The sequence below is a fragment of the Pseudomonas sp. BIOMIG1BAC genome, from assembly GCF_001705995.2.
Classification (GTDB): Bacteria; Pseudomonadota; Gammaproteobacteria; order Pseudomonadales; family Pseudomonadaceae; genus Aquipseudomonas; species Aquipseudomonas sessilinigenes.
The window spans coordinates 4,754,387-4,812,057 of record NZ_CP049045.1; the positions used below are offsets into that span (position 1 = coordinate 4,754,387).

The 57,671-nt window shown below is 59.7% G+C and carries 49 protein-coding genes, 11 tRNA genes and 1 pseudogene (2 of these 61 running past the window's edge); 20 read left to right on the forward strand and 41 right to left on the reverse strand.

Features of this window, described 5'->3' with window-relative positions:
* Together ATY02_RS22065 and ATY02_RS22070 are read right to left on the reverse strand one after the other, a co-directional pair.
* Positions 1–598: the 5' portion of a sugar ABC transporter substrate-binding protein gene (locus ATY02_RS22065; protein ID WP_068585757.1), read on the reverse strand. Its footprint begins 359 nt before the window's first position; 598 of the gene's 957 nt are visible here — the first part of the coding sequence; the start codon lies at positions 596–598; the stop codon falls past the left edge of the window.
* 270 nt (positions 599–868) lie between these two features.
* On the reverse strand, positions 869–1,333 hold the full coding sequence (locus tag ATY02_RS22070) for a hypothetical protein (protein ID WP_068585754.1): 465 nt from the start codon (positions 1,331–1,333) through the stop codon (positions 869–871).
* A gap of 339 nt (positions 1,334–1,672) precedes the next feature.
* Between ATY02_RS22070 and ATY02_RS22075 the strand changes: the two genes are divergently transcribed.
* The 3 genes from ATY02_RS22075 (at position 1,673) to ATY02_RS22085 (ending at position 3,912) form a co-directional block, all read left to right on the forward strand.
* On the forward strand, positions 1,673–2,761 hold the full coding sequence (locus tag ATY02_RS22075; RefSeq protein WP_068585751.1) for an asparaginase: 1,089 nt from the start codon (positions 1,673–1,675) through the stop codon (positions 2,759–2,761).
* 187 nt (positions 2,762–2,948) lie between these two features.
* Entirely contained in the window at positions 2,949–3,218 is a 270-nt protein-coding gene (locus ATY02_RS22080; RefSeq protein ID WP_068585748.1) for a DUF1654 domain-containing protein, read from the forward strand.
* Positions 3,219–3,222: 4 nt separating this feature from the next.
* A complete protein-coding gene (locus ATY02_RS22085; RefSeq protein WP_068585746.1) occupies positions 3,223–3,912 on the forward strand; it encodes an endonuclease in 690 nt (229 codons plus the stop codon).
* A gap of 49 nt (positions 3,913–3,961) precedes the next feature.
* Here the strand turns inward: ATY02_RS22085 and ATY02_RS22090 are convergent, their stop codons facing one another.
* Positions 3,962–4,339 carry a penicillin-binding protein activator LpoB gene (locus ATY02_RS22090; protein ID WP_068585744.1) on the reverse strand — a complete coding sequence of 126 codons (378 nt, stop codon included), beginning with the start codon at positions 4,337–4,339 and terminating at the stop codon, positions 3,962–3,964.
* Positions 4,340–4,587: 248 nt separating this feature from the next.
* Here ATY02_RS22090 and csrA point away from each other — a divergent pair, with 248 nt between their 5' ends.
* Entirely contained in the window at positions 4,588–4,782 is a 195-nt protein-coding gene (csrA, locus tag ATY02_RS22095; protein ID WP_007920550.1) for a carbon storage regulator CsrA, read from the forward strand.
* A 236-nt stretch (positions 4,783–5,018) separates the two neighbouring features.
* On the opposite strand, the gene ATY02_RS22100 is transcribed toward csrA, so the two are convergent.
* From ATY02_RS22100 to ATY02_RS22125, 6 genes are all read right to left on the reverse strand, one after another.
* A complete protein-coding gene (locus ATY02_RS22100) occupies positions 5,019–5,447 on the reverse strand; it encodes a VOC family protein (protein WP_068585740.1) in 429 nt (142 codons plus the stop codon).
* Between the two features lie 79 nt (positions 5,448–5,526).
* Positions 5,527–5,988, reverse strand: a complete 462-nt coding sequence (locus ATY02_RS22105) for a DUF2214 family protein (RefSeq protein ID WP_068585800.1) — start codon at positions 5,986–5,988, stop codon at positions 5,527–5,529.
* Positions 5,989–6,124: 136 nt separating this feature from the next.
* The gene (locus ATY02_RS22110) at positions 6,125–7,591 is read right to left on the reverse strand and encodes a carbohydrate-binding protein (RefSeq protein WP_068585738.1); all 1,467 of its coding nucleotides are present in this window, start codon (positions 7,589–7,591) and stop codon (positions 6,125–6,127) included.
* Positions 7,592–7,636: 45 nt separating this feature from the next.
* The gene (locus tag ATY02_RS22115) at positions 7,637–8,266 is read right to left on the reverse strand and encodes a lytic polysaccharide monooxygenase auxiliary activity family 9 protein (protein WP_068585735.1); all 630 of its coding nucleotides are present in this window, start codon (positions 8,264–8,266) and stop codon (positions 7,637–7,639) included.
* 337 nt (positions 8,267–8,603) lie between these two features.
* The gene (locus ATY02_RS22120) at positions 8,604–8,954 is read right to left on the reverse strand and encodes a hypothetical protein (protein ID WP_068585732.1); all 351 of its coding nucleotides are present in this window, start codon (positions 8,952–8,954) and stop codon (positions 8,604–8,606) included.
* 89 nt (positions 8,955–9,043) lie between these two features.
* Entirely contained in the window at positions 9,044–9,364 is a 321-nt protein-coding gene (locus ATY02_RS22125) for a helix-turn-helix domain-containing protein (protein ID WP_053138141.1), read from the reverse strand.
* Positions 9,365–9,640: 276 nt separating this feature from the next.
* On the opposite strand from ATY02_RS22125, the gene ATY02_RS22130 reads away from it, so the two are divergent.
* The 3 genes from ATY02_RS22130 to ATY02_RS22140 all read left to right on the forward strand — a co-directional run bounded on the left by ATY02_RS22130 (position 9,641) and on the right by ATY02_RS22140 (position 13,215).
* A complete protein-coding gene (locus tag ATY02_RS22130; protein ID WP_068585729.1) occupies positions 9,641–10,774 on the forward strand; it encodes an RNA ligase RtcB family protein in 1,134 nt (377 codons plus the stop codon).
* Positions 10,774–11,391 carry a peptide chain release factor H gene (gene prfH / locus ATY02_RS22135; RefSeq protein WP_068585797.1) on the forward strand — a complete coding sequence of 206 codons (618 nt, stop codon included), beginning with the start codon at positions 10,774–10,776 and terminating at the stop codon, positions 11,389–11,391. Before ATY02_RS22130 ends, prfH begins: the two co-directional genes overlap by 1 nt.
* A gap of 537 nt (positions 11,392–11,928) precedes the next feature.
* Positions 11,929–13,215, forward strand: coding sequence for a Wzz/FepE/Etk N-terminal domain-containing protein (locus ATY02_RS22140; protein WP_068585726.1), 1,287 nt, complete (start codon positions 11,929–11,931; stop codon positions 13,213–13,215).
* Positions 13,216–14,976: 1,761 nt separating this feature from the next.
* On the opposite strand, the gene ATY02_RS22145 is transcribed toward ATY02_RS22140, so the two are convergent.
* Positions 14,977–15,053 (reverse strand) — tRNA-Val (locus tag ATY02_RS22145).
* A 187-nt stretch (positions 15,054–15,240) separates the two neighbouring features.
* Between ATY02_RS22145 and ATY02_RS22150 the strand changes: the two genes are divergently transcribed.
* Positions 15,241–16,524: an NAD(P)/FAD-dependent oxidoreductase gene (locus tag ATY02_RS22150; protein WP_068585722.1), complete on the forward strand. Its 1,284-nt coding sequence runs from the start codon at positions 15,241–15,243 to the stop codon at positions 16,522–16,524.
* A gap of 165 nt (positions 16,525–16,689) precedes the next feature.
* Here the strand turns inward: ATY02_RS22150 and ATY02_RS22155 are convergent.
* The 12 genes from ATY02_RS22155 to truA form a co-directional block, all read right to left on the reverse strand.
* Positions 16,690–16,766, reverse strand: a tRNA-Asp gene (locus ATY02_RS22155).
* A gap of 98 nt (positions 16,767–16,864) precedes the next feature.
* Positions 16,865–16,941, reverse strand: a tRNA-Asp gene (locus ATY02_RS22160).
* A gap of 59 nt (positions 16,942–17,000) precedes the next feature.
* A tRNA-Val gene (locus ATY02_RS22165) sits at positions 17,001–17,076 on the reverse strand.
* A 167-nt stretch (positions 17,077–17,243) separates the two neighbouring features.
* A complete protein-coding gene (locus ATY02_RS22170) occupies positions 17,244–18,020 on the reverse strand; it encodes an SDR family oxidoreductase (protein WP_068585831.1) in 777 nt (258 codons plus the stop codon).
* Entirely contained in the window at positions 18,017–19,228 is a 1,212-nt protein-coding gene (locus ATY02_RS22175) for an O-succinylhomoserine sulfhydrylase (protein ID WP_068585828.1), read from the reverse strand. Before ATY02_RS22175 ends, ATY02_RS22170 begins: the two co-directional genes overlap by 4 nt.
* A 36-nt stretch (positions 19,229–19,264) precedes the next feature.
* Positions 19,265–20,770 (reverse strand): amidophosphoribosyltransferase, encoded by a 1,506-nt coding sequence (gene purF, locus ATY02_RS22180; RefSeq protein WP_068585825.1) that lies wholly within the window; start codon positions 20,768–20,770, stop codon positions 19,265–19,267.
* 41 nt (positions 20,771–20,811) lie between these two features.
* Positions 20,812–21,369: a CvpA family protein gene (locus tag ATY02_RS22185; protein WP_068585822.1), complete on the reverse strand. Its 558-nt coding sequence runs from the start codon at positions 21,367–21,369 to the stop codon at positions 20,812–20,814.
* 98 nt (positions 21,370–21,467) lie between these two features.
* Positions 21,468–22,124 (reverse strand): SPOR domain-containing protein, encoded by a 657-nt coding sequence (locus ATY02_RS22190; protein WP_068585819.1) that lies wholly within the window; start codon positions 22,122–22,124, stop codon positions 21,468–21,470.
* Positions 22,108–23,415: a bifunctional tetrahydrofolate synthase/dihydrofolate synthase gene (gene folC / locus ATY02_RS22195; protein WP_068585816.1), complete on the reverse strand. Its 1,308-nt coding sequence runs from the start codon at positions 23,413–23,415 to the stop codon at positions 22,108–22,110. Before folC ends, ATY02_RS22190 begins: the two co-directional genes overlap by 17 nt.
* Positions 23,412–24,332 (reverse strand): acetyl-CoA carboxylase, carboxyltransferase subunit beta, encoded by a 921-nt coding sequence (gene accD, locus ATY02_RS22200; RefSeq protein ID WP_068585812.1) that lies wholly within the window; start codon positions 24,330–24,332, stop codon positions 23,412–23,414. Before accD ends, folC begins: the two co-directional genes overlap by 4 nt.
* Before the next feature lie 259 nt (positions 24,333–24,591).
* The gene (locus tag ATY02_RS22205; RefSeq protein WP_068585809.1) at positions 24,592–25,224 is read right to left on the reverse strand and encodes a phosphoribosylanthranilate isomerase; all 633 of its coding nucleotides are present in this window, start codon (positions 25,222–25,224) and stop codon (positions 24,592–24,594) included.
* A 63-nt stretch (positions 25,225–25,287) separates the two neighbouring features.
* The gene (gene truA / locus ATY02_RS22210; RefSeq protein ID WP_068585806.1) at positions 25,288–26,112 is read right to left on the reverse strand and encodes a tRNA pseudouridine(38-40) synthase TruA; all 825 of its coding nucleotides are present in this window, start codon (positions 26,110–26,112) and stop codon (positions 25,288–25,290) included.
* A 217-nt stretch (positions 26,113–26,329) separates the two neighbouring features.
* Here truA and ATY02_RS22215 point away from each other — a divergent pair, with 217 nt between their 5' ends.
* On the forward strand, positions 26,330–26,989 hold the full coding sequence (locus ATY02_RS22215; protein ID WP_068585803.1) for a M24 family metallopeptidase: 660 nt from the start codon (positions 26,330–26,332) through the stop codon (positions 26,987–26,989).
* Positions 26,990–27,058: 69 nt separating this feature from the next.
* Here ATY02_RS22215 and ATY02_RS22220 read toward each other — a convergent pair whose 3' ends face one another.
* The 7 genes from ATY02_RS22220 to leuC all read right to left on the reverse strand — a co-directional run bounded on the left by ATY02_RS22220 (position 27,059) and on the right by leuC (position 36,270).
* Entirely contained in the window at positions 27,059–29,692 is a 2,634-nt protein-coding gene (locus ATY02_RS22220) for a FimV/HubP family polar landmark protein (protein ID WP_068595551.1), read from the reverse strand.
* 204 nt (positions 29,693–29,896) lie between these two features.
* Positions 29,897–30,907, reverse strand: a complete 1,011-nt coding sequence (locus ATY02_RS22225; protein WP_068586262.1) for an aspartate-semialdehyde dehydrogenase — start codon at positions 30,905–30,907, stop codon at positions 29,897–29,899.
* A 142-nt stretch (positions 30,908–31,049) separates the two neighbouring features.
* Complete coding sequence (asd, locus tag ATY02_RS22230; protein WP_068586258.1) at positions 31,050–32,162, reverse strand: aspartate-semialdehyde dehydrogenase; 1,113 nt, start codon at positions 32,160–32,162, stop codon at positions 31,050–31,052.
* A gap of 54 nt (positions 32,163–32,216) precedes the next feature.
* Positions 32,217–33,299, reverse strand: a complete 1,083-nt coding sequence (leuB, locus tag ATY02_RS22235) for a 3-isopropylmalate dehydrogenase (protein WP_053138888.1) — start codon at positions 33,297–33,299, stop codon at positions 32,217–32,219.
* Between the two features lie 51 nt (positions 33,300–33,350).
* A complete protein-coding gene (locus ATY02_RS22240; protein WP_068586255.1) occupies positions 33,351–34,115 on the reverse strand; it encodes a class I SAM-dependent methyltransferase in 765 nt (254 codons plus the stop codon).
* 71 nt (positions 34,116–34,186) lie between these two features.
* A complete protein-coding gene (leuD, locus tag ATY02_RS22245) occupies positions 34,187–34,831 on the reverse strand; it encodes a 3-isopropylmalate dehydratase small subunit (protein WP_068586252.1) in 645 nt (214 codons plus the stop codon).
* Positions 34,832–34,842: 11 nt separating this feature from the next.
* Positions 34,843–36,270, reverse strand: coding sequence for a 3-isopropylmalate dehydratase large subunit (gene leuC / locus ATY02_RS22250; protein WP_068586250.1), 1,428 nt, complete (start codon positions 36,268–36,270; stop codon positions 34,843–34,845).
* A gap of 153 nt (positions 36,271–36,423) precedes the next feature.
* Between leuC and ATY02_RS22255 the strand changes: the two genes are divergently transcribed.
* Together ATY02_RS22255 and ATY02_RS22260 are read left to right on the forward strand one after the other, a co-directional pair.
* Positions 36,424–37,314 carry a LysR family transcriptional regulator gene (locus tag ATY02_RS22255; protein ID WP_068586248.1) on the forward strand — a complete coding sequence of 297 codons (891 nt, stop codon included), beginning with the start codon at positions 36,424–36,426 and terminating at the stop codon, positions 37,312–37,314.
* Between the two features lie 85 nt (positions 37,315–37,399).
* On the forward strand, positions 37,400–40,678 hold the full coding sequence (locus tag ATY02_RS22260) for an EAL domain-containing protein (RefSeq protein ID WP_068586245.1): 3,279 nt from the start codon (positions 37,400–37,402) through the stop codon (positions 40,676–40,678).
* A 51-nt stretch (positions 40,679–40,729) separates the two neighbouring features.
* Here ATY02_RS22260 and ATY02_RS22265 read toward each other — a convergent pair whose 3' ends face one another.
* From ATY02_RS22265 to gltX, 11 genes are all read right to left on the reverse strand, one after another.
* Positions 40,730–41,176, reverse strand: a complete 447-nt coding sequence (locus tag ATY02_RS22265; protein WP_068586242.1) for an Hsp20 family protein — start codon at positions 41,174–41,176, stop codon at positions 40,730–40,732.
* A gap of 114 nt (positions 41,177–41,290) precedes the next feature.
* Positions 41,291–42,250 carry a tRNA dihydrouridine synthase gene (locus ATY02_RS22270; RefSeq protein WP_068586238.1) on the reverse strand — a complete coding sequence of 320 codons (960 nt, stop codon included), beginning with the start codon at positions 42,248–42,250 and terminating at the stop codon, positions 41,291–41,293.
* A gap of 124 nt (positions 42,251–42,374) precedes the next feature.
* Positions 42,375–42,809: an acyl-CoA thioesterase gene (locus ATY02_RS22275; RefSeq protein WP_068586235.1), complete on the reverse strand. Its 435-nt coding sequence runs from the start codon at positions 42,807–42,809 to the stop codon at positions 42,375–42,377.
* Positions 42,810–42,936: 127 nt separating this feature from the next.
* Positions 42,937–43,476 (reverse strand): TetR/AcrR family transcriptional regulator, encoded by a 540-nt coding sequence (locus ATY02_RS22280; RefSeq protein ID WP_068586232.1) that lies wholly within the window; start codon positions 43,474–43,476, stop codon positions 42,937–42,939.
* A gap of 174 nt (positions 43,477–43,650) precedes the next feature.
* Positions 43,651–43,726, reverse strand: a tRNA-Glu gene (locus ATY02_RS22285).
* A gap of 77 nt (positions 43,727–43,803) precedes the next feature.
* Positions 43,804–43,879 (reverse strand) — tRNA-Ala (locus tag ATY02_RS22290).
* Positions 43,880–43,932: 53 nt separating this feature from the next.
* A tRNA-Glu gene (locus ATY02_RS22295) sits at positions 43,933–44,008 on the reverse strand.
* A gap of 77 nt (positions 44,009–44,085) precedes the next feature.
* A tRNA-Ala gene (locus ATY02_RS22300) sits at positions 44,086–44,161 on the reverse strand.
* Between the two features lie 53 nt (positions 44,162–44,214).
* Positions 44,215–44,290, reverse strand: a tRNA-Glu gene (locus ATY02_RS22305).
* Positions 44,291–44,367: 77 nt separating this feature from the next.
* A tRNA-Ala gene (locus ATY02_RS22310) sits at positions 44,368–44,443 on the reverse strand.
* Positions 44,444–44,720: 277 nt separating this feature from the next.
* Positions 44,721–46,202: a glutamate--tRNA ligase gene (gene gltX / locus ATY02_RS22315; protein WP_068576798.1), complete on the reverse strand. Its 1,482-nt coding sequence runs from the start codon at positions 46,200–46,202 to the stop codon at positions 44,721–44,723.
* 228 nt (positions 46,203–46,430) lie between these two features.
* On the opposite strand from gltX, the gene ATY02_RS22320 reads away from it, so the two are divergent.
* Both ATY02_RS22320 and ATY02_RS22325 read left to right on the forward strand, forming a co-directional pair.
* Positions 46,431–47,477, forward strand: coding sequence for an HlyD family secretion protein (locus tag ATY02_RS22320; protein WP_068576800.1), 1,047 nt, complete (start codon positions 46,431–46,433; stop codon positions 47,475–47,477).
* On the forward strand, positions 47,467–49,017 hold the full coding sequence (locus ATY02_RS22325; protein WP_068576802.1) for an MDR family MFS transporter: 1,551 nt from the start codon (positions 47,467–47,469) through the stop codon (positions 49,015–49,017). Before ATY02_RS22320 ends, ATY02_RS22325 begins: the two co-directional genes overlap by 11 nt.
* A 39-nt stretch (positions 49,018–49,056) precedes the next feature.
* On the opposite strand, the gene uvrB is transcribed toward ATY02_RS22325, so the two are convergent.
* Positions 49,057–51,072, reverse strand: coding sequence for an excinuclease ABC subunit UvrB (gene uvrB, locus ATY02_RS22330; protein ID WP_068576804.1), 2,016 nt, complete (start codon positions 51,070–51,072; stop codon positions 49,057–49,059).
* A gap of 336 nt (positions 51,073–51,408) precedes the next feature.
* Here uvrB and ATY02_RS22335 point away from each other — a divergent pair, with 336 nt between their 5' ends.
* From ATY02_RS22335 to ATY02_RS22370, 7 genes and pseudogenes are all read left to right on the forward strand, one after another.
* Positions 51,409–52,605, forward strand: coding sequence for an amino acid aminotransferase (locus tag ATY02_RS22335; RefSeq protein ID WP_068576806.1), 1,197 nt, complete (start codon positions 51,409–51,411; stop codon positions 52,603–52,605).
* 128 nt (positions 52,606–52,733) lie between these two features.
* Entirely contained in the window at positions 52,734–52,931 is a 198-nt protein-coding gene (locus ATY02_RS22340) for a hypothetical protein (RefSeq protein WP_068576808.1), read from the forward strand.
* An 86-nt stretch (positions 52,932–53,017) separates the two neighbouring features.
* Positions 53,018–53,093, forward strand: a tRNA-Asn gene (locus ATY02_RS22345).
* A 162-nt stretch (positions 53,094–53,255) separates the two neighbouring features.
* The gene (locus ATY02_RS22350) at positions 53,256–54,578 is read left to right on the forward strand and encodes a tyrosine-type recombinase/integrase (protein ID WP_068576811.1); all 1,323 of its coding nucleotides are present in this window, start codon (positions 53,256–53,258) and stop codon (positions 54,576–54,578) included.
* A gap of 911 nt (positions 54,579–55,489) precedes the next feature.
* Positions 55,490–56,454: pseudogene (locus tag ATY02_RS22360) on the forward strand (integrase domain-containing protein).
* The gene (locus ATY02_RS22365; protein ID WP_083235917.1) at positions 56,451–56,726 is read left to right on the forward strand and encodes a hypothetical protein; all 276 of its coding nucleotides are present in this window, start codon (positions 56,451–56,453) and stop codon (positions 56,724–56,726) included. The pseudogene ATY02_RS22360 and the gene ATY02_RS22365 overlap by 4 nt, the downstream one beginning before the upstream one ends.
* A 196-nt stretch (positions 56,727–56,922) precedes the next feature.
* Positions 56,923–57,671: the 5' end (the start) of a TOTE conflict system archaeo-eukaryotic primase domain-containing protein gene (locus ATY02_RS22370; RefSeq protein WP_068589221.1), read on the forward strand. It continues 1,624 nt past the right edge of the window; 749 of the gene's 2,373 nt are visible here — the first part of the coding sequence; the start codon lies at positions 56,923–56,925; the stop codon falls past the right edge of the window.

Below are 57,671 nucleotides of genomic sequence, written 5' to 3' on the forward strand. Positions count from 1 at the left end.
CCACCTTGACCTGCGCGGCCTCCATGGCGTCCTTGAAACCTGCGGTGCGCTGCTGGGCATTGGTGGTAGTGGATACCCCTTCGATGATCCCCACTTCGTCACCGGCCTTGAGCTGCTTGGCCAGGTACTCGCCCACTAGGCGCGCGCCCTTGCGGTTGTCGGGCCCGACGAAAGGCACGCTGATGTTCTTGCTCTTGAGCACGCCAGGGTCGAGCTGGTTGTCGATATTGATCACCGTGATCCCAGCATCCACTGCCTTCTTGATCACCGGCACCATGGCCTTGGAGTCCGCTGGGGCGATCACCAGGGCATTGACCTTGGAGACGATCATCTGCTCGACGATGCGGATCTGGTTGGCAGTATCGGTTTCATCCTTGATGCCATTGGACACCAGGTCGAAATCCGCCGAGTGTTCTTTCTGATAGGCCTTGGCGCCGTCTTCCATGGTCAGGAAGAACTCGTTGGCCAGGGACTTCATGACCAGGGCGACCTTGGGTTTCTGTGGGGTGTCGGCATAGGCCGAAGAGAGGGGCAGCGCTGCACAGGTAGCAGCCAGGACCGCAGCAGCGAGTAGACGTCCAGCAAAGGGCAGCTTCATGGGTTCACTCCGATCTTATGATTATTGTGGGCAACGCCTGCAGGGCATGCGGAACCAGGTGCCGGGTATCGCTCAACGGCCTGGAGGTTCGGAAAAGATAGTCGATTATCCTTCCCGAGAGTCCGCGCAAACGTTTGCGTAAGGCGAACTATGCGAACCCGAATGGGGTTTGTCAACGATGATCACAGCGCAGAGATGCCATCGGCGCACAGCGGGACCGATAGCCAAAAGGAAGCAGCCGCCCAGTGCCTGGCACTGGGCGGGTACTGATCAAGCGGAGGTATTTACCAACTTGCCGGAGGAGCCTGATTCCTTGGCCAGTTCGCGCACCAGGTTGCCCGAAACCTCAGCCAGTGCGGCGTTGGTTTGCGCGACCTGCGCCTGGACGGCCATGACCGCGGTCTGCTTGGCCTCGGGGGTTGGATAGTTGGCGGCCTGGGCAGCGGCCAGTTGCTGTTGCTGCTGCTTGAGCTGCTCCTGCAGCTCCTTCATGCGCTGGAGCAGCATCTTGACGACGATGCTGTGGTTGTCGCCCTCGCCGCCCGCATCGCCGCTCTCGGCCTTTTCCGCCGGCTTGGCCGAACCGCCACCGACTCGTAAGGTTCCCGAGTCTTCGGTCCCCAACGCTTGCGGAGCGCCTTCGGCACTGGCATCGCTCAACGCATTGATGGTCGCGGGTGACTTGCCATTGATCAGAATGGCCCCCGGTCCTGGAAATCCGACTGACAGCGACATATGAACTCCTGGTTAAAAAGATCCTAAAAGACTCATCGACCGCTTCAGAACAATCTTTAATTCATGAGCGAAAAACCCGCACACGGCTTGCGTTTGTCGCTTTCGGTTTGCCGAACACCACACCCAGAAACGTTCGGAATCCCGGACATAAGCTTGTCAATGTCCGTCAAAAATAGAAATAAAATTGATATAAATCAGTAACTTAAAATAAATATCTGGCCAAGGTAGCGCTGGTACAAATCCTGCTCAACCCGCGGTGCCCCGCCGCATACAGATCTGCAGCCGAGGTGTTTCTAGATGAACCTGCATCAGCACTGTCTCACTACTAGAGAGAAAACAATGAAATCTGCCTTCAAAACCTTCGTTCCGGGCGCTTTGGCCCTGCTCATGCTCCTACCCGCAGCCCTGCAGGCCAAGGAAGCTGAAACCCAACAGAAACTCTCCAACGTGGTGATCCTCGCCACTGGCGGCACCATTGCCGGCGCCGGCGCCAGCGCGGCCAATAGCGCCACCTACCAGGCAGCCAAGGTTGGCATCGAGCAACTGATCGCTGGTATTCCCGAGTTGAGCCAAGTGGCCAACGTACGTGGCGAGCAGGTGATGCAGATCGCCTCGGAAAGCATCACCAATGAAAACCTGCTGCAACTGGGCCGCCGCGTAGCCGAGCTGGCCGATAGCAAGGACGTGGACGGCATCGTCATCACCCACGGTACCGACACTCTGGAAGAGACTGCCTACTTCCTCAACCTGGTGGAAAAAACCGACAAGCCAATCGTAGTCGTCGGCTCCATGCGCCCAGGCACTGCCATGTCGGCAGACGGCATGCTCAACCTGTACAACGCTGTATCCGTGGCCGGCAACAAAAGCTCCCGGGGCAAAGGCGTACTGGTGACCATGAACGACGAGATCCAGTCCGGTCGCGACGTCAGCAAGATGATCAACATCAAGACCGAAGCCTTCAAGAGCCCATGGGGCCCGCTGGGCATGGTGGTGGAAGGCAAGTCCTACTGGTTCCGCCTGCCAGCCAAGCGCCACACCATGGACTCGGAATTCGACATCAAGAACATCAAGAGCCTGCCTGACGTAGAAATCGCCTACGGCTACGGCAACGTCAGCGACACTGCCTACAAGGCACTGGCTCAAGGTGGCGCCAAAGCCATCATCCACGCCGGCACCGGCAACGGCTCGGTATCTTCCCGCGTGGTACCGGCCCTGCAGGAACTGCGCAAGAACGGTGTGCAGATCATCCGTTCTTCCCACGTCAATGCTGGCGGTTTCGTACTGCGTAACGCCGAACAGCCTGACGACAAGTACGATTGGGTCGTGGCTCACGACCTGAACCCACAAAAAGCCCGCATCCTGGCCATGGTCGCCCTGACCAAGACCCAGGACAGCAAGGAACTGCAACGCATGTTCTGGGAATACTGATTCCCTGCTCGGCCGTATCAGGTCGAGCAAGCGCTCAACCGCTCACCCCAACGGGTGAGCGGTTCCCCTCCTGCGACTTCCTCGTGTTAAAAAATCCTCGGCTGTGATGAGACAAATGCGCAAAGCGTTGTCAGAGGAACTTCTTGAATTTTAAGCAGTTGCGAAATTTCCTACAGTTAAATACTGTATGTGCGTACAGCTTAATAAGGATTGTTCCGTGGCCACAACCCAAACACCCCTCAGCTCCTACGAACGCCTGGGTGTTCGCATCCAGAAAATCATCAACTCCCCTACCGCCCAGAAATCCAAGGCAGCGCTGATCTTTCGCCTGCCCGATGAACCACAGGAAGAATGGGAACGCCTTCTGGAGGAGATCGCCGAAAACGACAACGTCACCCTCGCCTATCGCGACGATGGCGGCGTGCAGATTTTCTGGATCGTGCCGAAGGAAGACTGAGTCGATGATTGTCCGTTGCCTGGCTGTACTGCTGTTTTTCGTTGCCCTGACTGCCCAAGCCGATGCACCTCGCACCTTCACTGAAGCCAAGAAGGTCGCATGGAAACTCTATGCCCCTCAATCCACCGAGTTCTACTGCGGCTGCAAATACAATGGCAACCGGGTAAACCTGGCAGCCTGTGGCTATGTGCCGCGCAAGAATGCCAAACGAGCCGAACGCATTGAGTGGGAGCACATCGTGCCGGCCTGGCAGATAGGCCACCAACGCCAATGCTGGCAACAGGGCGGGCGCAAGAACTGCTCGCGCAACGATACGACCTATCAACGCGCCGAAGCCGACCTGCACAACCTGGTGCCCAGCATCGGCGAAGTGAATGGCGACCGCAGCAACTTCAGTTTCGGCTGGCTCCCCGAACAGTCAGGTCAATATGGCTCCTGCCTGACCCAAGTGGACTTCAAGGCCAAGAAGGTCATGCCCCGCCCATCCATTCGCGGCATGATCGCCCGCACTTACTTCTACATGAGCAAGCAGTACGGGCTACGCCTGTCCAAGCAAGACCGCCAGCTCTTCGAAGCCTGGAACAAGACGTATCCAGTGCAGGACTGGGAGCGCCAGCGCAATCAGAGCGTGGCGTGTGTGATGGGTCGCGGTAACGAATTCGTTGGCGTGGTCAACCTCAAGGCCTGCGGTTGACACAAGATCGCCCGCGGACGCGGGCGATCTCATCATGCGGGAAACAGCGTCACTGTGCGTCGTGATGCTCGATGACCGAGACATCGATATCACGCTTTTTCGCCTTGACCAGCTTCTCGACCACTTCGGCCTTCTTCGCCTCCGCCTCGGCCTGGGTAGCGAAAGGCCCGACCAAGACCCGTTGCTTGCCGTCCACTACCATCACATTGGACATGATCCCGTGCTCGATCAGCCAGCCGGTGAGATCGCTCACCGCCTGAGGCAGCTCACTGCCCACCAGCACATCCCACTGCGGCGCACCGGATACCTGCGCCGGCTGCACCTGCGCCGCCGAAGCGCTCTTGTTCGCCTCGACACGCTTGCCTTCGCCGCAACCGGCCAATCCCAATACCGCCAACGCTGCCACCGCTATCACTACTGTGCGCACAACCTACTCCCATAAAGTCAGACACAGGATTTTAGCACCCAAGGCGTGAGGGACCTTGTCACAAAATCGGTTCGAAACAGGAAGAATGATATTTATTGCGTCTGTATAGTTGCGCCTTGGGAATTTATAGATCTTCTGCGCGTCAGAAAGAGGCACCCACTGAGTGGAACTTCGCACTAATCTATACCTAAGACCGACCTCTGCACTGTTTCAAACTGGTGCCCTACCAAGCTATCAAGGAGAAGATCATGCTGATACTCACCCGCAAAGTCGGTGAAAGCATAAACATCGGTGACGACATTACGATCACCATTCTCGGCGTCAGCGGCCAACAGGTCCGTATTGGCATCAATGCACCAAAAGACGTTGCGGTACACCGCGAGGAAATCTACCAACGCATCCAGGCGGGACTTACTGCACCGGACAAACGCGAAACTCCTTGAATAATATGAGCACCAGCCTGTTGCCCACGCACAATGGCTGGCGCAACGCGTCTCTCGTTCGCCTTGAGCTTTTCTCCGCAGGTCACCTGAACCTCCCGATTCGGTGACAGGCACAGCCGGCCCCCAGCCACTGAACTGTCACCCCCCTTCGCCAACATCCCCTCCGAGAACAAACCCAACCTCCGGCTCCCGGCACGCAGCACCCTATCCGGCAAGCGTCGTGACGGGCCTGGCACTCAGGCATCCACCGACCTGGAACCCAGGTCCTCATTGAATCGCAGCAGGTAGCCATCCGGGTCCTGTACCAGCAGGTTCAACTGGCCGCGCAGCAAACCATCCTGCCGATACCAGCACTCCTGGATCGCCCTGCGCAGGACCACTCCCGCTTGCTTCAGGGCATTGGCCAACCCATGGATATCCGGGCACTCAATGGACAGGTTCATGCCTCGCCCCAAAGGTGCCTGCAAGGGACCGACACGCCACTCCGACTCTTCCAGGTCATCCTGCTCCAGCATCAGCTGGCTGCCATTGAAGGAGAGAAAAGCAAAGAAGTGCTCTGGCCGCTGGTACTCCACCTTGAAGCCCAGGGTATCGCGATAGAAAGACAGGCTACGCTCCAGGTCCGCCACCAGCATTTCCGGGACCAGGCTATTCATTTGAAACATCGTGGGCATCCATGGCTCGCTGATCGAACCGCGAGACTACCCCTCAAGCGGCTGACAATGCAGCCGTGCTTACCAACAATTACAATTGAGCCAGCATCACCCCTCTCGCCATGCCACTTGCGGCTACCACCATCAATACCAGCAGCAAGGCCTGCAGGTGACTGATACGAGCGAACAGCCCGGCTCGCCCGGTGTCAGGCATGGCACCGCGCGCCAGGATCACCCGCCACCTGATGAAGGTCGACATGGGGAGGACTTCCAGCACCAGGATCACGATGAACAACGCCATTTTCAGGTGAAACAACGGTTGGTGCAGGTAATAGTCCGTACCTTTCTCGTAGCCGCCGAACGCCCTGGGCAATCCAGTCGCCAACAACATCAGCGCCGTCAGCCCCCAGGCATTGTCAGCCATCAGCACCGAGCGAGCCCCTGCTTCGGCCTTCTCCAGTCGACGCAAAGCCGAGCCACGAGCCAGAACCGCTGCGAAAGCGCCAGCGAACCCCAACAAATGTACCGCCGCCAGAAACCAATGCATCAACATGGCGCTCGCCTCCATCTGATTGATCGACATATCCGGACAACTCATCAATGGCCCAAACGAAAAAACGACCTATCGCGAATCCGAGGATCCAACGATAGGTCGCCAGGTCATTCAATCCCTTAATGACCCGCCTGACTCAAGCATGGCGCTCGAGCAAGACCTTGCTCCACAACGTGAAGGCCGCCAAAGGCGTCCAGGCCGGGTTCGATGTGTGCTCCTGAAGACACAAGTAACGATTGCCCTCATAGCTCACCCCGTCCCCCTTGCGATAGTGCTGGCCAACACGCCACTCGGGGAACTTCGGATCGACCGCGCCACCTGCCGTCCTCGCAGTCACGCTGCGGCTGGGCAGGGACTCACGTCCCTGGGTATCGGTGGCAGTGACGAAGTAGTTGTACTGGGTATCAGGGTTCAATCCCTGATCGTCCAGGCCCAGGGACGCCGTGTTTCCCACGGCCTTGCCATCGCGATACAGAGTGTAGAACTCCACCGGGCGCACACTGCCGGAAAGACTCCAACTCAGCCGCACATTGTTGCGACCACTTTCCACCACCGCCAGGCTACCAGGAGCGCCCGGGCGCTCTGGTTCACCACCATCGCCATGGATCAACGGCGCATAGCGTTTACAAAACTCCCAGCTGTAGGGTGTCCCTTGCCGGTTGATGCCGTCATCCCAGTTCACCGACCAGGTCATCAGCCCCTTGATCCCGTGCCCCGCCTTCTGCAAACGCTTGAAGGCATTGCCCAGCGCCGCCGGATCGATGACATAGCCTGTGGCCGCTGCGTCAACGTTGCTCGGCAGGCCGATCACCAGTTTGTCCGCCGCAATGCGGGTAAAACCACGAGTTCCCGAAGCCAGGCTGTCGCTCAGGTAGAACAAGAAATCCTCTTTCATCGCATCATTGTTCTGGGCGATCCAGGCGCCCTGCCCGCCATTGGCTTCCGACACCCAGAGTCCATCTCCGCCCTGGTTGTAGTACTGCGGCGCAACAAAATCGTAATACCCCTCCAGTGCCTGCAAGTAGGCCACGTACTTGCCATTACTGGTCAGGTAGGGGAACTCCGGCGCCATGCTGATGATGAAGTGCTTGCCCTGGCCAGCGTAATGGTCCTTCACCAGCTTCAATGCCGCCGGCAATACGCTCTTGTTATCGGCAAAGTCGATGGCGCTCTGCTCCAGGTCGATGTCCAGGCCATCGAAGCCATAGGTTTCGACCAGGCGGATGATCTCGTTGGCCAAGGGCTGCTCGTTGCCCTTGTGCAACTCGATATGCGCATCGGCGCCACCCAGGGAAATCAACACTGCCCGCCCCTGGCTGTTGAGTACGCCCACCTGACGCCGGAACTCGGCGTCAGACAGGTTGTAGGGCTTGAAGGTGGGAATGCCGTTGCCTTTCATGAAGGCCACCGCCACCACGTTGTACTCCTTGGGTACATCCAGCAGGCTCAGGTTGGCGAACTGCCCGCGCTGGTAACCATCGGCGGCGCCAGCGGCCCAGTTGTGCCAGAAGCCCATGAGGATCTTCTTGCCGGCGAGGCTGGGCATCAGCGATGCGGCATCGGCGGCCTGGCTCTTGATCAAGGAAAAGTCGATTGTATCCATGTTCTATTCCTTCAGAACTATTAAAAGAGTTTCTTCCACCGCAACTTACTTGAAGTCCAGATCGAAGGCCTGATAGAAAGCGTTACCGGTATTGGCAACAATCCAGGCCAGAACTACAACATGGTGCCCCTTCTTGTTCTTGGGCAGCACGACTTCATGTTCGGTCTTGGCTTTCAATTCCGGGCCATGGGCGTGATACGGAACTTGAGTATAGAAGTCCTGATAAAAAGCCTTGGGCTCAAGTTGCGCACGGCTGATCCGTTGTTTCGGATCCCAGCCATCTTTGGTGATGAACCAGCTATAACCACGGGTAACGTGTGGAGCGCTGTAAACCCACTGCACCCGGAATACTTGCCCAGGCTCCACGTTCACCAGCGGCCAGCTGAATGGACGATTGAGTTTCTTCGACATTTCTTCGTCGGTGAAGTTGACGCAATCACGCGCATCAGTCTTGCCACCGCTGAGGATATGGCCATCCGCGGGCGGTGCGACACTGGGTTCGTCGCTACCGTAAGGGGCAGGAAACGGTCCGGCGCCCAGGGCTGGCAAGTTTTTTCCGCCTTCCATTTCGTTGACCTGCCAGGTGCCCAGGAGACCCAGATCCACCGCCACCGAACCGCGGCTGGAAGGAGATACGACACGACCATGTTTAAGTTGAGTTTGTGGCTTATTCATTTCTTTCACTCCATTGATTAATTAAAACTCGCTCTTGGCGAGCACTTTTAACTTAGCGCACTTTTTTCGATTTTTTTCATGCCCTCAGCAAGTAACCACTTCGACCAATTTGCAAAAAACAGCGCAAAGCCCATTAAACCCTGGACTTCCTTATTTGCACTGACAATTTGAAGAGTCAATGTATTACACGCTTTTCTGGAGCAAAAATGACTTTTCCCCGGTTTATTCCAGAGAAGAACTTGAAACCAAGCCTGAAAAATCAAAGTTCCAAAAACGACAAAACCCGGCCAGGGCCGGGTTTGCAGGAAACGCGCTGAAGGCTTACGCCAGGGGGGAACTACAAGCAGGTGGCCAAAGCCGCCAATCGACGCTTGGAAACAAAGTTGTCTTCGACGGCGTAGAAACGGATAGCGGTTGCCGCCCCTTCGGCCTTGATATCCACGAAAGATTCGGCGGACCGGGTATACACCGTGTAGCCACCGCCCTTGCCCGACTCCAGATAGGCGGCGGCGTCAACGCCGAATACAGCCTCATCCTGCCAGGCGAACTGCACGCACTGCGCCACTAACTGATCGGCCTTGGCCGAACTCAAGGTTTTGGCGGGGGCCTTGGCCCGCGCATCATCCATGGTGGAGCTTGCACAGCCGGCCAACAGAGCCGCCACCGTTACCGCCATCAAAACCCGCATGCTGCCTCCTGGTCGCGTAAAAACGCGAGAGTATCGCTCAGGCGCTGGAAAAAAGCCGTCCAGGGGCGAGAAAAAACCCGCGCCGGGATTCAACATTCGGCCAGGGACGACGCCAACTGAGCTATAGCCTCCTGGTCGTCATCACCAAGATGACGGTAGTTCTGGATGATGCTGCTTTCATCGGCGCTCAGGCTGCCCTCGGGCAGGCGTGAAGGCTCGCCGGTCAATACGTAGAGCAGGTCGACCCCATGGCGTCCGATCGCCATCAGGTAATCCGACTTGGGCACCCGCTCACCGCTCTCATAGCGCCCCTGGGCATTGGCCTCGACCCCACCGATAGCCCCGAATTCCTGCTGGGAAAGCCCCAGCGCCTTGCGCTGTTCTTTCAAGCGCTCACCGAAGGTCTGCATAACCATCCTCATTCGACAAGGTGATGGTTGTTACGACCGCGACCATTGGCGAAGGTGCCCATTGTGTAAAATGGCCCATTGCCAGCCATCGGACAAACGATTAACCTTCGCGCCCCTTCCCACACTTTTGACAAGGAGACTCATCATGGAACAGCTGATCACCCCTTGCAGGACGTGCCTGGTTTAAACGCTGCATCCGCTATTCGTTAGCGCCTTCGCTTAATCCCGCTTCGTCCTGCCATTACCTGAATATTTTTTTCCAATCAGGAATTGGACATGGACACTTGCATCCGTCATTTGTCGAACGGCGTCTCTCTGATCGCGTCCGACACCACCTGGATCGAAGACAAAGCGCTCCAGCAACTGCACACCACCGCCCAACTGCCCGGCATGCGCCAGGTCGTCGGCATGCCTGACTTGCATCCCGGCCGGGGCTACCCGGTAGGCGCGGCATTTTTCTCCACCCAGGTGATCTACCCAGCCCTGGTGGGCAACGACATCGGCTGCGGCATGGCGCTGTGGCAAACCGATATTTCCAGCATTCGCCCGAACCTCGACAAGCTGGAAAAGAAGATCGGCAACATCGACCTTCCGCTGGATGAGCAGTGGGATGAAGAACGTGAGCAACTGGGCCTGCCGGTGACCGGCCACGAGCACTCCCTAGGCACCATTGGGGGTGGCAACCACTTCGCCGAGCTGCAACAGCTCGACCAGGTGTACGACACCGAGGCCCTGCAAGCGCTGGAGTTAAATCCCAAGGCCCTGCTCCTGCTGGTGCACAGCGGCTCCCGAGGCCTGGGGGAAGCCATCCTGCGCCGCCACGTGGACCAGCACGGGCATCAGCCCCTGGAGGTCGACAGCGTCGCCGGCGCCCAGTATCTGCAGCAACACAATGAGGCCTTGCGCTTCGCCGAGGCCAATCGCCGGTTGATCGCCGAGCGGCTGCTTTGCAACCTGCGGGCCAAGGGACATGCCGTACTGGACATCAACCACAACCTGGTATCGCCGGCCAACGTCGAAGGAATCAGTGGCTGGCTGCATCGCAAAGGGGCCACGCCTTCGGACGTGGGACCGGTGGTCATCCCGGGCTCTCGGGGCGACTACAGCTACCTGGTGCAACCCGTCCCGGCCACCGCCAGCCTCTATTCCCTGGCCCACGGGGCTGGACGCAAATGGCTGCGCAGCGACTGCAAGGGCCGCCTGGATGCGCGCTTCAGCTTCGAACAGCTCAAGCGCACCCAACTGGGCAGCCGGGTGATCTGCGAAGACCGCGGCTTGATGTACGAGGAGGCCCCCGAAGCCTACAAGAGCATCGACAGCGTAGTGGGCAGCCTGCGTGATGCCGGGCTGGTGAAGATCATCGCCCGACTCAAGCCGGTACTGACCTACAAGCGCCGGGGGTGCTGCTGATGTTGTTGCTACAACTATCCTCGGCCCAAGGACCGGTCGAATGCGAAATTGCAGTCACCAAAGCCTTGCGCCAACTGTACCGCGAGGCCGAAACCCTGGGCGTTCGCATCAGCATCGTGGAACAGATTGCCGGCCATGGCGGCAACCACTGCAAGTCGGTCCTGACCAGCCTCGACGGCGAGCAGGCCGAGGAGCTGGCCCAGCGCTGGACCGGCACCCTGCTCTGGAGCTGCAAGAGCCCTTCGCGGCCCGGCCACAAGCGCAAGAACTGGTATTTCGCCGGCCAGCTGTTCAGCCCGCCCCAGGGCGCCCAGGAGAGCGAGATCCGCTTCGAAGCCATGCGCGCCTCAGGTCCCGGCGGCCAGCATGTGAACACCACGGACTCCGCCGTGCGTGCCACACACCTGGCTACCGGTATCAGCGTGAAGGTGCAATCCGAGCGCAGCCAGCATGACAACAAACGCCTGGCGCGCTTGTTGATCCAGCAGCGCCTGGAAGCCCGGCAACAGCAAGACCAGGAACAACTGCGCCAGGATCGCCGCTACGCCCACCACCAAGTAGAACGCGGTAATCCGGTGCGCACCTTCAGTGGCATGACCTTTACCTCCCAGGAGTAAGCTCCTCACACGGGGGGGTTGCTTGGTGGCCAACTCCCCGCCCTCCAACAGAGAGGCTGCGGACGTGCCGAAGGATGCTTGGCAGCGATCATAAAAGCAGCTGCGCCGCTCCATCAGCCCACGATTGGGCACACCAGGAAAAACATGGTCTATGCTGGACTGTGAATACTCCTGGCACCAGTTATTTATGCTGTCTGGAGTCAATATCTGCTAGCTCGACCTCCTTACGAGAACAAGATGACTTCTGACTTTTATCGAAAAAATAAATACTTGCATGAATTTTATTTTCAAATTAATTTAGCAACCTGCCAGAATTATGCTCACCAGACTCAGTCAGCCTTTTACTCAATAAAAAGCTAAACTTTAGGCTGTTTTGAACAACATTTGAGACTTCACCAATCTGGGCGCGCATGAAAAATGTGAGAACTCTCATGAACGGACAAAGCTTGCTGCTGTCTAACGAGCTCATCAGGCATCAGAGTCATTCACAATAGTATTTTTAGTCTATCAAGAAATAAGGCACATACTTTTTTGAACATGCACTCCCAGCCTCATCTACAAACTTCTACAGAAGAAATTGATTTGCTCGAATTATTCAGCTCAATCTGGCGACAGCGCACGACTGCAATCAGCGTCACCCTTCTAGCTGGATTAATCGGTACCAGCTATGCGTTTTTAGCACCTCGCGAGTACCAGGTCAGCAGCGTACTACGACCCGCCGCGATTAACGAACTCGACGCACTGAACCGCTCAGAAATTTATACGCTACCACCGGCAGAAGCACTAAATAAAGTAGGCGCAAGAATAGACTCCTATGACGCCCGATTAAGCTTCTTCAGAGCCAACCCGGGATTATTCGAAGCCTTCAAAAAACCGGGGCAAAGTTTGGAACAAGGATTTGAGGAGTTCAACAATAACTCTCTTAGCCTCGTAATCCCAGACCCCAAGAAAGTCGATCTCAGCAGCTACATACAGTTAAACATGCAGTACCCTGAGGGCACCAATGGCACCGCAATCCTGAATGGTCTTGTTGACCATGCTATAGGATTAGAGCGAGCACAAATTGCCGCCGACCTGAAAGTTATCATCAACAACCGCCTAACAGAACTTCAAGGCAAGATTGATGTCGCTCGCTCAAACTATGAAATCGACAAGGAATGGAGAATTGCCAAGTTACTGGAGGCCGATAAGATAAAACGAGCCCAGCTGCAAGATGAATTAGCTGGCCTACGACTCCAGATGAACAAAGTTCGCGCTAATAGAATCGCAGAACTGGGCGAAGCCATCTCCATAGCAAAGTCAATGGGAATCAGGACCCCCACTACCCCATCCAGCATGGCTACCGCCGACAGCAGGCCAAATCAGGTCATGCGAACAGAAGTCAACAACCAAGCCATCCCGCTGTACTTCATGGGAACCGAAGCGCTTGAAGCAGAGCGCAATACACTGCAGAAGCGTAAAAATGATGACTTCACCAACGAGCGCGTAGCTGAAATTGCCAAAGAGTTGAAACTGCTGGAAGCCAACCGAGAAGTCGAAACGATGAACAAGCGCGTAAACGAAGATATATTCCTGCAGAATATAGAAACCCTACGCGCCGAAAAGACCAGATTGAGCAATCTGAACATCGACATGAGCACACTGAAACTAGTGACCATAGACCGCCGCGCACTACAGCCTCGAGCGCCAGCAAAACCCAAGAAAGCACTCATAATAACCCTTAGCCTTACTGGCGGCCTTATGTTGGGCATGCTTGCTGCACTGACTCGCAATACTATCCAGTCCCGCCGAAGAGCAGCACTTAGCAAACCCACCCACCAATGATGCCCACCTCATCAAGATAGAGAAGCAAATACCTGGCGATCCGGAGCCCCTCCCCTCCGGATGCCAGATATCTATTTACCCCCTAGAGCAACCACCATTCAATTTCAGGCTTTTAGCTGTCAACTAAACCCCCGGACACGACGTTAAGTTTTTCTCGACTGGGCTGGCGGACGCCTGCTCATCATATAATTGATGGAGTCAAACCTAGCTCTACCGATGCATCAAGTAATGACCAATGTATTGGGGTATCTCTTGAACCGCCATATAGCCCGCGACTGATATCTATTCAGCCTTCAAACTGCGATACACACCAATAGCTCAACGACTACTCGCGCCTTGATGCCCGCGAGAATGGCAAAGCAGCTGACAACAGCCATGCTGCAAGCCCTGACGCGAGTGAAATAACACCCCGCGCCTGAGGCAGGCCTCGCCGCTCGCTACCACACCCTGCGCCTTGATACATCCGACTTGCTCGACAGCACTCAGCCTGGGCAACGGAGGACGATGGAAAGCGCCCCAAGCATTTCAATGCTCTTCTATACCATGGCTGCAATGGCGCACCTCCCCCGATCGCCCGAGCGACGCCAATTCCTTCATGAACGACAAGGAGCGCGACGCCCTGAACGGCGATGACGGCGCCCGCTCTCGCATCAACACCTTGGACTTCGACCACTGTCGTAATCATCAACATCTCCCTTCCTGGAAAAAGCAATCAAACTGACCAGGCTCGCCACCCCAACATTCGCTGACGCGATCGTCGCCAACGACGCAACACTGGCGGTCCCTACTAGCGCTCGACTACTTATCGTGAGCAACCTTCTGACGCGCTCGAAGAGAAATGCCTGCCGGATCAGGCAGCACCCCTCCCGGAACAAATAAAGTTCAAGCTCGAACGCTAATGGCAGGATCCAGGACGGGGGGAGCAGACTTTCTCACGTGCTGCTGCCAAGGGATTGGCCGAACACAACAATACAGAGCTCACGCCGGCTAAGCGGGAAGTAGAGAAAAAGCATCGACGCCATACGCTCAACGGACAAGATTGATTATTGAGGCCGCGCCCACGTCAACCTGGCAGAAGCGTGCTATACGCCCGCCCCGGCCAGCCTTTAGCGTCGGTACAACACAGTGTCCCGCTAAAGCCAGCTGTCGATATAGAGAAAAATACACCTACCGCCTCACCAGAAAAGACACTGGATGATGAACAACCTGCGCACCTAAAAATCACTACAGACGCTGCGCAGGGCGGTCGGGAAACGCTTGAGGTCGCCACTGGCGTCGCCACGCGGCACTACAGGCCAAAGGCTCACAGCCTTGGAACGATCGATGTCAAGAATCATTGGACATCAGCTACACACGACCCCATCACCTGAAAGCTCAGCAAGACCTGGAACGCTGTGTACGCCCATGAGCGCGCTCCAGCCAACGAGCCCAACTCTTCATGAGATCTGTGCCTAGGAGCATTGCTGCACAAGCAACAAAATCTACCCCAGGAATATGCTCAGACTCTCACAGGACACGCGGACGAGAAAATGACAACGCACTATCAAGTGGGGCACAGCGAAAAGAAGATCGAGCACCTGGAGGCGTGCGCCGAGCTGGCGTTCTGAGATGGGAGTCTTGCAAAAGTTTTGCAGAAGCTTTGCAGAAGCTTTGCAGAAGCTTTGCAGAAGCTTTGCAGAAGCTTTGAAAACCGCAGACAACAAAAAAGGGCTCACCTTTCGGTGAACCCTTTTTAGACCGCCCAGCAGAGCGGATTTTGTTTGGTAGGCGCGATTGGACTCGAACCAACGACCCCCACCATGTCAAGGTGGTGCTCTAACCAACTGAGCTACGTGCCTGCTGTGAGGCGGCATTCTACGGAATTCCGGAGGGGTGTCAACACCTTTTTTTCAGCTAAGCCTATGAATATGCGAATTTTTTAATTCCCGAGGGGTGAAGAAGTTTTTCGCCTGCTCTGGCAGCCCATTTGCAACTCAGGTAGCATCGCCGCACTCGTAAAATATATTAAACACAAGAGGTCGCAGGATGGCGCACATTCCATACCCACAGTCCTATTACGCCGCTTCAGCCAACGCCGCCCCGGAACGCCCCCAACTGCAAGGCGAGATGGAAACCGACGTCTGCGTGATCGGTGCGGGTTACACCGGCCTGTCCAGCGCCCTCTTCCTCCTGGAGAACGGCTTTCGCGTCACGGTACTGGAGGCCGCCAGGGTCGGCTTCGGCGCTTCCGGGCGCAACGGCGGACAGATCGTCAACAGCTACAGCCGCGACATCGATGTGATCGAGCGCAGCGTCGCCCCCAAGCAAGCGCAACTGCTGGGGCAGATGGCGTTCGAGGGGGGCAAGATCATTCGCGAACGCATCGCCAAGCACAAGATCCAGTGCGACCTGAAAGACGGCGGCGTGTTCGCAGCCCTGACTGGCAAGCAGATGGCTCACCTGGAGTCACAGAAGCGCCTGTGGGAGCGTTACGGCCACACTCAACTGGAACTGCTGGATGAGCGCCGGATTCGCGAAGTCGTGGCCAGTGACCAGTACCAGGGCGGCATGCTCGATATGAGCGGCGGCCACATCCATCCGCTGAACCTGGCTTTGGGCGAAGCGGCCGCCGTCGAGTCCCTGGGCGGCATCATCCACGAACAATCCCCTGCCGTGCGCATCGAGCGTGGAGCCTCTCCCGTGGTGCACACCCCCCAGGGCAGGGTCCGCGCCAAGTTCGTGATCGTTGCTGGCAATGCCTACCTGGGCAACCTGATTCCGGAGCTCGCAGCCAAGTCCATGCCTTGCGGCACCCAGGTGGTCACCACCGAGCCCCTGGGCGACGAACTGGCAGCCAGCCTGCTGCCTCAGGACTATTGCGTCGAGGACTGCAATTACCTGCTCGATTACTATCGCCTCTCCGGCGACAAGCGCCTGATCTTCGGCGGCGGCGTGGTGTATGGCGCCCGGGACCCAGCGAACATCGAGGCGATCATCCGCCCGAAGATGCTCAAGTCCTTCCCGCAGCTCAAGGATGTGAAGATCGACTATGCCTGGACCGGCAACTTCCTGCTGACCCTCTCGCGCCTGCCGCAAGTTGGTCGCCTGGGAGACAACATCTACTACTCCCAGGGCTGCAGCGGCCATGGCGTGACCTATACCCACCTGGCCGGCAAGGTCCTGGCAGAGGCCCTGAGAGGCCAGGCAGAGCGCTTTGACGCCTTCGCCAACCTGCCTCACTACCCCTTCCCTGGCGGGCACGCACTACGCGTCCCATTCAGCGCCCTGGGAGCCTGGTACTACAGCCTGCGGGACAAGCTCGGTTTCTGACGAGGCTGTTCTTCACCCACAAAAAAACCGCCAGCCAGGCGGTTTTTTTGTGGGCAAACCATAACGATAGAAACTACAGAGGCGAAAAACAAAAACCCCGGTCTTGCGACCAGGGTCTTTGCTGTTTCGTTGCATCAAGGCGTTCAGTGGTCCTTGAGGCATATATGGCGCAGCGGACGGGACTCGAACCCGCGACCCCCGGCGTGACAGGCCGGTATTCTAACCGACTGAACTACCGCTGCGTATCGCTTGGACTTACATCCAGGTGAAACTTTTAAATCATCTGACCGAGACCCTAAGGTTTTCGATCTCAAACCAGGCGAACCTGATCTGGAAAATATGGCGCAGCGGACGGGACTCGAACCCGCGACCCCCGGCGTGACAGGCCGGTATTCTAACCGACTGAACTACCGCTGCGCGTCGGTTGGAGGCTTCCTTGGAAGCTTCCGCCTTTCTTTCGAAAGGTACTCAGGAAGTGGTGGGTGATGACGGGATCGAACCGCCGACCCTCTGCTTGTAAGGCAGATGCTCTCCCGGCTGAGCTAATCACCCTTTGCTTCGCTGAGGCCGCGAAATTTACGCACGTATCGAAGCTAAGTCAATAGCAGGATTGAAGTTTTTTCAAAAAACAACTTCAAGCACCAAGCTGCATGCCCAAGGAAAAACGCGAACGGTGCGCCAAGGCATCACCGCTCCAACCTGCTTACCTGCAGAAAACTTCAGCCCTGGTAAATCATCTTCTTGGACATACCACCGTCCACCACGAATTCCTGGCCGGTGACGAACCCTGAATTACGCGACAACAGCCAAGCCACCATCGCCGCCACATCCTCCACGGTCCCGACCCTACCAGCCGGGTGCTGGGCATGATCGGCCTCCGACAATGGCTCCAGGCGCCGCACTGCTGGATCACGGGCATCGATCCAGCCCGGGCTCACCGCATTGACACGGATCTCAGGCCCCAGGCTGACAGCCAAGGCATGGGTCAAGGCCAGCAAGCCGCCCTTGCTCGCCGCGTAGGCCTCGCAATCCGACTCGGATTGACGGGCACGGGTGGAAGCCAGGTTGACGATCACACCACCATGGGCTCGAAGATAAGGCGCACAGTGCTTGGCCAGCAGCATCGGCCCGCCAAGATTCACCGCCAACACGCGATTCCAATGCCCCAGGTCCAGGCTTTCCAGGGTCATGTTGTGCGGATCAGCCATAGCGGCATTACACACCAGGGCATCCAGGCGCCCGAAACGCCCCAAAACCTCGGCAACCCCCTCGGCCACCTGCTCTTCGTCGGCGACATCCATGGCAATGAACAAGGCATTTTCGCCCAGTACCTGTGCCACTTTTGGACCGCGCTCTCGATCAAGATCGGCAAGGACCACCTGCCAGCCATCACACAGCAGCCAGGTCGCGATACCCAGGCCAATCCCACGGGCCGCACCGGTAACCAGTGCGACGCGACCGTTGCCGCCCCCCTGGGGTGCTGACAACTCGATCACAAGGCAGCCAGGCCGCGAGCCAGGTCGGCCTGCAGGTCGGCAACGTCTTCCAGGCCAACGGCAATACGGATCAAGCTATCGCGAATGCCCGCAGCCTCACGCTCCTGAGGCGCCAGGCGCCCATGGGAAGTAGTACTCGGATGGGTAATGGTGGTCTTGCTATCACCCAGGTTGGCGGTGATGGAGACCAAGCGAGTAGCATCGATGAAGCGCCACGCCCCCTCCTTGCCTCCCTTGACCTCGAAGCTCACCACGGCACCGAAACCGCGCTGCTGGCGCTTGGCCAATTCATGCTGCGGATGACTGGCAAGCCCTGCGTAATGCACTTTCTCCACGCCAGGCTGCTGCTCCAGCCACTGCGCCAGGGCCAAGGCATTGGCACAATGGGCACGCATACGCAAACTGAGAGTCTCCAACCCCTTGAGAAAGACCCAAGCATTGAAGGGACTCAGGGTCGGCCCTGCCGTACGCAGAAAACCCACCACCTCTTTCATCTGTTCACTGCGACCAGCGACAACACCGCCCATGCAGCGGCCCTGGCCGTCGATGAACTTCGTAGCCGAATGCACCACCACATCAGCCCCAAGCATCAAGGGTTGCTGCAACGCAGGCGTGCAGAAACAGTTGTCCACCACCAGCATCGCCCCCTTGGCGTGGGCCACCTCGGCGAGCGCGGCGATATCCACCAGTTCAGCCAGCGGATTGGATGGCGACTCGACGAACAACAATTTGGTATTGCTCTTGATCGCCGCATCCCAGCCAGACAGGTCTGCCAAAGGCACGTAGTCGACCTGCACACCAAAGCGCTTGAAGTACTTTTCGAACAGACTGATGGTGGAGCCGAACACGCTGCGCGAGACCAGTACATGGTCACCAGCGCTGCACAGGCTCATGACCACGGAAAGAATGGCAGCCATGCCAGTGGCCGTAGCCACGGCCTGCTCGGCCCCCTCGAGGGCCGCGATGCGCTCCTCGAAAGAACGCACGGTGGGATTGGTATAGCGCGAATAGACGTTGCCTGGCACCTCGCCCGCGAAGCGCGCGGCCGCGTCGGCGGCCGTACGGAACACATAGCTGGAGGTGAAGAACATCGGGTCACCATGCTCGCTCTCCGGCGAGCGGTGCTGGCCGGCACGCACCGCCAGGGTATCGAACGCTACACCTTCAAGGTCGCTGTCGAGCCGACCCGCATCCCAATCCTGACTCATGCCACCTACTCCTAATCTCTTCGTGAATACTCTGGATCAGTTGTTGTACAGATCGATGATCGCACTGACTGCCTGGGTCTTGGCTTTCGAGGCATCGTTGCGGGCGTTCTCGATCTTGTTCAGATACGCCTCGTCGACATCGCCGGTGACGTACTTGCCATCGAAGACCGCGCAATCGAAGTTCTCGATTTTGATCTTGCCACCACCGACAGCCTCGATCAGGTCCGGCAGGTCCTGGTAGATCAGCCAGTCGGCACCGATCAGGTCGGCCACGTCCTGGGTGGAACGATTGTGGGCGATCAGCTCGTGGGCGCTCGGCATGTCGATACCGTACACGTTCGGATAACGCACGGCTGGGGCCGCGGAGCAGAAGTAGACGTTCTTCGCGCCAGCCTCACGGGCCATCTGGATAATCTGCTTGCAGGTGGTGCCACGCACGATGGAGTCGTCCACCAGCATCACGTTCTTGCCGCGGAACTCCAGCTCGATGGCATTGAGCTTCTGGCGTACGGACTTCTTGCGCGCCGCCTGGCCCGGCATGATGAAGGTCCGGCCGATGTAGCGATTCTTCACAAAACCTTCGCGGAACTTGACCCCCAGGTGGTTGGCCAATTCCAGGGCCGCGGTGCGGCTGGTATCCGGGATCGGGATTACCACGTCGATGTCATGCTCGGGGCGCTCGCGCAGGATCTTCTCGGCCAGCTTCTCGCCCATGCGCAGGCGCGCCTTGTAGACCGAGACGCCGTCGATGATCGAATCAGGACGAGCCAGGTACACGTGCTCGAAGATGCACGGGGTGAGCTGCGGGTTGGTGGCGCACTGGCGAGTGTAGAGCTTGCCTTCCTCGGTGATGTAGACCGCCTCGCCCGGCGCCAGATCGCGGATCAGGGTGAAGCCCAGCACATCCAGGGACACGCTTTCGGAGGCGATCATGTACTCCACGCCTTCATCGGTATGGCGCTGGCCGAACACGATCGGACGGATGCCATGGGGGTCGCGAAAGCCAACGATGCCGTAGCCGGTGATCATTGCCACCACCGCATAACCACCCACGCAGCGGTTGTGCACATCGGTCACCGCGGCAAACACATCTTCCTCGGTGGGCTGCAGCTTGCCGCGCTGGGCCAGCTCGTGAGCGAACACGTTGAGCAGCACCTCAGAGTCGGAGCTGGTGTTGACATGGCGAAGATCGGACTCGTAGATCTCCTTGGCCAACTGCTCGACATTGGTCAGGTTGCCGTTGTGCGCCAAGGTGATGCCGTAGGGCGAGTTGACATAGAACGGCTGGGCCTCGGCAGAGGTAGAGCTGCCTGCGGTCGGGTAACGCACATGACCAATGCCCATGTGACCAACCAGGCGCTGCATGTGCCGTTGCTGGAACACATCACGGACCAGGCCATTGTCCTTGCGCAGGAACAGCCGGCCATCATGACTGGTCACGATACCGGCAGCGTCCTGGCCGCGGTGCTGGAGGACGGTTAGCGCGTCATACAGCGCCTGATTGACGTTCGACTTACCGACGATACCGACGATGCCACACATGCGACGCAACCCCTACTTAATGAAACTGAACTGAACCCATCTTACTGAGGCGTTTTGGCCGGTAAGAGGTGTTCCTTGAACGGTATTTCAGCGGGTACGCTGATACCGCTGGCCAGCCACTGACTGCTCCAACCCAGGATCAGGTTCTTGGACCAGTCTGCAACCAATAGAAATTGTGGCACCAGCCGAGACTGTTGCCACCAGGAATCCTGTTGTACCGGCCCGAGACTCAGAAGCCCGACCGCAACAACCACCAGCAACGCGCCACGGGCCGCGCCGAAGGCCATGCCCAGGAATCGATCGGTACCGGAAAGACCAGTGACGCGAATCAATTCGCCGATGAGATAATTGACCATTGCGCCCACCAGCAAGGTGGCGACAAACATGATTGCGCAGCCCGCGATCACGCGAGCCGAAGGAGTTTCGATATAGGCGCCGAGGTACTCGGACAGTGAGCCACCGAACATCCAGGCGACGACTCCTGCGATGATCCAGGTGAGCAACGACAAGGCTTCTTTGACGAAACCGCGGCTCAAGCTGATCAAAGCGGAAATAGCGATTATCGCAACAATCGCCCAGTCGACCCAGGTAAATGGCACAGTGCAGCCTACAGACAGATAAGGCGGCGCATTTTAACAGAGCGCTTGGCTGTCGGTAAGCTGCGATTCACTATGCTTTCAAAATCAGGCAGATAGCCTCAACCACGCTCGGGCTGGAAACGCACCACGAACCCCTTGAGGTTCTGCTGACGTCCCAATAGGTCACGCAGGCGATCAGCCTCGGCCCGCTCGATCAATGGCCCGACGAATACCCGGTTCTTGCCCTCGGCAGAGCGGATATAAGCGTTATAACCCTGGCTACGCAGGGTTTTCTGCAGGTTTTCTGCACCCTCCCGGCTCGACAGGCTGGCCAACTGAATCGACCAACTGACGGACAAGCCATTGGCATCGACCCGACTTTGAGTGGTGTCGGGCTTGGCTGCTACCACCGGCTGCGCAGGTGCAGGCGCGGGGGTCGGAGCAGGTTTCGGCGCGGGCACTGGCTTGCTCGCCACCGGAGCTGGTGCAACTACCGGTGCACTCGGTGCGATTGGCGTAGAGGGCGCCGGCTGCTGTACCGCCACCTCATCGGCGGGGACCGAACCTTCAGGCAGCGGCTGCGGCTGCGGAACCACCACCGGCTCGACCTGGACTTGAGGCATGGCCGAAGGCTGTGGCGCGGCTGGCGCCTCGACCACGACATGACGCTGCTCGTCCTCTCGCGAGAACAGCATTGGCAGGAAGATCACTGCCAATGCCACCAGCACCAGGGCCCCAACCATGCGCTGCTTGTAGACGTTATCCAACATAGCCATGTGCAGCTTCCTCCGTGGAGCGCCGGGCAAGCCACTCGAGCGCCTCGGCAACACAATAAAAAGACCCGAACAACAAGATTTCGTCACCGGCATCGGCCTGCGCACATTGCGCCTCCAACGCTGCAGCCACGCTGGCATAAGACGCCACCGTGGCCCCAAGGTTCTCTAGCGCAGCCTGCAGATCAGCCACCGGACGGGCTCGCGGCGAATCCAGAGGGGCCACGGCCCAGTGCTGGACCGACGACGCCAAGCACTCGATCACACCCGACAGGTCCTTGTCGGCCAGCAAGCCGAACACCGCCAACCGCCTGCCAGCCACTGGCCGACGAGCCAGGCGCTCGGCCAAGTACTGCGCAGCGTGTGGGTTATGCCCAACATCCAGCAGCAAATCGACGGACTTCCCTTGCCACTGCACACGGCGGCGATCCAGGCGCCCGGTCACTCGGGTCTGCTGCAAAGCAACGCCAATCCGCTCCGGCGACCAAGGCAACCCCGTCAGCAGATAGGCCTGCAAAGCCAAGGCTGCGTTTTCCATGGGCAAGTCCAGCAACGGCAAGTCCTGCAACTCCACCTGGTTGCCCTGAGCGTCCAGGCCCCGCCATTGCCAATGGGTATCCGTCAGGCCCAGGTCGAAATCGCGCCCCCGGAGAAAGAACGGGCAACCCAGCTCCCGAGCCTTATCCAACAACGGCTGCGGTGGATTCAAGTCACCACACAAGGCCGGTGCACCAGCACGGAAGATCCCCGCCTTCTCAAAAGCCACCGACTCCCGAGTGTCTCCAAGGTATTCCACATGGTCGACGCCAATGCTTGTTACCAGGGCGATGTCGGCATCCACCAGGTTCACCGCATCCAGGCGCCCACCCAGACCGACCTCCAGCACCACCGCATCCAGGGACGCATTCTGGAACAACCAGAACGCCGCCAGGGTCCCCATCTCGAAATAGGTCAGGGAGATATCGCCGCGCCCAGCTTCCACCGCAGCAAAGGCTTCGCACAGCTGCTCATCGCTAGCCTCGACGCCATTGATCTGCACCCGCTCGTTGTAACGCAGCAGGTGCGGCGAGCTGTAGACCCCCACCTGCAAGCCCTGGGCCCGCAACAAAGAGGCGATAAAAGCGCAGGTGGAGCCCTTGCCGTTGGTACCGGTGACAGTGATCACCCGGGGCGCCGGCTTGCCCAACCCCATGCGGGATACTACCTGCTGCGAGCGCCCAAGCCCCATGTCGATGGCCGAAGGGTGCAACTGCTCGAGGTAGGCGAGCCAATCGCCCAGGGTGCGCTGGGTCATAGGTTTGCAGGAGCCGGTGGAACCACGATCGGCTCGACAGGCACCGCCACGAACTCAGGCGTCGGCAACCCCATCAGCTGGGCCAACAAACTGCCCAGACGCGGACGCAGGTCCTGGCGGGAAATGATCATGTCGATCGCGCCATGCTCCAGCAGGAACTCACTGCGCTGGAAGCCTTCAGGCAGCTTCTCGCGCACGGTCTGCTCAATCACTCGAGGGCCGGCGAAACCCACCAGCGCCTTGGGCTCGGCGACGATCACATCGCCCAGCATCGCCAGGCTGGCAGACACACCGCCATAGACCGGATCGGTCAGCACGGAAATGAAGGGAATCCCCTCTTCACGCAGGCGAGCCAGCACGGCCGAAGTCTTGGCCATCTGCATCAAGGAGATCAGCGCCTCCTGCATCCGCGCGCCACCGGAGGCGGAGAAGCACACCATTGGGCAGCGATTTTCCAGGGCATAGTTGGCCGCTCGCACGAAGCGCTCACCGACGATAGCGCCCATGGAGCCACCCATGAAGGAGAACTCGAAAGCAGAAACCACCACCGGCATGCCCAGCAAGGTACCGCTCACGGAGACCAGGGCGTCTTTCTCGCCGGTCTGCTTTTGCGCCGCACTCAGGCGGTCCTTGTACTTCTTGCCGTCGCGAAACTTCAAGCGATCGACCGGCTCCAGGTCAGCGCCCAGCTCGGTACGCCCCTCGACATCAAGGAAGATATCGATGCGCGCACGCGCGCCAATCCGCATGTGGTGGTTGCACTTGGGGCAAACGTCCAGGGTCTTTTCCAGCTCTGGACGATAGAGCACAGCCTCGCAGGATGGGCACTTGTGCCAAAGGCCTTCGGGCACCGAGCTTTTCTTCACCTCGGAGCGCATGATCGAAGGGATCAGTTTGTCTACTAACCAGTTGCTCATGCTTTCTTTCTCCAGTACCGGCGGCCCGAACGCTCTGGTTCAAGGCCCCGCGTATGCCCTTGAGCTAAATTCATGTGTACGGCGACGATCGATTCGCTACCGCGGTCAGCACCTGGCTCGACCTGCTCGCAGCGAACTTTTCCTCAACCATCCCGGCAACCTGCAATAGAGCGGTTGCCACTCGATTCCGACCCCGCCCGAAGGCAGGGCCTACCTGTTTTGTACAGTGGAGTTATGGACGGCGGCAGACTGCCAGCCGTCACATCGGCTCACTGTTGTGACGCACTGCCTGCAAGAACGCCTGGATCTTTGCGTGATCCTTGATCCCCTTGCTCCGTTCCACCCCTCCACTGACGTCCACCGCATAAGGACGGACCTGGGCGATCGCCGACGCAACATTCTGGGCCGACAGGCCGCCAGCAAGGATGATCGGCTTGCTCAACCCCTGAGGAACCAGAGACCAGTCGAAGGCCTCGCCGGTTCCACCCGGGACGCCCTCGACATAGGTATCCAGCAGAATGCCACTGGCACGCGGATAAGCCAGGCAGGCCGCGGCGATGTCGTCACCGGCCTTGACCCGCAGAGCCTTGATGTAAGGACGGTGATAACCTTCGCAATCGGCTGCCGACTCATCGCCGTGGAACTGCAAGAGATCCAGCGGCACGGCATCGAGGATTTCCCCCAGCTCACAACGACTGGCATTGACGAACAGCCCGACAGTGGTCACGAAAGGTGGCAAGGCGCCGATGATCACCCGGGCCTGTTGCACGCTCACCGCTCTCGGGCTCTTGGCATAGAACACCAGCCCTATGGCGTCAGCCCCTGCCGCCACGGCTGCCAGCGCATCCTCTATGCGGGTAATCCCACAAATTTTGCTGCGAACGGCTGGCATATCGTTTGAACCCCTGGGCTAAACCGAGAAAGTTTCGGATGGTAGCAAATGCTTTTCCAAGCGTCAGCCGTCAAGTTCCGGGAACCCGCTGAGGAAGTGTGGCCCTATGTATCGCTCTGGCAACTGGAACTCCTCGTTGTATTCGACCTGCACCAGATACAGGCCAAATGGGTGGGCCGTAACGCCACCAGCGCGTCGAGCCCGGCTCTCCAGCACCTCCCTCGCCCACTCCACCGGGCGCTCCCCGGCCCCGATAGTCATCAAGACCCCAGCAATGTTGCGCACCATATGATGAAGAAACGCACTGGCACGAATATCCAGCACGATCATCTTGCCGTGCCGGATAACACGCAGGTGGTGAATCTCCTTGATCGGCGATTTCGCCTGGCACTGGCCAGCGCGAAACGCACTGAAATCATGGGTACCCACCAGGAATGCCGCTGCCTCGGCCATCCGCTCGATATCCAGCGGGCGATGATTCCAGGTGACTTCCTCATTCAGGTGAGCCGGGCGGATCTGGTCGTTGTAGATCACATAGCGGTAGCGCCGGGCAATCGCCTTGAATCGCGCATGAAAGTGCGCCGGCATTTCCTGGGCCCAGGCGACACTGATGTCATGGGGCAAGTTGATATTGGCCCCCATGACCCAGGCCTTCATTGGGCGAATGGCCTGGGTATCGAAATGCACCACCTGCCCACAGGCATGCACACCGGCATCGGTACGCCCCGCACAAGACAGAAGGATGGGGGAATCCGCCACCCGGGACAGGGCTTTCTCCAGGGTTTCCTGGACACTGGCCACACCCGAAGACTGGCGCTGCCAGCCGTGGTAGCGCGACCCCTTGTATTCAACACCCAGAGCGATTCGAGAAAAGCCTGCGGCGGCCATTTCGGCAGCCGCGTTATCAATATTTGCCAAGAATTTACAGCCTGCTGATGTACGCAAAGGCGCACATTATACGGGCAGCGGAAACAGACGCCATGCGCCACCGGGGTTTAGTTGGCGATCCCCCCAAGACAGAAGATTGCGCCGGCCATCGAGCAGGCGTTATATATGAATATATATAGCGATTAATAATAAACACACCCTGATCGAGACCCGAACAATGAACACGAGCAATAAAGAGGCCGTCGGCCTGGCCTACAGCCTGGAAGGCATGCTCCATGCCAAACGCATGACCTGGGAAGCGGTCGCACAGATGGCCAAGCGCATCCAGCCAGGCATGCTCGAGTCGGCTGCCAGGGAAATGGGCCTCGAAGTCCTGCAGAACCTGGGCATGGAGCGCATATGGCACCCGCTACTGATCCGCTTCGGTAGCAACACGCTGAAAACCTTCAAGCAACGTTCCGAAGGCGATCCACAACTGGGCGAAAACGATCTGTTCTTCATCGATCTAGGGGTCGTCTGGGATCGCCACGAAGGCGACTGTGGAGCCACCTTCGTCGTGGGTGACGATGCCGAGATGCACGCCTGCGCCGCTGGCGCCAAAAGCCTGTTCGACCAGGTTTACGATCATTGGAAAACCCATCGGGTAGCCGGCCCAGAACTGTACCGCTATGCCGAGGAACAGGCCCGCGCCGCTGGCTGGGTGCTGAACCTGGAGATCAAGGGCCATCGGGTCAGCGATTTTCCCCATGCGATCTATCGCGCCGGAGACCTGGGTAATTTCGCCGACTGCCCGCAGGTGGGGCTGTGGATTCTGGAAATCCAGATCGCCCACCCTACCCGCCCCTTCGGCGCCTTCTACGAAGACCTGCTGGCCTGATGCCAGGCAGTCGCCACCAACAAAAACGGCAGCCTCATTGGCTGCCGTTCTGTTTTACCCCAGGCCTTATCAGGCCAGGCGAGCAAGCATCTCCTGCGCCTCGCTCTTCTGCCCCTCGCTCCCCTCGCTCAACACCTCGCCCAGGATATCCCGGGCACCGTCGTTGTCGCCCATATCGATGTATGCCTGGGCCAGATCGAGCTTGGTGGCCACCTCATCGCTCCCGGAAAGGAAGTCGAAATCGGCTTCATCAGGTACAGCAGCGGCATCTTCAGCGGTAAAGGTCGGCATTTGTGGCTGGTCGAGGCTCTGGGCGAGCCGATCCAGTTCAGCGTTGACGTCGTCCAGCTCGGAAGCGAAGGCATCCTTGGGCTCGGCGGCATCCATCTCATCAGCCAGGGACAGATCGAAGTCCGCTGACAAATCCAGATCATCCAGCGCCGACTCGGTAACCGTCGGCACATCATCAGCCGGCAGGTCCTTGAGGTCATCCTCAAGACTCATCAGGAACTCATCATCACTTTGACTGGCGGCAGGCAGGTCCGCCCCCAGATCCAGGTCGAAGTCTCCCAGATCATCCAGGCTTTCCTCTGGTACAGCCGGCGCAATCTGCTGTTCGAGCACCGAACCGAAGCTCAGGTCATCATCCAGGGGGAAATCCTCCAGCTCCACGTCCGCCTCTGGCTCTGGCTCTGGCTCTGGCTCTGGCTCTGGCGTCAAGGCTGCTGGCGAAGCGGCTTCCAGATCATCCAGGCTCAAATCGAAATCCGCATCCAGCCCTTCCACCGGAGCAGTCGGTTCAGGAGCCGCTGGCTCGTCCTGCAGCAGCTCCTTGACATACTCGGCGTCCAGCTCGGCTGCGGCTGCCGCCGTAGCCAGCCCTGCGGCCGCAGCTACAGCAACCATTGCCGGAAAGCGGCTCTTGAGCTGCTCGACCTGGGCATGATTATCACCATTGGCAACCAACTGCCGCTCCTGGGTGACGAAGGCGCTGCGGTCGCCCTGGCGAGCATAGACTTCCATGAGTTTCAGACGCAGTTCACTGCGCTGAGGCTCCAGCTTGACCGCCTCCTCAAGGATCGCCGCCGCCTGGTTCAGACGGCCGCCATCGATGTGATTTTGCGCCTGCCCCAACACATCGGTTGCCCGCTCCAGCGGCGCCGCCGGTACTGGCGCAACCACAGGCTCCGGTTTCGGCTCTGGAGCTGGAGCTGGAGCTGGAGCTGGAGCTGGAGCTGGAGCCAGCTTCACGCTAGGCGGCGGAACCTCAAGACCCTCGAAACTCCCCTCGGGCAAATCCATTTCTTGCGCAAAATCGCTTTCCTCGGACAACGCCCGCGCCATGCGCAAGTGCTTTTCTGCTTCCTGCTGAGCCTTGCGACGGCGGGCCAGCAACAGCAACAGCAGCAACAACGCAGCGACCGCTCCACCACCTACCAAACCCAAAAGGATCGGATTGCTCAGCAGATCAGCATATTTGTCTTCATCCGTCTTGGTCGCCTGGGCATCCACCGCCGGGCTCGCAGCCGGCTCACTGACCGGTGCCACCGGAGCGACCGGAGCTGCTGGGACCTCGGGCTTGGCCACCAACTCCGCAGGCATTGGCGGGGCCACTGGCGCTGCAGGCGCGGCAGGTGCCGCACCTTCAGCCTGGAGCTTGGCCAATTGGCTGTTCTTCAGATCGATCAGGCGCTGCAACTTGTCCAACTGGCTTTGCAGATCAGCCATACGATCTTTCAGCTCGGCATTGTCGCGACGGGTCGCGTCCAGGCTTTCCTGGGTCACTGCCAGCTTGTTGTTCAATGCCTTGCTGTCACCTGCGGCACCTTTGCCGCGCGCCTTGCCGGACTCGGCAGAGACCAGGCTCAAGTTGTCCTTGGTGTTGACCTGCTTGGGCAACTTGTCGGTACCGCTACGGCGAGTCGCATCCACTTGCTGCTGGCCACGGGTACCCGCGCGCCGCCCCTGACGCCAGGCAGCATTCTGCGCAGCAACCTCGGCAATGGCCTTGGGCTGCGGCAATGCCGTGCTCTGGACAACGTCAGGCAAGCGCAATACTCGTCCGGTTTTCAGCCGATTGATGTTGCCATCGATAAAGGCGTCCGGGTTCAAGGCCTGGATCGCCAGCATGGTTTGCTGGATGGAAGCACCGTTACGGTTCTTTGCAGCAATCTCCCACAGCGTGTCACGGGCCGAGGTGGTGTATTGCTCCGGCTTGCTGACCTTGTTGGCAGCGGTGACCGGGGCATTGACCGAAGCACCTGCGAGCGGCGCCTGGGCCGCTGCCGCCGCTTGTGGAGAAAACTTCGAAGGATCCAGCAATACGCTGTAGTCGCGCAGCAGGCGACCATTGGGCCACATGACCTGCACCAGGAACTTGACCATCGGCTCCGACAGCGGTTGGCTCGACGTGACGCGCAACACGCTCTTGCCACCGGGGTTGAGGATCGGAGTGAAACTCAGGTCATTGAGAAAGGCTTGGCGATCGACGCCCGCCTTGGCGAACTCTTCCGCCGGGGCCAGGCTCGGCACCACTTCGGCGGCAGTAAGATCCTTGATATCAAGCAGTTCTATTTCTGCTACCAGAGGCTGGTTCAGACTCGACTTCAGGGTCAGTTCCCCAAGCCCAAGCGCCTGCGCCATACCGGAGGACAGCGCCGAGGCGGCCGCTATTGCTAACACCAGTTTGCGAACTTGAACCATAGCCTCATCCTTTGTTTGAACGTTCCTCGGCCAGCGAGAAGGTTTTGTAGCGGCTGCCATCAGGCATTGCGCGGGACCGGGATGGTCACGACGCGCGATTAATTCTTGCATGCCCCGGGAGCACCTGACGGCCACTCACCTCCAGCAACTTGCCAAGCATAGCGCTCAGCTAGATTCATTCTGCAAATTGTTGCCAAGTATCTTTTACAGCAGGTCTTTTATCAACAATTCAGCCAGCTGTACCGCGTTCAAAGCCGCACCTTTGCGGACATTGTCCGAGGTCAACCACAGGTTCAATTGCGCAGGATCATCGACCCCGGTACGAACCCGCCCAACATAGACCACATCCTGGCCCACTGCGTCACCCACGGCCGTCGGATAATCCCCGGCGTCCACCAGCTCCAGGCCCGGGCCAGAATCCAGCGCAGCATTCACTGCGGCCAGATCGACGTCAGCTGCTGACTGCAAAGTCACGCTATAGCTATCGCCAAAAAATACCGGCGCTTGAATGCATGTGACAGAAATCTTCAATAAAGGTAGACCCAGGACCTCACGCAACTCCCTGACCAGGCGTTTTTCCAGCAATGCGTGCCCCTGCGCATCCACCGTGCCTACCTGGGCCAGCAGGTTGAAGGCCACCTGCCGATCGAAGAAGCGCGGCTCCATGGGGCGCACGTTCAGCAGCTCGGCAGTCTGGCGAGCCAGTTCACTGACCGCCTCGCGACCCTGGCTGGAAATCGCCAGGCAAGCCGTCAGGTTGACCTGCTGGATATCCAGCAGCTCCTGCAATGGCGCCAACGCTACTGCCAGCGCCGTGGCCGAAGCACTCGGACTGCTCAATTGCACGGGCTTGCGCAAACCAGCCAGGACCTTGGCATTGGCCTCAGGCACTACGCTGGGCGCCTGGGTCGACGGCAAGGCTCCCGAGAGATCGATCACCGCGCAGTTGGCGGCAGTGGCGCGAGGCGCAAAACTCAGGGTCACCGCCGGACCGGCGGCAAAGAACGCCAGCTGGGCCTTGGCAAAATCGAACTCGTCGACTTCACGCACACGGATGTTCTTGCCACGAAACGGCACCGAATGCCCCGCCGACTCGCTGCTGGCCAGCAGGTACAGGTTGGCGATGGGGAAATCGCGTTCTTCGAGAATCTGCACCAGGGTTTCACCGACTGTGCCGGTGGCGCCGATCACGGCGATATCAAAGGACGGAGTCATGGTGCTACCTCAGGCAAAACGGGGAGCGGCACTTTACCCGGCGGGCGATGACGAGGCAATTCGCCGGCCAGCCGCAGCCGATCAAGGCATAAAAAAACCCGCGCCCAGGATGGGCGCGGGTCGTTTCAAGCCAATCGCGCAATCAGCGCTCCAGCAAGATCCGCAGCATGCGGCGCAGCGGCTCGGCCGCGCCCCACAGCAATTGGTCACCCACGGTGAAGGCACCGAGGAACTGCGACCCCATGTTCAGCTTGCGCAGACGGCCCACCGGAATGTTCAGGGTACCGGTGACCTTGGTCGGGCTCAGCTCCTGCATGCTGATCTCACGCTGGTTCGGCACCAGCTTGACCCAGGGGTTGTGCTGGCTGATCAGCCCTTCGATGTCGGCGATCGGCACATCCTTGTTGAGCTTGATGGTCAGCGCCTGGCTGTGGCAGCGCATGGCGCCGATACGCACGCAGATACCATCCACCGGGATCGGGTTCTTGAAGCGGCCGAGAATCTTGTTGGTCTCGGCTTGGGCCTTCCACTCTTCGCGGCTCTGGCCGTTGGGCAGTTCCTTGTCGATCCACGGAATCAGGCTGCCGGCCAGCGGCACGCCGAAGTTCTCGGTTGGATAGGCATCGCTGCGCATGGCCTCGGCCACCTTGCGGTCGATGTCGAGGATGGCGCTGGCCGGGTTGGCCAGGTCATCGGCGACCGCGGCATGGGTGGCGCCCATCTGCTTGATCAGCTCGCGCATGTTCTGCGCGCCGGCGCCAGAGGCCGCCTGGTAGGTCATGGCGCTCATCCACTCCACCAGGCCGGCTTCGAACAGGCCACCCAGGCCCATCAGCATCAGGCTGACGGTGCAGTTGCCGCCGACGTAGTTCTTGGTCCCGGCGTCCAGTTGCTGGTCGATGACCCTGCGGTTCACCGGATCGAGGATGATCACTGCGTCGTCCTGCATCCGCAGGCTGGAAGCAGCGTCGATCCAGTAGCCCTGCCAGCCGGCTTCGCGCAGTTTGGGGAAGACTTCGCTGGTGTAGTCGCCACCCTGGCAGGTCAGGATCACGTCGAGGGTTTTCAGCTCTTCAATGCTGTAGGCGTCCTTGAGCGGGGCAATATCCTTGCCTACCGACGGACCCTGGCCACCGACATTGGAAGTGGTGAAAAACACCGGTTCAATAAGATCGAAGTCCTGCTCTTCAAGCATCCGCTGCATGAGCACGGAACCGACCATACCGCGCCAACCGATCAGACCTACACGTTTCATCGCAACTACACCTATACAAAAGTGGGCCACTGTCTGTGCAGTGGGCCCGAAAGATTACAGATTCCGCAGCGCCGCGACTACTGCATCGCCCATTTCCTGCGTACCGACCCGAGTGCAGCCGGCCGACCAGATGTCACCGGTGCGCAAGCCCTGGTCCAATACCCGGCTCACGGCCTGCTCGATGGCATCCGCCGCTGCGGTCAGGTTGAAGCTGTAGCGCAGCATCATCGACACCGAGAGGATGGTCGCCAGCGGGTTGGCGATGCCCTGCCCGGCAATGTCCGGCGCCGAACCGTGGCAAGGCTCGTACATGCCCTTGTTGTTGGCGTCCAGGGATGCCGAAGGCAGCATGCCGATGGAACCGGTGAGCATCGAGGCCTCGTCGGAGAGGATATCGCCAAACATGTTGTCGGTGACGATCACGTCGAACTGCTTGGGCGCGCGCACCAGCTGCATGGCCGCGTTGTCGACGTACATGTGGCTGAGCTCGACGTCCGGATAGTCCTTGGCCACCTGCTCGACCACTTCACGCCACAGCTGGCTGGACGCCAGGACGTTGGCCTTGTCCACCGAGCAGAGCTTCTTGCCGCGCACCCGCGCCATGTCGAAGCCGACCCGGGCGATCCGCCGGATTTCGCTCTCGCTGTAGGGCAAGGTGTCGTAGGACTGGCGCTCGCCGTTCTCCAGCTCGCGGGTGCCGCGGGGAGCACCGAAATAGATACCGCCGGTCAGCTCGCGGACGATGAGGATGTCCAGGCCCGAGACGATTTCCGGCTTCAGGCTGGAGGCATCGGCCAGTTGCGGATAGAGGATCGCCGGCCGCAGGTTGCCGAACAGCCCCAATTGCGCGCGGATCTTCAACAGCCCGCGTTCCGGACGAATGTCACGCTCGATCTTGTCCCACTTCGGGCCGCCCACCGCGCCCAGCAGCACCGCATCGGCGGCACGGGCCCGGTCCAGGGTCTCATCGGCCAGGGGCACGCCGTGCTTGTCGATGGCCGCGCCGCCGATCACATCGTGGCTCAGCTCGAAACCCAGGCCGTACTTGTCATTGGCCAACTCCAGGACCTTGACCGCTTCGGCCATGATTTCCGGGCCAATACCGTCACCAGGGAGAATCAGAATCTGCTTGCTCATGCATTCCTCGTTCGTTCTGTCGGCACGCCCTTGGGCGCACCCGGAAAAATTCTATCGTTCGGCCCACAGTACCAGTACATCTGTACTGAACGAGCCATCGGCCTCAATCTGAAAATATTCGCGCACTTCATTGCCCATCGCCTGCTGCAACTGGCGAATAGCCACCCTCAGCGGCTCCGGGGTGCGCATGCGCTCGACCCAGGAACTGAACTCCAAGCGCAGGCGCTGCCGGGCGCTGCTGCGGGCCTGCAACCCGGCCTCGTTGAGCTGGTGCAGCCATTCCCCGGCCGAATAGTCGCGGACATGGCTGGTGTCGCGCAGCACTTCGACGCTCTGCAGGTAGGTATCCAGCAACGGACTGCCTGGCGACAAGACATCGATGAGCGCCGCCACGCCACCGGGCTTCAAGACCCGGCGCACCTCGCGCAGGGCCAGGCCCAGGTCGCTCCAGTGGTGGGCCGAGTAGCGACTGAAGACGAAGTCGAACTCACCATCGGCGAACGGCAAGCGCTCTGCTGCACCGGCTACCGTACGGACGTTACCCAGCTTACGCTCCTGGGCCGCCGTTGCCACCACGTCCAGCATCTGCTGGGAAAGGTCGTAGGCCACCACCTCCCTGACCAGCGGCGCGACATGGAAACTGACATGCCCGGCACCGCACCCAAGATCCAGCACCCGGGCCTCGCCCTTGCCCGCCACCTCGGCCTGCAACAGCGCGAACTCGGCGCCCTGGGCGTGCACGGCACTGCTCAGGTAGGCCGCAGCCTGCTCACCGAATTGCTTCTGTACCACCTGACTATGGGCATTGCTGGTCATGATTGGGTCCTTGTGATCAGGGAGAAACCGCACTCATTGGCCTGCTCCAGCAGGAGCCGGCCGGTCGGCGCTCAAGCGTCGCGGAACAACCAGGGTTGGCGCTGTTTGTAGCCGACTTCGAAACTACGGATGGCGTCGGCGTCCCGCAGGGTCAGGCCGATGTCGTCCAGGCCATTGAGCAAGCAGTGCTTGCGGAACGCGTCCACTTCGAAGCTGTACTGCTTGCCATCCGGGCGGGTCACGGTCTGCGCGGCGAGATCGACCGTCAGTTGGTAACCCTCGGTGGCTTCGCTCTGCTGGAACAGTTCGTCGACTTCTTCATCCTTGAGGATGATCGGCAACAAGCCGTTCTTGAAGCTGTTGTTGAAGAAGATGTCGGCGAAGCTCGGCGCGATCACCGTACGGAAACCGTACTCATCCAGCGCCCACGGCGCGTGCTCGCGGGAGGAGCCGCAGCCGAAGTTCTCGCGGGCCAGCAGCACGCTGGCACCCTGATAGCGCGGAAAGTTGAGCACGAAGTCCTGGTTCACCGGGCGCTTGGAATTGTCCTGGTTGGGCTGGCCCACATCGAGGTAACGCCACTCGTCGAACAGGTTCGGACCGAAGCCGGTGCGTTTGATCGACTTGAGGAATTGCTTGGGAATGATCTGGTCGGTGTCGACGTTGGCACGGTCGAGCGGTGCGACGAGGCCTGTGTGCTGGGTGAATGCTTTCATCTCTGGTCTCCTCAGGCCTGCATCAATTCACGTACATCGATGAAACGACCGGTCACCGCGGCAGCCGCGGCCATGGCCGGGCTCACCAGGTGGGTACGTCCGCCGGCGCCCTGGCGGCCTTCGAAGTTGCGGTTGGAAGTGGACGCGCAATGCTCGCCGCTCTCCAGGCGATCAGGGTTCATCGCCAGGCACATGGAGCAGCCCGGCTCACGCCACTCGAAGCCAGCCTCGAGGAAAATCTTGTCCAAACCTTCCTGCTCGGCCTGGGCCTTCACCAGGCCCGAGCCCGGCACCACCAGCGCCTGCTTCACGGTGGAGGCAACCTTGCGCCCCTTGGCCACGGCCGCGGCGGCGCGCAAGTCTTCGATGCGCGAGTTGGTGCAGGAGCCGATGAATACCCGGTCCAGCTGGATATCGGTGATCGCCTGGTTGGCGTTCAAGCCCATGTACTTCAACGCCCGGACGATGGAGTCGCGCTTGACCGCATCGGCCTCGACAGCCGGATCCGGTACGTTCTGGTCCACCGCGAGCACCATCTCCGGGGAAGTACCCCAGCTGACCTGCGGCTTGATGTCCTCGGCACGCAGCTCGATGACGGTGTCGAAATGCGCGTCGGCATCGGACACCAGGTCGCTCCAGGCCTCTACGGCCTTGTCCCAGTCGCTGCCTTGCGGCGAGAACGGGCGACCCTTCACGTAGTCGATGGTCTTGTCATCGCAAGCCACCATGCCGACGCGGGCACCCGCCTCGATGGACATGTTGCAGATGGTCATGCGGCCTTCCATGGACAGATCGCGAATGGCGCTGCCAGCGAACTCCAGGGCGTGGCCGTTGCCGCCCGCGGTACCGATTCTGCCGATCACTGCGAGGACGATGTCCTTGGCGGTCACGCCGAAGGGCAACTGGCCCTCGACGCGCACCTGCATGTTCTTCATCTTCTTGGCCACCAGGCACTGGGTGGCGAGCACGTGCTCCACCTCGGAAGTGCCGATACCGTGGGCCAACGCGCCGAAGGCACCGTGGGTCGAGGTGTGCGAGTCGCCACAAACCACGGTCATGCCCGGCAAGGTGGCCCCCTGCTCCGGACCGACCACGTGGACGATGCCTTGGCGGATGTCGTTCATCTTGAATTCGAGGATGCCGAAGTCGTCGCAGTTCTCATCCAGGGTCTTGACCTGGATGCGCGACACTTCGTCGGCAATGGCGTCGAGGCCACCTTTGCGCTCGGCCTGGGTGGTCGGCACGTTGTGGTCCGGGGTGGCGATGTTGGCATCGATGCGCCATGGCTGGCGACCCGCAAGGCGCAGGCCTTCGAAAGCCTGTGGCGAGGTCACCTCATGGAGAATGTGGCGATCGATGTAGATGAGCGACGAACCATCGTCACGGCGCTTCACCTCGTGCATTTCCCAGAGCTTGTCGTAGAGCGTCTTGCCAGCCATCGGACTCTTCCTCATCAGCTTGTTTCTATGCCCCAGGCCCTGATCGTGCATCGATCAATAACCCCTTGGCTTGTGAGGCTGATGCTATGGCGTTAGATTAAATAACTCAAATTCATATTTTTCATACTTTGGATAACCAACTGGAATGTCATGATGGATCTGGCCAACCTCAACGCTTTCATCGCCATCGCCGAAACCGGCAGCTTCTCCGGCGCCGGCGAACGCCTGCACTTGACCCAGCCCGCCATCAGCAAGCGCATTGCCGGGCTGGAGCAACAGCTCAATGTGCGACTGTTCGATCGCCTGGGTCGCGAGATCGGCCTAACCGAAGCCGGACGCGCCTTGCTGCCACGGGCCTACCAAATCATCAATGTGCTGGATGACACCCGCCGGGCGCTGACCAACCTCACCGGAGAAGTCAGCGGCCGCCTGACGCTGGCCACCAGCCATCACATCGGCCTGCACCGCCTGCCACCCTTGCTGCGGGCCTATACCCGGCGCTACCCACAAGTGGCCCTGGACATCCAGTTCCTCGATTCGGAGGTGGCCTATGAGGAAATCCTCCACGGCCGCGCCGAACTGGCCGTCATCACCCTGGCTCCCGAGCCCCACGGCCTGGTCAAGGCCACCGCGGTCTGGGACGACCCGCTGGACTTCGTCGCCGCCCCGGAACACCCGTTGGTCAGCAATGGCCAGGTCAGCCTGGCGGATATCGCCCTGCATCCGGCGGTTTTTCCCGGCGGCAACACTTTTACCCACCACATCGTGCAGCGCTTGTTCGAGGCCCAGGGCCTGACGCCGAACATCGCCATGAGCACTAACTATCTGGAAACCATAAAGATGATGGTCTCCATCGGCCTGGCCTGGAGTGTGCTGCCGCGCACAATGCTCGACGAACAAGTGGCGCGCATCCCTTTACCGGGCATACAACTACACCGCCAGCTAGGCTATATCCTGCATACCGAACGGACGCTGTCGAATGCTGCGCGGGCTTTCATGGCCTTATTGGACGCACAGGTCGATTGGCCAGGGAACCCGGCATAAGTATTCCGGGTTTTGCCCGTGCCCTGTCGCCTCCCGCCATGAGCCCTCGCGCCAAACGAACTACTCAGCACAAGGCCTGATCACCATGCCCAAACCCGCTGACCGCATTCCGCCCATGCCGCGCATCCACGCCGTCGACCCCAGGGAGTCGGAACAGAGCTGGGAAAGCGCACCGCAGCTGCTCGCCGCCTTGAACGGCGCGCGCCTGGGCGCTTGGTATTGGGATATCGAAAGCGGGCAAATCAGCTGGTCCCGGGGCACCCAGGCACTCTTTGGCTTCGATCCACGCCAACCCCTGCCGGAAAACCTCGAATACCTCGACCTGCTACCCATCGAAGACCGCGCCAGGACAGTGCGCGCCTTCCACTCGGTACTGGCCGGGGCTCCCCTCGAGCATGCCATGCACCACCGTATTCGCTGGCCTGATGGCAGCCTGCACTGGCTGGAGATCAACGGCAGCGTGCTGCCCGACAAGCACGGCAAGCCCAGGATGATCGGGGTCATCCGCGAAATCACCCACCAGCGCCAGCGCGAAGAAGCCCTCAGCAGCTCGGAAAAGCGCTTCGCCACCTTGTTTCATCTGTGCCCCAACATGGTGCTGCTGACCCGCCTGGAAGACGGCCTGATCAGCGAAGCCAACCAGTACTTCGAGAGCCAGTTCGGCTGGCCTGCCGAACACGTGATCGGGCGCACCACCCTGGAAATCGGCCTATGGGTCAATCCCGAACAACGCGCCCAGCTGATCAAGGCTGTGCAACACAAGGGCCAGGCCGCCAGCCTGGAAGTGCAGCTGCGCTCCAGCAACGGCCAGATCCATGACGGCATTCTCAGCGCACAGAAGGTCGAACTGGAGGGCAAGGCCTTCCTGCTCAGCACCTTTCTGGATACCAGCGAGCGCAAGCGAGCCGAGCAGGCGCTCAAGGACAGCCAGGAGCGCCTGGACCTGGCCCTGGACTCGGCACAGCTGGGCACCTGGGACTGGCACATCCCCAGCGGCATGCTCTACGGCTCGGCCAGGGCGGCACAACTGCACGGCCTGGAGCCCGCCCCCTTCCACGAGTCCTTCGATGCCTTCTTCGAAGGCGTGCCCACCGAAGAGCGCAACTCCATGCGTGACGCCTATCGCAGCCTGCGCGAGGGTCCGGCGGGCAACTACCAACTGACCTATCGCGTGCAACTGGCCGACGGCAGCTCTCGCTACCTGGAAAGCCGCGCCCGCCTGTATCGCGATGAACAAGGCAATCCGTTGCGCATGGCCGGCACCCTGCTGGACATCACCGAGCAAGTGGAGCGCGAACAACGCCTGATCACCTCCGAGGAGAAGTTCGCCAGCCTGTTCCAGGTGAGCCCGGACCCGATTTGCGTGACCCTGCTGGAAACCGGCCAGTTCATCGAGATCAACTCCAGCTTCACCCAGACCTTTGGCTGGACCCTGGATGAAGTGCGCGACCGCAGCGCCGAGCAGATCGGCCTCTGGGAAGACTCGGCCCCACGCCTGCGGCGTATCGAACAGGTGATCCGCGAACAGGCATTGAACAACGTGGCGGTGGTGGTCAATCACAAGGACGGCCAACCGCTGACCTGTATCATTTCCAGTCGCCAGATCATCGTCGACAAGCAGCCCTGCATCGTCACCACCTTGCGCGACATTACCCAGCAGCAACGCTCGGAGGCGGCCCTCAAGGCCAGCGAGGAGAGGTTCGCCAAGGCTTTCCACTCCAGCCCCGACGCTATCACCATCACGGAACACGACACCGGCCGCTACCTGGAGGTCAATGACGGTTTCTGCCGGCTGACGGGCTACCGAACCGACGAGGTACTCGGCCACTCCATGCACGAGATCGGCATCTGGGCCGAAGAGCTCCAGCTATCCGCGCTGATGAGTGAGCTCAAGCTCAAGGGCCGGGTGCATCACCTGGAAATGCTCGGGCGCAACAAACGCGGGGAAATCCTCACCCTGGAAGTCTCGGTGGAGCCGATCACGCTCAATGAAATCCCCTGCCTGCTACTGACCGCGCGGGATGTCAGCCTGCTGAAGAATGCCCAGGCCCAGATCCGCCACCTGGCCTACCACGACCCCTTGACCAACCTGCCCAACCGCGCCCTGCTGATGGACCGCCTGAGCCAACAGATCGCCCTGCTCAAGCGCCATAACCTGCGAGGCGCCTTGCTGTTTCTCGACCTGGACCACTTCAAGCACATCAACGACTCCCTCGGGCATCCGGTGGGCGATACGGTACTGAAGATCATCACGGCACGCCTGGAGGCCAGCGTACGCATGGAAGACACCGTGGCGCGCCTGGGCGGCGATGAATTCGTGGTCCTGCTCAGCGGCCTGGAAGGCTCGCGCAACGAGGTCAGCGAACAAGTCCGGCAACTGGCCGGCACCTTGCGCGAGCTGCTCTCCGAGCCGATGTTCCTCGATGGCCAGCGCCTGCAGGTCACCCCTAGCATCGGCGTGGCCTTGATCCCCGACCACGGCTCGACCCCCACCGACCTGCTCAAGCGAGCGGACATCGCTCTTTATCGCGCCAAGGACTCAGGACGCAACACCACGCAGATGTACCACAACACCATGCAAAAGGCCGCCAGCGAGCGCCTGCGCATGGAGACCGACCTGCGCCTGGCACTGTCCCGCGGCGAATTCAGCGTGCATTTCCAACCCCAGGTCAATGCCCGCGACAACCGCATCATCGGGGCCGAGGCGTTAGTGCGCTGGCAGCACCCGGAGCTCGGCGCACAATCGCCAACGGAGTTCATCAAGGTACTGGAAGATAGCGGCCTGATCCTCGAGGTAGGAACCTGGATCCTCGACGAATCCTGCCTGGCCTTCAGCCAGTTGATCGAGCAGGGCCTGGTGAATCCATACCAGTTCAGCCTGTGCGTGAACATCAGCCCGCGACAGTTCCGCCAGAACGACTTCGTGGAGAGAATCGAGCACAGTCTGGCGGCCTATGCCCTGCCCTCGTCACTGCTGAAACTGGAAATCACCGAAGGCATCGTGATCCAGAACCTGGAGGACACCATCAGCAAGATGCGTCGCCTGAAGAAGCTGGGTGTCAGTTTCGCCATGGACGATTTCGGCACGGGATATTCCTCCCTGACCTACCTCAAGCGCCTGCCGGTGGATACGCTGAAAATCGATCAATCCTTCGTTCGCGACGCCACCCATGACCCCAACGATGCGGAAATCATCCGGGCCATTGTCGCCATGGCTCGCAGCCTGGAGCTGAAAGTGATCGCCGAAGGCGTAGAGACCCAGCAGCAACTGGATTTCCTGCAGGGACTGGACTGCCATTTCTACCAGGGCTACCTGCACAGCCGGCCATTGCCCCTGGAGGAGTTCAAGAAGCTGCTCAAATGACCGGCACGAAAAAGGGCGCCACCTGGGCGCCCTTTTCTTGCAATGCCTTGCTTAGTGCTGCAAAGCCGGTTGCTGCGCACCATTGATCGGAATGCGCTTGGGCTTGGCCTCTTCCGGCACGACCCGCAGCAGGTCGATGTTCAGCAGGCCGTTGTTCAAGGCCGCTGCCTTGACTTCGATGTGGTCGGCAAGACGGAAGGACAGCTTGAACGCGCGCTGGGCGATGCCCTGGTGCAGGTAGGTGACACTCTCGTTGGCGTCACGCTTGCCGCCGCTCACGGTCAACACGCCTTTCTCCACTTGCAACTCCAGGTCCTGCTCCTGGAAGCCGGCGGCCGCAATGACGATGCGATACTGGTCGTCGCCGTGCTTTTCGACGTTGTAGGGTGGATAGCTGCTACCCGGCTCGTTGCGCAATGCCGATTCGAACAGGTCATTGAAACGGTCAAAACCGACCGAGGAGCGAAACAGGGGTGCCAGGGAAAATGCAGTACTCATGGGTAAATCTCCTGATATTCAGCGAGTGATTGTCTCCGCGACCCGAATTCGGCATCGCGTACCCAAGAGATATGGACCACCCAAGGCATTTCAAGAGCGGCCACGCAAATTTCGTCAGGCGGCCTCGCTGCATGGCACGCCCAGCAGCCTGCCAACCTGCTCCAGCTCGGTTTCCCGGCGCAACGCGGTGAACAACTCGACCGCCTCGGGGTAGTTGCGGGTCAACATCGCCAGCCATTGCTTGAGCCGCCCCGGGGCCGAACGCGGCGTCAACTGCTCCACCACCTGGGCCCAGAAGTCATGGATCAATGGCAGTAACTCGGCCCAGGACATCTCCACCACCTCTTCACCAGCTCGCGCTGCAGCGATTTGCCGGGCCAGGTCCGGACGCGAGACCAGCCCGCGCCCCAGCATGATGTCCTCGACCCCGCTGATTTCCCGGCAGCGCCGCCAGTCCTCGACGCTCCAGATATCGCCATTGGCGAACACCGGCACCTTGACCACTTCCTGCACCCGAGGGATCCACTCCCAGTGGGCCGGCGGCTTGTAACCATCGACCTTGGTCCGCGCATGCACCACGATATGCTCGGCGCCGCCTTCGGCCAGCGCGGTAGCGCATACCAGTGCGCCATCCGGGCTATCGAACCCCAAGCGCATTTTCGCCGTGACCGGGATATGCGCCGGCACCGCACGCCGTACATGCTCGACGATCTGGTTCAGCAGTTCGGGCTCCTTGAGCAGCACCGCCCCACCCCGCGACTTGTTGACGGTCTTGGCCGGGCAGCCGAAGTTCAGATCGATGACCTCACTCCCCAGCTCACAGGCCAAGGCTGCGTTCTCGGCCAGGCAGACCGGGTCGGAGCCCAGCAGCTGCACGCGCAGCGGCACACCAGCCGCAGTCTGTGCGCCCTGCAACAACTCGGGAGCGAGCTTGTGGAAATAGGCAGGCGTCAGCAGACGGTCGTTGACACGGATGAACTCGGTGACACACCAGTCGATCCCGCCAACACGGGTCAGTACATCCCGCAGGATGTTGTCGACCAACCCCTCCATGGGCGCCAGGGCAATTTGCATGAAACACACTCGACGAAAACAGGCGAAAAAACGGGCGGCAGTTTACTGGGTTTCACCCGCGAGCAGTACTTTGCCGTAGCGCCCCATCGCAGTGGCCAACCAAGGCAGGCCTATAGGAAAGCGCTCAAGACCATTGCAATGCCGGTCCGTAGCCATCGAGAAACTCGGCAGGCATGCGCTTGGGCTTGCCGCTGGATAGCTCAATGCAGACGAAGGTGGTCTGGGCCCGCAACAAGGTGCTGCCGTCACTCGGACGAACCAGCTGGAAGCGCCGGGTCATCTTCAGGCGCTGGTCCCAATCGACGATCCAGGTGGCCAATTGCAGCTCATCGCCCTCATAGGCCGCCGCCAGGTAATCGATTTCATGCCGCACCACAGCCATGGCTCGGTCCAGCCGGCGATATTCGGCCAGGTCCAGCCCCAGGCGCTGGGAATGGCGCCAGGCGCAACGCTCCAGCCAGGTGACATAGACCGCATTATTGGCATGCCCCAAGCCATCGATATCCTCGGCCGCCACCTGCAAATCGATGATGAATGGCGTTGCCAGATCCCAACTCATGCTCAACTCCCGGTGAGTTTTTTGACCGGGGCAGTGTACCGGATGCCCAGGTGTATTGGCGCACCCATAAATATCACCTCATAACCGAGCCACAGGGTGAAACGCCCTCCCCGCAGCGCAGACGAAGTCATAGCACTGCGGATTTGGCTGCTCGCAACAAGCGGTCGGACAACTCGCCAGGCCCCAGGGCGCGGGCCAGAGACAGACCACCCACCATCAATGCCAGATCGGCCAGGGCCTTGTCGGTATCTTCCGGGCAGTCGGCCAATTGCGCGACCATCAGCTCCATATGCTCACTCAAGGCCTGCCGAAAGCCCTCGGGCAAGCGCCCAAGCTCTCCGATCGACGCCGGAATCGGGCAGGCCAACTCACTGGAGTCGCGATGCTTGCGTGACAGGTAGAACGCCGCAGCCAGGGCTCGCCGCTCCTCACCAGAGAGGCCGGCGTCCATTTCCTCGAGCAAGCCGCGCCGATAGGCGAGCAACTGGCTGAATGCCTCGAGCATCAGCGCATCCTTGCTCTCGAAATGCGCATAGAAACCACCCACCGTCAGCCCGGCAGCCCCCATTACCTCACCCACACTGGGCTCGGCCGGGCCACGTCGAATCAGTGCCGAGCTGGCAGCCTGGAGAATGCGTTCACGGGTCTGAGCTTTTTTATCGTTCATCGTTGCCTCCCAATACTGCGGAGAAATATTATTCGCATAATAATCCTCCGCAAGTCACTAGCATGACCATCGGTCAGAGTTACGGGCTGGGGAAAGAATTGGCTGGACGCCAGAAAAACAAAAGGGTCATTCAATAATCGAATGACCCTTTAAATCCCGCATAGCGGGCAAACCTGGCGTCCCCTAGGGGACTCGAACCCCTGTTACCGCCGTGAAAGGGCGGTGTCCTAGGCCACTAGACGAAGGGGACACAAACCTTCTGACAGATGATCAGTGCTGAGTACTGATCGGCTCAAGGTCGGTGTGGCCAAACCTTGAACTGCAAATTGGTGGAGCTAGACGGGATCGAACCGTCGACCTCTTGCATGCCATGCAAGCGCTCTCCCAGCTGAGCTATAGCCCCAGATTTTTCGCCTCGCGGCGCAGCGACATCTTGCAACATCGCTTGTGTGATACTGGCGTCCCCTAGGGGACTCGAACCCCTGTTACCGCCGTGAAAGGGCGGTGTCCTAGGCCACTAGACGAAGGGGACACAAACCTTCTGACAGATGATCAGTGCTGAGTACTGATCGGCTCAAGGTCGGTGTGGCCAAACCTTGAACTGCAAATTGGTGGAGCTAGACGGGATCGAACCGTCGACCTCTTGCATGCCATGCAAGCGCTCTCCCAGCTGAGCTATAGCCCCAGATTTTTCGCCTCGCGGCGCAGCGACATCTTGCAACATCGCTTGTGTGATACTGGCGTCCCCTAGGGGACTCGAACCCCTGTTACCGCCGTGAAAGGGCGGTGTCCTAGGCCACTAGACGAAGGGGACACAAACCTTCTGACAGATGATCAGTGCTGAGTACTGATCGGCTCAAGGTCGGTGTGGCCAAACCTTGAACTGCAAATTGGTGGAGCTAGACGGGATCGAACCGTCGACCTCTTGCATGCCATGCAAGCGCTCTCCCAGCTGAGCTATAGCCCCTCGTCGGTGAGGACGGGGCGAATCTTAAGGGGCGTTCTCAAGGCTGTCAATTTTTTTTCAGCTTTTTGACAAAAAATTTGCCGGGATAACAATCACTTACCGCCCTGCCCAGAAAAACCGGGCTTTTGCGCCCTTCCCGGCCCGAATCGGCTCCGACAAAAGAGCCGATGCAGGCCGGAAAGAACCCAGGCCAAGGCGACCGATCGACCCACCACTCAAGACTCAAGCGTAGCCGAAAAGATCGCCACTCCCACCGGTCGCCACCTCAAGCAGAAGCTCAAGCGATGGCGCCCAGCAGCTTCTCCCATTCCTTGTTTTCTTTCTTCGACACACCGCCCAGCAGGTCGATGGCCTGGCGCAAACGGTAACGAGTCAGGTCCGGGCCGAGGATTTCCATGGCATCGAGCACCGACACCGAACTGGCCTGACCCGTGATGGCGGCGAACATCAGTGGCATGGCATCGCGCAGCTTCAACTCCAGGGACTCCACCACAGCCTGAATGGTCGCGGTGATCGTGTCCTTCTCCCACTGGCGCAGGCTTTCGAGCTTCCACAGGATCAGTTGCATCAGTTGACGCACCTGGTCACCGGACAGTTTCTTGGACTCGAACAGCTTGGCATCCGGCGCGACCCCACCGGCAAAAAAGAAGCCTCCCAACGGCGCGATCTGGCTGAAGGTTTCTACCCGCCCCTGCACATGGGGAGCGATCTTCATCATGTAGTCGCTGTTGAACGCCCACTTCTGCACCCGCGCGGCGAACTCCTGCACCGGCAAGTCACGCAGCCACTGGCCGTTGAGCCAGGACAATTTCTCGATATCGAAGATCGGGCCGCCCAGGGACACCCGCGACAAGTCGAAGTTATCGACCATTTCCTGCAGCGAGAACTTCTCGCGCTCGTCCGGCATCGACCAGCCCATGCGCCCCAGGTAGTTGAGCATCGCCTCGGGCATGAAGCCCATGCGCTCGTAGAACGTCACCGAAGTCGGGTTCTTGCGCTTGGACAGCTTGCTCTTGTCTGGGTTGCGCAGCAGTGGCATGTAGCACAACTGCGGCTGCTCCCAACCAAAATACTCGTACAGCAGGATCAGCTTCGGTGCCGACGGCAGCCATTCCTCACCACGCAGCACGTGGGTGATGCCCATCAGGTGGTCATCCACCACGTTGGCCAGGAAGTAGGTCGGCAAGCCATCGGTCTTCATCAGCACCTGCATGTCCATGCGATCCCACGGGATCTCGACATCGCCACGCAGCATGTCGGGCACCACGCAGACGCCTTCGGTGGGCACCTTCATGCGGATCACATGGGGTTCGCCGGCAGCCAGGCGCCGGGCCACTTCTTCCTTGGACAGCAACAAGGCACGGCCGTCATAGCGCGGGGTCTCGCCGCGCGCCATTTGCTCGGCGCGCATCTGGTCCAGCTCTTCAGCGGTGCAGAAGCACGGGAAGGCGTGACCCAGGTCCACCAGTTGCTGGGCGTACTTCTGATAGATCTCACCGCGCTCGCTCTGGCGATACGGGCCGTGAGGGCCGCCAACATCCGGGCCTTCGCTCCAGTTGATACCCAGCCAGCGCAAGGCATCGAAGATCTGCTGCTCAGACTCGCGGGTCGAGCGCAACTGGTCGGTGTCTTCGATACGCAGGATGAACTCACCGCCATGCTGCTTGGCGAAGCAGTAGTTGAACAAAGCGATATAAGCAGTACCTACGTGGGGATCCCCGGTAGGCGATGGCGCGATGCGCGTACGGACGGTGGTCATGGCATGTCTCGAAAAGAATAGAAAAAGCGAGGAACAAACAGGGGGCGAATGGTAACAGGCGACACCAGCCGGGCTCCAGTAAGGAGGGCATTTAAGCCAAGGTTGCGACTACAGGCCACCGCGACCGCCAGAAACCGCCAATAATCTGCAAGCGGCATTTACCACCTGCCGGCTATATGCCAGATTCATTCTTAGAAAAATTTACTTACATTTGATTGCGTCCCGCCCATGCCTGCCCAACTCAAGCGTCGCCTGTTCATCTTCCTGTTCGTGATCCTGCTGGTAGCCCTGGGTTTCCTCGGTCATTGGTGGTTCCACGGACGTTTTTACGAAGTGACCGACAATGCTTATGTCCAAGGCGAAATAACCCGGGTCTCCAGCCAGCTCAGTGCACGCATCGATGAAGTGCTGGTGCAAGACAACCAGCATGTGGAACAGGGTCAACTGCTGGCACGCCTGGAGCGCGCCGACTTCCAACTGGCCGTTGATCGTGCCCAGGCCGCCCTGGCTACCCGCGAGGCCGAACGCCTGCAGGCCCAGAGCAAGCTGACCCAACAAGGCAGCCTTATCGCCGCCAGCGAGGCCCAGGTTGCATCGAGCCAGGCCACCCTGGGCCGTTCGCAAATCGACCTGTCTCGGGCCCAGACCCTGCGCAAGCCTGGCTACGTATCTGAAGAGCGGGTCACCACGCTCTCCGCCGACAACCATATTGCCCGCTCCCAGGTCGCCAGGGCCCAGGCCGACCTGCAGGGCCAACGCCAGCAAGTCAGCGCCCTGAGCGCCGATATCAAGCGCCTGGACGCCCTGATCGCCAACGCCCGGGCTGACCTGGCCCAAGCGCAGTTGAACCTGAGCCGCAGCGAGATCCATGCCCCCATCAGCGGCATCATCGGCCAGCGCGCCGCCCGCAATGGCCAGGTGGTTCAGGCCGGCGCCTACCTGCTGTCGATCGTTCCGGACCAGGACATCTGGGTCCAGGCCAACTTCAAGGAAACCCAGATCGGCCACATGCGCCCGGGACAGCCAGCCGAGCTGACCTTCGATGCCTATGGCGACACCCCGATCCAAGCCCGGGTCGAGAGTTTGTTCGCCGCTTCGGGCGCGCAGTTCAGCCTGCTGCCACCGGACAACGCCACCGGCAACTTCACCAAGGTGGTACAACGCATCCCGGTGAAATTGACCTTCGCCAGCGACAACCCGCTGCAAGGCAAGATCCGCCCGGGCATGTCCGTGACCGTCAAAGTGAACATCAAAGACCCAGCCGATGGCCGGTGACGCTTTACTGCGCCCGGTAGGAGAGCCCAGCCGGCGCGACTGGATCGCGGTCATGAGCGCCATGCTCGGTGCCTTCATGGCGGTCCTGGACATCCAGATCACCAACTCTTCGCTCAAGGACATCCAGGGCGCCCTCTCCGCGACCCTGGAGGAAGGCTCATGGATCTCCACCTCCTACCTGGTGGCGGAAATCATCATGATTCCTCTCACCGCCTGGCTGGTGCAGTTGCTCTCGGCACGCCGGCTGGCGGTCTGGGTGTCGGTGGGATTCCTTATCGCCTCCCTGCTCTGCTCCATGGCCTGGAGCCTGGAAAGCATGATCGTGTTCCGCGCCCTGCAGGGCTTCACCGGTGGCGCACTGATTCCCCTGGCATTCACCCTGACCCTGATCAAGCTCCCCGAGCACCACCGGGCCAAGGGCATGGCCATGTTCGCCATGACCGCCACCTTCGCCCCCTCCATTGGCCCGACCCTCGGTGGCTGGCTGACAGAGAACTGGGGCTGGGAATACATCTTCTATATCAACGTCCCCCCGGGGCTGCTGATGATTGCCGGCCTGCTGTACGGCCTGGAGAAGAAACCTGCCCATTGGGAGCTGCTCAAGAGCACCGACTACACCGGCATCCTCACCCTGGGGCTGGGACTGGGATGCCTGCAGGTGTTCCTCGAGGAAGGCCATCGCAAGGACTGGCTGGAATCGAGCCTGATCGTCACCCTGGGCAGCATCGCCTTGATCAGCCTGAGCGCGTTCGTCATTGTCCAACTGTCCAAGCCCAATCCACTGATCAACCTGGGAATTCTGGGCAATCGCAACTTCGGCCTGTCGAGCATCTCCAGCCTGGGCATGGGGGTCGGCCTGTACGGCTCGATCTACCTGCTGCCGCTGTACCTGGCGCAGATCCAGAACTACAACGCCCTGCAGATCGGCGAGGTGATCATGTGGATGGGCGTTCCGCAGCTGTTCCTGATCCCGCTGGTTCCCAAGCTGATGCGCTATGTCTCGCCCAAATGGCTGTGCGCCCTGGGTTTTGGCCTGTTCGGCCTGGCAAGCTTCTCATCGGGCGTACTCAACCCGGATTTCGCTGGCCCGCAGTTCAACCAGATCCAGATCATCCGCGCCCTGGGCCAGCCATTGATCATGGTGACCATCTCGCTGATCGCCACGGTCTACATACAGCCGCAGGATGCCGGCTCGGCCTCCAGCCTGTTCAACATACTGCGCAACCTGGGCGGTGCGATCGGCATCGCCTTGCTGACAACCCTGCTGGATGCCAGGACCAAGACTTACTTCGACTATCTGCGCGAAGCCGTTGTGCCAGGCAACCCACAAGTCGCGGAACGCCTGGCCAATCTCACGGAAAAACTCGGCAACGATACCGCGGCCCTGGGCAAGCTCAGCGAAATCACCCATCAACAAGCGCTGATCATGGCTTACAACGATGCATTCCATTTTGTCGGCATCGCCCTGGGCATCAGCATGCTGGCCATCCTCCTGACCAAGGCCCTGCCCCAGGGAGCCAAGGCCGGTGAGGCTCACTGAATACAGCCTGCAACAAGCGCAGCAGGCTGGACGCGGCCATCAGACGTTGAGCAACCGCTCGCGCAACTTGCTGATTTCGTCGCGTGTTTGTGCCGCCGCCTCGAACTCGAGGTCGCGGGCCAGTTGATACATTTTCTCTTCGAGCTGGCGGATGCGCTTGGTGATCTCGCTCGGTGAGCGCAGTTCGTTTTCGTAGCGCGCGTTCTCCTCGGCAGCCTTGGCCATGCCCTTGCGCTTCTTGCTGCGCGAGCCCGGCACACTGGCGCCTTCCATGATGTCGGTGATGTCCTTGACCACGCCCTTTGGCGTAATGCCGTTGGCCAGGTTGAAAGCCAACTGTTTGTCACGACGACGCTCGGTCTCACCGATAGCACGCTGCATGGAGCCGGTGATGTTGTCGGCGTAGAGGATCGCCTTGCCGTTGAGGTTACGCGCGGCGCGACCGATGGTCTGGATCAGCGAACGCTCGGAACGCAGGAAGCCTTCCTTGTCGGCATCGAGAATCGCCACCAGGGACACTTCCGGCATGTCCAGGCCTTCGCGCAGCAGGTTGATCCCCACCAGCACGTCGAAGGTCCCCAGGCGCAAGTCGCGAATGATCTCCACACGCTCCACGGTATCGATATCCGAGTGCAGGTAGCGCACGCGAACGCCGTGATCGGCCAGGTAATCGGTAAGGTCCTCGGCCATGCGCTTGGTCAAGGTGGTCACCAGGACACGCTCCTGAAGGGCTACGCGCTTGGTGATTTCCGACAGCAAGTCATCCACCTGGGTCAGCGCCGGACGCACTTCCACCTGGGGGTCGACCAGACCCGTGGGACGCACCACCTGCTCCACCACCCGGCCGGCATGTTCCGCCTCATAGTTGCCAGGAGTGGCCGAGACGAAGATGGTCTGCGGGCTGATGCCCTCCCATTCGTCGAAACGCATCGGTCGGTTATCCAGGGCCGACGGTAAGCGGAAGCCATACTCCACCAGGGTTTCCTTGCGCGAACGGTCACCTTTATACATGGCGCCGACCTGGGGCACGCTCACATGGGATTCATCGATCACCAGCAAGGCATCGGCTGGCAGGTAGTCATACAGGGTTGGCGGCGGCGCACCGGCGGGACGCCCAGACAGATAGCGCGAGTAGTTCTCGATACCGTTGCAATAACCCAGCTCCAGGATCATCTCCAGGTCAAAACGGGTGCGCTGCTCCAGGCGCTGGGCTTCCACCAGCTTGTTGTTGGAGCGCAGGTACTCCAGGCGCTCCTGCAGCTCTTCCTTGATCCCGTCGATGGCCTCCAGCAGGGTTTCCCGCGGGGTCACGTAGTGGCTCTTGGGATAGAAGGTGAAGCGCGGCAGCTTGCGGATGACCTCGCCGGTCAGCGGGTCGAAGGCACTGATGCTTTCCACTTCGTCATCGAACAGCTCGATGCGGATCGCCTCCAGATCGGATTCCGCCGGGTAGATATCGATCACATCGCCACGCACCCGGAAAGTGGCCCGGGCGAAATCCATGTCGTTGCGGGTGTATTGCAGGTCCGCCAGGCGTCGCAACAAGGCCCGCTGGTCGAGCTTGTCGCCGCGATCGACGTGCAAGACCATCTTCAGGTAGGTCTCAGGGCTGCCCAAGCCGTAGATGCAGGACACCGTGGTGACGATGATCGCGTCCTTGCGCTCCAGCAGGGCCTTGGTCGCGGACAAGCGCATCTGCTCGATATGGTCGTTGATCGAGGCGTCCTTCTCGATGAAGGTATCGGAGGACGGCACGTAGGCTTCGGGCTGGTAGTAGTCGTAGTAGGAAACGAAATATTCCACTGCGTTATTCGGGAAGAACGCCTTGAACTCGCCATACAACTGCGCGGCCAGGGTCTTGTTCGGCGCCAGTACCAGGGTCGGGCGCTGCACTTGCTGGATGACGTTGGCAATGCTGAAGGTCTTGCCCGAACCGGTCACACCGAGCAGGGTCTGGTGCGCCAGGCCGGCCTCGATGCCTTCGACCATCAGGCGGATGGCCTCCGGCTGGTCGCCGGCAGGTTGGAAACGGGTAACGAGCTGGAACTCAGACATAACCTACCTCTGGAATCATCCTGCGCGGCACGACCGGACAGCAATGGGAAAGACCACGTACGACCCAGGTCGCCGGGGAAAGAAAACGGGAATATTCAGAATGTGGAGTCAAATCCCACAGCTTTCAAGGTAAAGGTCCTACACCCGCTAACACGCCGAATGTTGCAATAAGACTAACGGTCAGAAAATAACCCGAAAAACTTGTCGCAAAAGGCGAATAGCCTGTCGCCCGCCGCGATGATGGCCTCTATACTAGCTCCCCGTTTGTGCACCGCTCTAGTGCATTCGGCTGGAGCGCGACACGTCCCTCCACACTCCATTCAGAGCCGCCGTAAAATGAGCCTGTTCTCCGCTGTCGAAATGGCACCACGCGATCCAATCCTGGGCCTCAACGAAGCATTCAACGCCGACACCCGTACCGACAAGGTCAACCTTGGGGTGGGCGTGTACTGCAATGAGGAGGGACGCATTCCACTCCTGCGCGCCGTTGTCGAAGCCGAGACGATCCGCGCGGCCCAGCACGCTTCCCGTGGCTACCTGCCGATCGACGGCATCGCCGCCTACGACCAGGCGGTACAGAAGCTGCTGTTCGGTGCCGACTCGCCCCTCCTGGCGGCCGGCCGTGTGGTCACCACCCAGGCCGTCGGCGGCACTGGCGCCCTGAAGATCGGTGCTGACTTCCTCAAGCAACTGCTGCCCAACGCCGTAGTCGCCATCAGCGACCCGAGCTGGGAGAACCATCGCGCGCTGTTCGAGACCGCCGGCTTCCCGGTACGCAACTACCGCTACTACGATGCCGCCACCCATGACGTGAACCGCGCCGGCCTGCTGGAGGATCTCAACGCCCTGCCAGAGCAGTCGATCGTGATCCTGCACGCCTGCTGCCACAACCCGACCGGCGTCGACCTGAGCCCTGCGGACTGGAAGAACGTCCTGGAAGTGGTCAAGGCCAAGAACCTCGTGCCGTTCCTGGACATGGCCTACCAGGGCTTCGGTGACGGTATCGATGAAGACGCCGCCGCCGTGCGCCTGTTCGCCGAGTCGGGCCTGACCTTCTTCGTGTCCAGCTCCTTCTCCAAATCGTTCTCGCTGTACGGCGAGCGTGTCGGCGCACTGTCCATCATCAGCAGCTCGAAGGAAGAAAGCGCCCGCGTGCTGTCCCAGGTCAAGCGCGTGATCCGCACCAACTACTCCAACCCACCGACCCATGGCGCCACCATCGTCGCCGCGGTGCTCAACAACCCGGAACTGCGCGCCCAATGGGAGCAGGAACTGGCAGAAATGCGCCTGCGGATTCGCGGCATGCGCACCCAGATGGTCGACCTGCTGGCCAAGGGCGCACCACATCGCGACTTCAGCTTCGTTGGCCGCCAGCGTGGCATGTTCTCCTACTCCGGCCTGACCGCCGAACAAGTGGGTCGCCTGCGCAGCGAGTTCGGTATCTACGCCCTGGATACCGGCCGCATCTGCGTCGCAGCGCTGAACCAAAGCAACATCGATGTCGTGACCAAGGCCATCCTCCAGGTGATCTGATCATCCTGGACAAGCAAAAAAGGGGAAGCCATCGTGCTTCCCCTTTTTCATGGGCGCATGCGAACTATGTGTTCGGAAAAACGCCGCACGCTCTAGACTCTAGCCATACCCGCCTAGCGAGAATCCCAATGAAAGATGATGACCTGCGAGCCGAGCGCGACGAACCGGAACGCTATCCGTCCCATTCACAAAAACGGCAGAAGAACCTGGTCCTGCAGATAGCCCTGGGGGTGTTCCTCGGTGGCCTGGCGCTATGGCTGGTGCAACTGGCAGCCACATCGCTGATGACCAAACTGATGCTGGGCAGCCTCACCTTCGGCGGCTGAGGCACATAAGGCGCGCCGCGTAAAAAATTATTCTTTTCACCCGCCGCCCTTGACTTCCCTTTTTGAATCAGTAAGATACGGCGCATTCCGCGATAGCTCAGTTGGTAGAGCAAGTGACTGTTAATCACTGGGTCCCTGGTTCGAGTCCAGGTCGTGGAGCCAGACAAGGTTCCAGAGAAGGCTTTCAAAATCTCTGAGACCCCCGAAAAACCCGCCTTCTGGCGGGTTTTTTCGTTTTGGCGTTCTGTCGGATTCCGGTGGATACCAGCCATTTTAAGGGTAGAGTTTGGGATAAAGGTCAGTTCGATAAAAGGGAGTACCCTTATGTCGCGCACTACTGCTCCACTCTCCGACGCCGCTTGCCGTTCGGCCAAGCCCACAGACCGCGCCTACAAGCTTTTCGACGGCGACGGCCTTTACCTTCTAGTCCAACCCAATGGCCGCAAAGGCTGGCGTCTCAGATACGTCAAACCTGATGGCCGGGAAGGACTGACCTCATTCGGCAACTACCCCATCGTTGGCCTCGCGGATGCGCGCCGCAAGCGCTTGGAGGTCAAGCGAATGCTGGCGGCTGGCATTGACCCTATAGGAGCCAAGAACCAAGCCAAGACGGACGCTCTGATCAAAGGCCGCACCTTTGAAAGCGTTGCCCTCGGCTGGCACACGGAAATGTCAGCCAAGTGGGCACCGGACTATTCCAAGACAGTGATGAGTCGCCTCAAAACTCACCTCTTCCCGCTGATCGGCGCCCGCGCCATTGTCGACCTTGATACCCACGACCTTATGCGGCCCCTGGACGCGATTAAGAAGCGCGGAACGATAGACATTGCTTTAAGGGTACAAAACTACCTGCAGAGCATCATGCGCGAGGCAAAGCGCCTCCGGCTTATCACCGTAAACCCTGCTTACGACCTCGTAGGCTCGATCAAAGCCTCGCGGGTCGTCCACCGCCCCGCCTTATCCTTATCGCGCTTGCCTGAATTGCAGGAACGGATCGACACCTATAAAGGCCGCGCACTTACCCGGCTGACGGTCTTGCTGTCGCTGCACGTGTTTGTACGCTCCAGCGAGCTGCGCTTCGCCCGCTGGAGCGAGTTCGACCTCAAACGTGGTGTCTGGGAAATACCCGACACGCGACCAGCGTTGGAAGGCGTACCCTTTTCCACAAGGGGTACGAAGATGGCAGGCGATATCCATCTTGTACCCTTATCGCCGCAAGCGATCGCCCTGCTCGAGCAGATCCACGCAATCACAGGCAAATTTGACTTGGTGTTCGCAGGCGATACCAAGTCTTGGAAACCAATGTCCGAAAACACGGTGAACAGCGCGCTTAGGAAGATGGGGTACGACACCAAATCCGAGATCTGTGGGCATGGGTTTCGTTCGATGGCCTGCAGCGCACTGATCGAGTCAAGTTTGTGGACGGACACAGCCATCGAGCGGCAGATGAGCCACAAGGAACGCAACAACGTCCGCGCCGCCTACATCCACAAGGCCGAGTTCATCGAGGAGCGCAGGCTGATCATGAACTGGTGGAGTCGCTACCTTGAGGCTAATCAGCAGAAGCATGTCAGCCCACGCGAATTCGCCAATCAGACGGGTGCGAATGTCACTCGCCTAAAAGCAAAACGTGGCGCAACTGAGTAAGCGCTCGGTCCTCATATCTCAGTGATCCGTTTGTCCACGCGGGTCCATCCAAACAGGGCTGCAAAGCCGCCCTGTTTGGATGGACCTCACTTAAAAAATCTAAAGCCCACGCAATTGTCTGTGGAAAACCACTGATTTCCATTAGTGGATAATTTCATCCACAGCCGCAGAACTCCCGAAAATTCGAGCCTTGACCCTAATTCTCCACAGGCGTAGAAAAGGTCGGGCAAAGCGCTGTCGTTGACAGCAACCCAGGTAGCCAGAACCTTTAAGGCTACGCCACACCGTGGTGGTTCTCCCAAAGTGCGATTAGCGTCCGGCGGCTCGCACGGTCACAGCGATGTGATGGATGCCTACTTTTACTAGTGTGCCCACTGCGGCAACTCATACCCCTTCATATCTGCCCTGCAGCAACTTATCCGCGTGGCCATTTCATTGCGCCAACCTGCGCCCGTCTCTTTCTCCCGGAAAGAGACGGGCGCACCTACCACTGCTGCAGCCCACCTCGTACCAGGCTTTGCGGCATTCCCCCTCGTGACAATCGGCGCGACAAACACCGATGTCACCAGCAACAGCGATGCCGATGATGGTGCCGCAGCCCAGGGAATGGACTGCACCTGACTGACAGTCAGGTATGCCCCGGTCGTCGCTTCACTGCCTTCACCTGACTCAGGATCTCGCGGCGATGGTCTCGTCAGCCAATGCAGCCTCCACCCGCCCACTTCCTCGGAAGTGTTCAGGAGGCCAGATCATGAGATGCCCAAGCTCCCGGTCGTAAAGAGCCGCCAGTCCCGCGTTAGTGGACAACCCTCACAGGTCGCAGGGGCCTTGATCCCTGATAACACTCAACATTCTTGGCGGGATGACGTGGGGGAAGGTTTTAAGAGTTTGGCTTCGAGAGGAATGTGATCATGGCGTTGGTAGGTAGACGGGATGGGCGCAATTTTGGCTATGGTCGGCAGCTGAGCTATGCCGGGCCGCAAGCGCTAAAAGATCTGTTTGGCGGCGGGCATTACGGCACGGTGATCGCTGGCAGGCGTTTGTGCGCTGGTGTCGGTCGGAGGATGGCCCGGGGTTTAACGATGCTCGGCAGATTGATCGGCAGACCTTGCTGGATTACGCGGCGCATCTGCGTCACCTGGTTGAGCGCAGCGATCTCGCCATCGCTACCGCACAAAATCGGCTGTCCAGCGTGAATCGGACCATGGCTGCGCTTCGCGGTGATCAATATGTGAAAGTGCCAAGTCCGAGCAAGGCTTTGGGAACACAGCGCATCACCGTGCGCACGACAAATCCTCAAGGCCAAGATCACGAACACGTGATGCGCATCGTCGAAGCGCTCCGCGAACAGCATCCGCGTGCCGCCGCCATCGCTCAATTGGCACGTGCCACTGGCATGCGTCTGCGAGAAGCGATTCTGGCCGACCTACCGCGACTCAAGCGTGAAGCCGAACACTACGACAAGATCAACATCCAGGACGGCACCAAAGGTGGCCGCGGCGGCGCAACCGCGCCTCGTTGGATCACGGTGGATGACCATATTCGCGAAGCGCTCAGGTACGCCGAACAGGTCTCTCCCGACGGTAGCCGCAACCTCCTGGCACCGAACGAGAGCTACCTTGATTTCCAACGGGAAATCGTCCGCCCCGCCCGAGATATCCTCCATACGCACAACCTCAAAGGCTTCCACGAACTGCGCGCGGCTTATGCGTGCGAACGCTATGAGCAGATCACCCATCACCTAGCGCCCATCAACGGTGGCAGGTGCAGGCGCCTCGATCCACGCCTTGATCGAGAGGCCCGCTTACAAATCAGCTATGAGCTGGGACACGGTCGAATCGACGTGGTATCGGCGTACATCGGTGGTCGGGTATGAATAAACCATTCGATATGGAGATCTTCTTGGCTGGGGCACTGACTGGCGCACATGCCACACGCGAACGTCACATCCGCCAGGCCAAGACTATTCAAGCAGCCATTTCTGAACGCTGGAGCCGAGATAATCCATGGACATGGCAAAGAAAGCATCTCGTTTGGTTTTTGAACCATCACATGAGCTCAAACTCGAAATCGACGCGCTACTACTACCTGCTGACCACAAGCCTGATCACTCTGCGCCTAGGAAAATCCTGGAATTTTCCACGTTAGCCGAATGCCAGCAACTGCGCGCTCTGTATCCCTCACCGGCAGATTGAGCCAGCCAACGACTTGACGGGGATTAGGGCGGACCTCTTGAGCCCCTGAACCTAACCTCTGTTGTTTGATAACCTCTATGTATTACTGATGGACTGAGGGTTGTAGCTCGAGGCTACAGGCTTCACCTGAGACGTAGAGGCTGAAGGCGGTGATAAACAGTAGTCTGGTGGCGAAGCTAAGGGCTGAGAATGCAAGATTGGTTGCCTTGCTGGATGCTCATGGCATCGAATGGCGCCCGCCTGCTGAGCCAGTCAAGATAGCGATTGTCCAAGCAGAACAATCACAGCAACTCGATACTGATGGAAAGCTTGCCCTATTCCGAAGCTTGTTTCGTGGTAGGACGGACGTTTATCCCACCCGCTGGGAAAGCAAGGCAGGCAAATCAGGATACGCACCCGCTTGCGCAAACGAATGGAGGCCTGGCGTTTGTGAGAAGCCCCGAATTAAATGTGGCGACTGCGGTAACCGCCAGCTGCTTCCGCTGACCGATGAGGTGGTCTATCGCCATCTGGCGGGCGAAGTGGTCGTTGGTATCTACCCCCTACTCTCTGATGACACTTGTTATTTTTTGGCGGTCGACTTCGATGAGGCCGAATGGCGTGATGATTCCAAAGCTTTTGTGCAGTCATGCCATGAGCTGAACGTCCCGGTGGCGCTGGAAATATCGCGCTCAGGCCAAGGGGCTCATGGCTGGATTTTCTTTGAGCGTAATGTTCCTGCCTGCGATGCGCGCCGCCTCGGTGCCGCAATCATCAGTCATGCCTGTGAGCGCACCCGCCAGTTGGCGCTCAGCTCCTATGATCGACTGTTTCCAAACCAGGACTATATGCCCAAAGGCGGCTTTGGAAATCTCATCGCGCTCCCTTTGCAAAAGCGGGCCAGGGCCCAAAACAATAG

Coding starts and splice junctions, on each gene's coding strand:
- csrA (WP_007920550.1), top strand. CDS start 4,588: ATGCTGATACTCACCCGCAAAGTCGGTGAAAGCATAAACATCGGTGAC.
- ATY02_RS22225 (WP_068586262.1), bottom strand. CDS start 30,907: ATGACTCCGTCCTTTGATATCGCCGTGATCGGCGCCACCGGCACAGTC.
- ATY02_RS22125 (WP_053138141.1), bottom strand. CDS start 9,364: ATGCAGACCTTCGGTGAGCGCTTGAAAGAACAGCGCAAGGCGCTGGGG.
- ATY02_RS22275 (WP_068586235.1), bottom strand. CDS start 42,809: ATGAGTTGGGATCTGGCAACGCCATTCATCATCGATTTGCAGGTGGCG.
- ATY02_RS22335 (WP_068576806.1), top strand. CDS start 51,409: ATGAGCCTGTTCTCCGCTGTCGAAATGGCACCACGCGATCCAATCCTG.
- asd (WP_068586258.1), bottom strand. CDS start 32,162: ATGAAACGTGTAGGTCTGATCGGTTGGCGCGGTATGGTCGGTTCCGTG.
- truA (WP_068585806.1), bottom strand. CDS start 26,112: ATGGCCGCCGCAGGCTTTTCTCGAATCGCTCTGGGTGTTGAATACAAG.
- leuB (WP_053138888.1), bottom strand. CDS start 33,299: ATGAGCAAGCAGATTCTGATTCTCCCTGGTGACGGTATTGGCCCGGAA.
- ATY02_RS22175 (WP_068585828.1), bottom strand. CDS start 19,228: ATGAGTCAGGATTGGGATGCGGGTCGGCTCGACAGCGACCTTGAAGGT.
- ATY02_RS22110 (WP_068585738.1), bottom strand. CDS start 7,591: ATGGATACAATCGACTTTTCCTTGATCAAGAGCCAGGCCGCCGATGCC.
- ATY02_RS22340 (WP_068576808.1), top strand. CDS start 52,734: ATGAAAGATGATGACCTGCGAGCCGAGCGCGACGAACCGGAACGCTAT.
- prfH (WP_068585797.1), top strand. CDS start 10,774: ATGTTGTTGCTACAACTATCCTCGGCCCAAGGACCGGTCGAATGCGAA.
- uvrB (WP_068576804.1), bottom strand. CDS start 51,072: ATGTCTGAGTTCCAGCTCGTTACCCGTTTCCAACCTGCCGGCGACCAG.
- ATY02_RS22120 (WP_068585732.1), bottom strand. CDS start 8,954: ATGCGGGTTTTGATGGCGGTAACGGTGGCGGCTCTGTTGGCCGGCTGT.
- ATY02_RS22265 (WP_068586242.1), bottom strand. CDS start 41,176: ATGAGTACTGCATTTTCCCTGGCACCCCTGTTTCGCTCCTCGGTCGGT.
- ATY02_RS22140 (WP_068585726.1), top strand. CDS start 11,929: ATGCACTCCCAGCCTCATCTACAAACTTCTACAGAAGAAATTGATTTG.
- leuD (WP_068586252.1), bottom strand. CDS start 34,831: ATGAAAGCATTCACCCAGCACACAGGCCTCGTCGCACCGCTCGACCGT.
- ATY02_RS22115 (WP_068585735.1), bottom strand. CDS start 8,266: ATGAATAAGCCACAAACTCAACTTAAACATGGTCGTGTCGTATCTCCT.
- ATY02_RS22105 (WP_068585800.1), bottom strand. CDS start 5,988: ATGTTGATGCATTGGTTTCTGGCGGCGGTACATTTGTTGGGGTTCGCT.
- ATY02_RS22350 (WP_068576811.1), top strand. CDS start 53,256: ATGTCGCGCACTACTGCTCCACTCTCCGACGCCGCTTGCCGTTCGGCC.
- ATY02_RS22260 (WP_068586245.1), top strand. CDS start 37,400: ATGCCCAAACCCGCTGACCGCATTCCGCCCATGCCGCGCATCCACGCC.
- leuC (WP_068586250.1), bottom strand. CDS start 36,270: ATGGCTGGCAAGACGCTCTACGACAAGCTCTGGGAAATGCACGAGGTG.
- ATY02_RS22150 (WP_068585722.1), top strand. CDS start 15,241: ATGGCGCACATTCCATACCCACAGTCCTATTACGCCGCTTCAGCCAAC.
- ATY02_RS22280 (WP_068586232.1), bottom strand. CDS start 43,476: ATGAACGATAAAAAAGCTCAGACCCGTGAACGCATTCTCCAGGCTGCC.
- ATY02_RS22365 (WP_083235917.1), top strand. CDS start 56,451: ATGAATAAACCATTCGATATGGAGATCTTCTTGGCTGGGGCACTGACT.
- ATY02_RS22240 (WP_068586255.1), bottom strand. CDS start 34,115: ATGACCAGCAATGCCCATAGTCAGGTGGTACAGAAGCAATTCGGTGAG.
- ATY02_RS22255 (WP_068586248.1), top strand. CDS start 36,424: ATGGATCTGGCCAACCTCAACGCTTTCATCGCCATCGCCGAAACCGGC.
- ATY02_RS22270 (WP_068586238.1), bottom strand. CDS start 42,250: ATGCAAATTGCCCTGGCGCCCATGGAGGGGTTGGTCGACAACATCCTG.
- ATY02_RS22205 (WP_068585809.1), bottom strand. CDS start 25,224: ATGCCAGCCGTTCGCAGCAAAATTTGTGGGATTACCCGCATAGAGGAT.
- ATY02_RS22215 (WP_068585803.1), top strand. CDS start 26,330: ATGAACACGAGCAATAAAGAGGCCGTCGGCCTGGCCTACAGCCTGGAA.
- ATY02_RS22220 (WP_068595551.1), bottom strand. CDS start 29,692: ATGGTTCAAGTTCGCAAACTGGTGTTAGCAATAGCGGCCGCCTCGGCG.
- gltX (WP_068576798.1), bottom strand. CDS start 46,202: ATGACCACCGTCCGTACGCGCATCGCGCCATCGCCTACCGGGGATCCC.
- ATY02_RS22320 (WP_068576800.1), top strand. CDS start 46,431: ATGCCTGCCCAACTCAAGCGTCGCCTGTTCATCTTCCTGTTCGTGATC.
- ATY02_RS22085 (WP_068585746.1), top strand. CDS start 3,223: ATGATTGTCCGTTGCCTGGCTGTACTGCTGTTTTTCGTTGCCCTGACT.
- ATY02_RS22100 (WP_068585740.1), bottom strand. CDS start 5,447: ATGTTTCAAATGAATAGCCTGGTCCCGGAAATGCTGGTGGCGGACCTG.
- folC (WP_068585816.1), bottom strand. CDS start 23,415: ATGACCCAGCGCACCCTGGGCGATTGGCTCGCCTACCTCGAGCAGTTG.
- ATY02_RS22190 (WP_068585819.1), bottom strand. CDS start 22,124: ATGGCTATGTTGGATAACGTCTACAAGCAGCGCATGGTTGGGGCCCTG.
- ATY02_RS22070 (WP_068585754.1), bottom strand. CDS start 1,333: ATGTCGCTGTCAGTCGGATTTCCAGGACCGGGGGCCATTCTGATCAAT.
- ATY02_RS22080 (WP_068585748.1), top strand. CDS start 2,949: ATGTGCGTACAGCTTAATAAGGATTGTTCCGTGGCCACAACCCAAACA.
- ATY02_RS22075 (WP_068585751.1), top strand. CDS start 1,673: ATGAAATCTGCCTTCAAAACCTTCGTTCCGGGCGCTTTGGCCCTGCTC.
- accD (WP_068585812.1), bottom strand. CDS start 24,332: ATGAGCAACTGGTTAGTAGACAAACTGATCCCTTCGATCATGCGCTCC.
- purF (WP_068585825.1), bottom strand. CDS start 20,770: ATGTGTGGCATCGTCGGTATCGTCGGTAAGTCGAACGTCAATCAGGCG.
- ATY02_RS22130 (WP_068585729.1), top strand. CDS start 9,641: ATGGACACTTGCATCCGTCATTTGTCGAACGGCGTCTCTCTGATCGCG.
- ATY02_RS22325 (WP_068576802.1), top strand. CDS start 47,467: ATGGCCGGTGACGCTTTACTGCGCCCGGTAGGAGAGCCCAGCCGGCGC.